Here is a 57,671-nt window from a genome sequence, read left to right as displayed (position 1 = left end):
ACGAGATTTATGGCGTCATCGATCGCTGGGTCAACTCGTTGCCGCTGGACACGGTGCTGGCGCGACTCAATCAGGCCGAGGTGCCGGTCAGTCGGATCTTCAGCGCCGAAGACATGTTCAATGATCCTCAATACCTGGCACGGGAAATGTTCCTGCAGGCCAAGCTGCCGGACGGCAAAGACTTCAAGATGCCGGGCATTGTGCCGAAACTTTCAGAGACACCCGGAGAATGTGAATGGGTCGGGCCACAACTGGGTGAGCACAACGCACAGGTACTCCAGGAACTTGGCTATGACGCGACGCAGATCGCAGAGTTGCGCAAAGACGGTGCCATCTGAACTGCAATACCTGTCCGGTTATATCGGCTGCACCGACACGCCAAAGGGCCGGCAGGCCATTGTCGAGATCAACCAGGTGCTGCGCACCCTTCCCCGCGAACGCCTTGATGAGGCCTACGCCGCCTGGCTGGATCCTGAGAGCCGCAGCGATTACCTGAAAGACACCAAGGCGTTTTTCGACAACCTGGTGCAACCCTGACAAATCCCGGGCAAAAGAAACCCCGGGAAGTGGGGAGACGACCCGGGGTTAAACGTGGTCTGCCTGGAGACCAGTAGCAGCAAGCTACAAGCACCGGAGCACAATGCTTGATCCTGCTGTTACAAAGTCTGACTGACCTGGGCGCGGGAAGGTTCCCACAAAAATCCCTTCAATTGCGGCTGGCCAGCAGCTTGTCCTGCGCCGCATTACGCAATGCCGCGATGACACAAGGCTCAAGGCGTCCTTCAGCGATCAGCACGTCGCGATGCAAACCGTCGACCACATCCGTCAGCAGGCGTTTGTCATTCAACTGGAGCTGATTGAACTCGCGCTCGACCACGGTCGCGCCGATAGCATTCTTCAGGGTTACCCGGCATTCGCCACGAATGCCTGACGAGGTCAATGTGACCTGATACGGGCTCATCGCCTCACCCAGCAACAGACTGATACTTTCCATCCCTATCACCCCTCAATAGTCCGAAACAACGTGCCTGGGGCATGCCTACAACAGATGACCGCTGGCCCGAGAAGAAAGTTCTGGATACTGACTGCAGGTGAACCTGCCGCTCAGTCAAGTGAGCATGCACGGCGAACATGACAGAGAAAAAACGCAACCATCACGTCTGTCGGGTACGCCGGGCGATATCGGCCCAGCCCCCCAACAATCCTCGTAGCTGGCCATCGGCCGTGTAAAACGGCACCGTCCACTGGTAGATATCCCTGACACCGTCCTTGAACATCAATTGACGCTCGAAGAAGCGCGTCCTGCGTGTACTCAACTGCGCCAGAAACTCGGCGTGCAGCAGTTCCGCGGTTTGTCTGGGCATGACATCGACCTCGATCAACTGTCGCCCCTGCATCCGGTCAAAACGCGTCGACAAGGCGTCCTCATAACTCTTGTTGCACATGATCAAACGCCCTTGAAGATCACGGACAAACATCGGGTCAGGCATGGCATCCATCAGGGCATGCTGGAAGGCGAGCTGATCGCGCAGGCTGCTTTGGGCCTCGACCCGTTGCCTGACCACCACCGCCAACCGCCGATTCCAGAGCAGGGACAACAGGCCGAACAGGCTGAGCACAAGCATGCCCCAGCAGACCCACTGGTCAATCCGCTGCCAGAGGCCAGGCGGCTGTGGCACGGTAGCGCCGCCGAACCACTTCAGGCGAAGGTCGCGCAGCTCCTGCGCAGGAAACGCCTCAAGCGCCTTGTTGAGGATACTCAGCAACTGCGGCTGACCTTTGCGCAACGTCAGATAATCCGCATCCCATTTGCCCGGCACCACAGCCCCGATCTGCAGCCGACCCGACGGAAAATGCTGGGCGCCGATTTCATTTTCGATGGTGACGTAGGCTTCGTCGCTTTCAACCCAGGCACGGGCTTCTGTGTAGGTTTTGACCGAACGCAATTCGATGGACGGATAATCACGACGGATCACCGTTTCCAGTGCATGCCGGGTCGGCAGCACCAGTACCCGCTTCGCCATATCCTCCAGCGACTGCACCGGCGGAGCCCCAGCCTGCCCGACAAAGACCCATCCGGCACCGCCGAACGCATGGCTGAAATCGAGAAATACCTTGCGTTCGTCATTCATCGCCAGGGTCGTACTCAAATTCGCCGCGCCGCTTTCCAGATGGGCCAGCATCTGATCGGTGGAAAAAGACTGTTCGTAAACGAACTGCAACCCCGTCATGTCACTGATGCGCTTGAGCAGGTCACTGTTCAAGCCCGTCCATTGGCCATGTTCATCCTTGAACAGGTATAACGGATATTCCAGTGCCGTGACCACGACCCGTGGATGGCTGGCCATCCACTGCAACTCCTGTTCATCCAGCACGACCATTGAGCGTGCGTCAGACTTCCCACGATCCTGAAGCGATGCAGAGCTCGCCCCTCCCCATTCGGCGATTCCCAGCATGCCGAATAAAAACAGCCAGCGCGCGACTGGCTTGAACACACTTGTAAACAGCATTCCCATGTCCTTGGTGATCCATTCGCCTGTCCTTTCACGGCGATGACACGACAAGTGTGCATGCAGAAATGAAAAAGCCCGTCAGGAGACGGGCTTCAAAATGTTACAGCGCTGACCGGTTACAGCGGCTTGCCGCGGTTGCCATGCTGACTGACAAAGGCCTGCACGGCCTTCAGGTCATTTGGCAATACGGTGCAACGTTCGTCTCGTTCAAACAAATCAGAAAGATGTGCAGGCAGTTCGAGTGCTTTTCCTACGCCGGCTTTTTCCACGGCGTCCGGGAATTTGACCGGGTGGGCAGTGCCCAGGATCACCATTGGAATGTCCAGGCTGCGACGGCATTCCCGCGCAGCTTTCACGCCGATGGCAGTGTGCGGATCCAGCACTTCACCGGTCTGCTCGTAGACTTCAGCAATGGTTTCGCAGGTTTGCGCGTCATCCACGGCCAGCGAGTCGAACAACTTGCGGGCTTCGGTCCAGCGCTCTTGCTCGACGCTGAAACCGCCGCCCTGCTTGAACGAATCCATCAGCCCGGCGATGGCCGCGCCGTTGCGACCGTGCAGGTCGAACAGCAGGCGTTCGAAGTTCGACGACACCATGATGTCCATGGACGGCGACAGCGTGGCGTGCAGGGTTTCCTTGACGTACTGGTTGCCGCTCATGAAGCGGTGCAGGATATCGTTGCGGTTGGTGGCGACGATCAACTGGTTGATCGGCAGCCCCATGTTGCGCGCCAGGTAACCGGCGAAGATGTCGCCGAAGTTGCCAGTCGGCACCGAGAACGCCACCGAACGCGCCGGGCCGCCCAGTTGCAGGGCCGCATGGAAGTAGTAAACGATCTGGGCCATGATCCGCGCCCAGTTGATCGAGTTCACGGCGACCAGGCGAGTGCCCTTGAGGAAGCCCTGGTCGGCGAAGCTCGCCTTGACCATTTCCTGGCAGTCATCGAAGTTGCCTTCGATGGCGATGTTGTGGATGTTCTCACCGAAGATGGTGGTCATCTGCCGACGCTGCACTTCGGACACACGGTTGTGCGGGTGCAGGATGAAGATGTCGACGTTTTCGCAGTGCTTGCAGCCTTCGATGGCGGCCGAGCCGGTGTCACCGGAGGTGGCGCCGACGATCACCACGCGCTCGCCGCGTTTTTCCAGCACGTAGTCGAGCAAACGACCGAGCAATTGCAGGGCGAAGTCCTTGAACGCCAGGGTCGGGCCGTGGAACAGCTCCAGCACCCATTCGTTGCCGTTCAGCTGACGTAGCGGCGCAACGGCGCTGTGGGCGAACACACCGTAGGTTTCTTCAAGGATTCTCTTGAAATCGGCATCCGGGATGCTGCCGGTGACGAACGGGCGCATCACCCGAAAAGCCAGCTCGTGATACGGCAGGCCGGCCCACGAAGCGATTTCTTCCTGGGTGAAACGTGGCAGGTTTTCCGGGACGTACAGACCGCCGTCGGTGGCAAGGCCTGCCAGCAGGACGTCTTCGAAATTCAGGGCCGGTGCCTGGCCGCGGGTACTGATGTAACGCATGACTGACTCCAATGGACAGTGTTCGTAGTGCCGGGCCCGCAAGCGAGCCCGGTCAACGATATCGGCTTAGTTCAGGTGCTCGACGCGGATCCGTACAACCGGACCGACCACACCCGCCAGGGCTTCCAAAGCAGCGATGGCATCGTTGATGCGCTGTTCCAGCACACGGTGGGTCAGCAGGATCATCGGCACCAGGCCGTCGTGCTCCTCGGCTTCCTTCTGCATGATCGACTCGATGTTGATGCCGCGCTCCGAGAGGATGCTCGCGACCTGAGCCAGTACGCCCGGATGGTCCTTGGCCTGAATACGCAGGTAGTAGGCGCTTTCGCAGGCTTCGATCGGCAGGATCGGGTGAGCCGACAGCGAATCCGGCTGGAACGCCAGGTGCGGTACGCGGTTTTCCGGGTCGGAAGTCATGGCGCGAACCACGTCCACCAGGTCGGCGATCACCGACGAAGCGGTCGGTTCCATTCCGGCGCCAGCGCCGTAGAACAGGGTCGAACCGGCAGCATCGCCGTTGACCATCACCGCATTCATCACGCCGTTGACGTTGGCGATCAGGCGATCGGCCGGGATCAGCGTCGGGTGCACGCGCAGTTCGATACCGGCCGCGGTGCTGCGCGCCACGCCCAGGTGCTTGATGCGGTAGCCCAGCGCTTCGGCGTAGTTGACGTCGGCGGTGGTCAGCCTGGTGATGCCTTCGGTGTAGGCCTTGTCGAATTGCAGCGGGATACCGAACGCAATGGACGCCAGGATCGTCAGCTTGTGAGCGGCGTCGATACCCTCGACGTCGAAGGTCGGATCGGCTTCGGCGTAACCCAGTGCCTGGGCTTCGGCCAATACGTCTTCGAAGGTGCGACCCTTCTCGCGCATTTCCGTCAGGATGAAGTTGCCGGTGCCATTGATGATCCCGGCTACCCAGTTGATACGGTTGGCGGACAGGCCTTCGCGGATCGCCTTGATTACCGGGATGCCACCGGCCACCGCTGCTTCGAACGCAACGATCACGCCCTTCTCGCGGGCCTTGGCGAAAATTTCATTACCGTGAACGGCGATAAGCGCCTTGTTCGCGGTGACCACATGCTTGCCATTCTCGATGGCCTTGAGTACCAGCTCGCGGGCAACGGTGTAGCCGCCCATCAGCTCTATAACGATGTCGATCTCAGGGTTCGTGGCCACTTCGAAGACATCGTTGGTAATCGCAATACCGGTCGTTTGGAACTGAGGCTTTGGCGTGCGCATGGCAATTTGTGCCACTTCGATCCCACGCCCGGCACGACGAGCAATTTCCTCGGCGTTGCGCTGAAGTACGTTGAAGGTACCGCCACCGACGGTTCCTAACCCACAGATGCCTACTTTGACCGGTTTCACTGTGAACTCCCCATAAAACGGCCGACTCGAGGCCGGCCGTGAAAACAACCGCATACTCGCGGCTCTCTATTGATGGCCCGGCGATGTCGCTGCCGGACCATGATCGTCAAGGCTTGCCGTGACGATGCGAATTACTTCGCGCCCAGCGCCAGTTTGGCGACTTGTGGCGCAGGCTGGTAGCCCGGAATGACCTGACCGTCGGCCAAAACGATGGCCGGTGTGCCGTTCACGCCAATCGACTGGCCGAGTGCGAACTGTTTGGAAACCGGGTTATCGCACTTGGCGGCCTTGATTTCCTTGCCGTCGACCATTTTGTCCATGGCCGCTTTCTTGTCTTTCGAGCACCACACCGCTTGCAGCTGCTCGTCACCCGGCGAACCAAGGCCCTGACGCGGGAACGCGACGTAACGCACTTCGATGCCGCGCTTGTTCAGCTCGGGCACTTCGGCGTGCAGCTTGTGGCAGTACGGGCAGGTGGTGTCGGTGAATACGGTGATGTGCGACTTGGTTTCGCCAATGGCCGGGTAGACAACGGTTTCGGCAACAGGAATATCGTTGATCAGCTTGGAGATGCCCAGGCGTTCGGTCTTCTCGGTCAGGTTGACCGGCTTGCCGTCCTTGAGATCGAACAGGTAGCCCTGAACCACGTACTGGCCGTCGGCACTGGCATACAGCACGCGGCTGCCTTTGAGCTTGACTTCGTACAGGCCGGGCAACGGGCTGGCGGTGATGGTCTCTACCGGCACTTCGAGCTGGAGGTTTTCCAGGCTTTTACGAATGGCCTTGTCGGCCGCGTCATCGGCGACGGCAAAGGTGCTGACCAACGCAATGGCTGCGGCGGCGAAAATCTGGGTCAGACGCATGAGAACTCCTGAAGGCGAACATATGGGACGATCAGAACGCCCGTGCCGAAACACCGGGTCATAACCGCCCATCGTGCAAACTGGCCCAGCCTATCACATAAGGTTCGCATGGCCGAATGCACCTGATGCAAGACATTGTGATCACCACAACCCCCTGTGGGAGCGAGCTTGCTCGCGATGACGGCATCACATCCAAAACATGTATCGACTGTCCGGCCGCTATCGCGAGCAAGCTCGCTCCCACAGGTTTTTCGGTTACCCCCGCGGATGGTGTTTGGCATGCAGATCCTGCAACCGTGCACGGGCAACATGGGTGTATATCTGCGTGGTCGACAGATCACTGTGCCCCAGCAACATCTGCACCACCCGCAGGTCTGCACCGTGGTTGAGCAGGTGCGTGGCGAAGGCATGACGCAAGGTGTGTGGCGACAGTGACTTGCCGATCCCCGCCACCTTGGCCTGATGCTTGATCCGGTGCCAGAAGGTCTGGCGGGTCATCTGCTCGCCACGCTGACTGGGAAACAACACATCGCTGGGACGCCCGCCCAGCAGTTCACTGCGCGCATCACGCATGTAGCGCTCGACCCAGACAATCGCCTCCTCACCCATTGGCACCAGTCGCTCCTTGCTGCCCTTACCCATCACCCGCAACACGCCCTGGCGCAAATTGACCTGTTCCAGGGTGAGGCTGATCAGCTCGGTCACCCGCAAGCCGCAAGCGTAAAGCACTTCGAGCATGGCGCGGTCGCGCTGACCGATGGCTTCACTCAGATCCGGCGCCTTCAGCAGCGCTTCCACGTCTGCTTCCGACAAGGATTTTGGCAACGGCCTGCCAAGTTGCGGCATATCGACGCGTAACGTCGGATCGACTGTAATCAACTTTTCCCGTAGCAAGTAGCGATAAAAGCCACGCACACCCGAGAGAAATCGAGCAGTGGAACGGGGCTTGTAGTTTTGCTCCAGACGCCAGGCCAGATGATCAAGGATCAACTCGCGCCCGGCGTTGATCAACTCCAGCCCATTCTCCTGCAACCAACCGTTGAACAGCGCGAGGTCACTGCGATAGGCGTCTCGAGTGTTTTCGGAGAGACCTTTCTCCAGCCAAAGAGCGTCGAGAAACTGGTCAATCAGGGGATGATCAATGGCAGGCATAAAGGCTCAGGCAAGACCGGCAATACGGCCAGGGAAGATAAATCGCAGACAACAAAAAAGCAGCCCGCAGGCTGCTTTTTTTTGCATCGGAAGCTGGACTTAAGCCAGTTTTTCCTTGATGCGAGCTGCTTTACCCGACAGGTCGCGCAGGTAGTACAGCTTGGCTTTACGTACGTCACCGCGACGCTTGACAGCCATGCTGTCGATTTGCGGGGAGTAGGTCTGGAAAGTACGCTCTACGCCAACACCGTTGGAGATTTTACGAACGGTGAATGCACTGTTTACGCCGCGGTTACGCTTGGCGATAACAACACCTTCGAACGCTTGCAGACGCGAACGGTCGCCTTCCTTCACTTTCACCTGAACGACAATGGTGTCGCCCGGGGCAAAGGTAGGGATCTCTTTGGTCATCTGCTCTGCTTCGAGTGCAAGGATGATTTTGTTAGTCATGCTGTGCTCCTAAGGTAAATCGTCGGATCTACCATCGATACGTTGTTAACTATCGTCCCGCTCGCGGATGTATTCCTCGAGCAGCTTCTTCTCTTCTCCAGAAAGCGAGCGGCTTTCCAGAAGATCGGCGCGTCGTTCAAAGGTCCGACCAAGGGACTGCTGTAAACGCCAACGCCGGATGTGCGCGTGATTGCCACTTAGCAATACGTCGGGAACACGCTGATCCGCATACACCTCCGGTCGGGTGTAGTGCGGGCAATCCAGCAAACCATCCGTAAAGGAATCTTCCTCGGCGGAGTCCGCATGCCCTAAAGCTCCAGGCAGCAGTCGTGTAACCGCATCGATCAGGACCATCGCCGGCAGCTCGCCGCCAGACAGTACATAGTCGCCAATCGACCACTCTTCATCGACATGAGCATCAATAAAACGCTCGTCAATGCCTTCATAGCGGCCGGCAATCAGGATCAATGCATCCAGATTCGCCAACTCGCGTACCGCCGACTGAGTCAGTTGACGGCCTTGGGGGGACAGGTAAATTACCTTCGCCGCCTCCCCGGCTGCTGCCTTGGCCTGAACCAGAGCATCTTCCAGGGGCTTGATCTTCATCACCATGCCCGGACCACCGCCAAACGGGCGATCGTCCACAGTGTGATGTCGATCCGTCGTGTAGTCTCGCGGATTCCAACAGGTGAGCTGCAAGAGCCCCTGTTTCACCGCCCGACTGGTGATGCCGTAATCGCTGATGGCGGAAAACATCTCGGGAAACAGACTGATCACTTCTACGCGCAAGTTAGCCACGTTAGAAATCCGCGTCCCAATCCACCTTCATCTCGCCTGCTGCCAGGTCGATGGCCAACACGCATTGCTCCGTATAGGGCAACAGGCGTTCGCGATCATCCAGGCTGCCAGCGCAAGGCTTGACCACCATGACATCGTTCGAGCCGGTCTCCAGCAGGTGATCGATTTTCCCGAACAGTTGCCCGAGAGTGTCGATGACCTTGAGACCTTCCAGCTGGTACCAGTAGTACTCGCCGTCGGTCAGTTCAGGGAACAGGTTGCGCGGCACGCAGATCTCATAACCGGCCAGAAGACGAGCTTCTTCGCGATCATCGAGACCCTTGAGCTTTGCGACCAGGAATTTGTCGTTCCCGCGTCCGCTGACCAGCTCTACCTGCTTTACATTACCGTCACGCTTGAGCGTCCAGGTTTTGTAGTCCAGCAGGTTTTTAATCGGATCAGTAAAGGAGTACACCTTCACTTCGCCGCGAACGCCGTGAACAGAATAAATCTTGCCGATAACGATCAAATCATCAGCAATGGCTGGCGTCGCGTTCATATTGCTCAGGCCGCAGCCTTAGCAGATTCCTTCAACAACTGAGCAACGCGCTCAGAAGGTTGTGCACCAACGCTCAGCCAGTAGGCTACGCGCTCTTGGTTCACGGACAGACGAACTTCCTGACCACGGGCAACAGGGTTGAAGTAGCCAACCTGTTCCTTGTGCGAACCGTCGCGCGGGTTGCGGCTGTCGGTTACGGTCAAGTGGTAAAACGGGCGCTTTTTGGAGCCGCCAAGGGCAAGACGGATTGTTAGCATGTGAACATCGTTCCTGTAGTCGGTGCTGCAAATCTAAAGGCACAGCGGGCATGGGTGCCCGAAAGGCCGCATATTCTAAGGAATATCCGGACTTTTGCAAATGACTTTTTCCGGCGGTCTATCGGCCGCCATGCAGATTTGCTATAGAGCCGTCGTTGAAAACGGCCGATCAGCTCCCGCCAAGTGCGGGTTTGCTGTGTATCCCACGTCCGTGTGGGGCAGCGCCGACCTGATGGCCGGCGCGGATTCTTTACATTTTCGGCATACCGCCGCCGGGCAACATTCCGCCCATGCCGCGCATCATCTTGGCCATTCCGCCTTTCGCGGAGAATTTCTTCATCATCTTCTGCATCTGCTTGTGCTGCTTGATCAAGCGGCCGATGTCCTGCACCTGGGTGCCGGAACCCATGGCGATCCGACGCTTGCGCGAACCGCTGATCATCTCAGGGTCGCGGCGCTCGGCCGGGGTCATGGAGTTGATGATGGCTTCCATCTGCTTGAATTGCTTTTCTGCCGCGCCCTGGGCGTTGCCCATTTGCGCCAGGTTCACGCCACCCATGTTCGGCAGCTTGTCCATGAGCCCGCCGAGGCCGCCCATGTTTTTCATCTGTTGCAGCTGATCGCGGAAGTCTTCGAGGTCGAAGCCCTTGCCCTTCTTCAACTTTTTAGCAAGCTTGTCGGCTTTGTCCTTGTCGAGCGTCGCCTCCGCCTGCTCGATCAGGCTGAGCACGTCGCCCATGCCGAGGATGCGCGAGGCGATACGTTCAGGATGGAACGGATCGAGCGCTTCGCTCTTCTCGCCCATACCGATGAACTTGATCGGCTTGCCGGTGATGGCACGCACCGACAGCGCGGCACCGCCACGGGCGTCGCCGTCGACCTTGGTCAGGATCACACCGGTCAGCGGCAATGCATCGCCGAAGGCCTTGGCCGTGTTGGCGGCGTCCTGGCCGGTCATGGCGTCGACCACGAACAAGGTTTCGACCGGGTTGATCGCGGCATGCAGTGCCTTGATCTCGCCCATCATCTCTTCATCGATGTGCAGGCGACCGGCGGTATCGACGATGACCACGTCGATGAATTTTAGCTTTGCTTCCTTAATAGCCGCTTGCGCGATCTCGACCGGCTTCTGGCTCAGGTCGGACGGGAAGAAGGTAACGCCGACTTCACCGGCGAGCATTTCCAGCTGCTTGATCGCCGCGGGACGGTAAACGTCGGCGGACACGACCATGACCGACTTCTTCTTGCGCTCTTTAAGGAAGCGCGCGAGTTTGCCGGCGGTAGTGGTTTTACCGGCGCCCTGCAAACCGGCCATCAGGATGACCGCTGGCGGCACGGCGCTCAGGTTCAAATCTTCGTTGGCCGCGCCCATCAGGCTTTCAAGTTCGGCCTGGACGATCTTCACGAAGGCCTGGCCCGGCGTCAGGCTGCGCGACACCTCGGTGCCTACGGCACGTTCCTTGACCGAATTGACGAAGTCCTTGACCACCGGCAGGGCGACGTCGGCTTCGAGCAACGCCATGCGCACTTCGCGCAGGGTGTCTTTGATGTTGTCTTCAGTCAGCTTGGCCTTGCCGGTGACATGGCGCAGCGTCTGCGAGAGACGGTCGGTTAAGTTTTCAAACATTGCGCGATCCTTTCAGGCCCTGTGTAGACCGGGATAATGGCGGCCCGGACCGGACTAAACGTGTGCTCGGCGAGCCTGCGGCGTGGGCAGGTCGCGGATTATAGCGAAGACTGTGGCTGGCGGACACCTCGCTGTCGGCTTGCGCGGTCTTTCGTGTGGCAGGGGTTCTATGCCAAACTCAGCGACTTTCGGGCTTGCCTAACAGGATTTATGCTCCCCTTGTCACCCAGCTTGCTTACTACCCTCGCCGCCGCCTGCTTGTATGCCGCTGCGACCATATATCAGGGCACTCGCCTGGCTTCCGGCGCCAAGGTCAACAAACGCCTGCTGGTCATGCTCGGCGTGCTCGCCGTATTGGCCCACAGCGCCAGCCTGCTCACCCACCTGCTGACCCCGGGCGGCCTGGCCCTGGACTTCTTCAGTGCCGCCAGCCTGATTGCCGTAGCGGTCATCGCATTGACCCTGCTGGCCTGCTCGCGGATTCCTGTGGAGAACCTGCTGGTCCTGCTGTTCCCGCTTGGCGCCCTTACCGTGATGCTGGCGCATTTTGCTCCCGCCGGCACGGTACAGGTCATCGATGAGGAGCCGGGCATCCTCGCCCACATCCTGCTTTCGATTCTGGCCTACGGCATGTTCACTATCGCGGTGTTCCAGGCCTTGCTGCTGCTGGTTCAAGACCATCAGCTCAAGCACAAGCACCCATCCGGGCTGATCAAGAACTTCCCGCCACTGCAAACCATGGAAAGCCTGCTGTTCGGTTTCCTCTGGGCCGGCTGGACGCTGTTGTCGCTGTCGCTGATTTCCGGCTGGCTGTTCGTCGAAAACCTGTTCGCCCAGCATCTGGTGCACAAAACCCTGCTGGCCTGCCTGGCCTGGGTCGTTTTCAGCGTGCTGCTGTGGGGACGCAATCGCCTCGGCTGGCGCGGGCACAAAGCGATTCGCTGGACCCTGGCCGGTTTTTGCCTGCTGATGCTGGCGTATTTCGGCAGCAAACTGGTTCGTGAATACATCCTGCATATCTGACGGGCGGCATTAATGGACGACTTGCCCATAGGGCCGATGCTCGCGGTAGTGACCCTGCTGATTTTATGGTCGGGACTGTTTACCGCCATCGAAGCGGCGCACCAGCATTTACTGGCCCAGCGCACCGCAACGCGTTCCAGCGACAAACCGGTGGCGAAACTCAGCTTCCCCTTGGCCAGCCTGATTTTTTGCAACACCCTCTGCCGTGCACTCGTGGTAGTCATCAGCACCTTGCTGGCAATTTTTACCTGGGCCGAGAACGGCCCGTGGGTCGCTTGCCTTGGGGCGGGCGCCATTTTGCTGGTGTTTTCCGACTATTTGCCCCGAGCGCTCGCCACCCGCTATCCGGATGCGATCCTGGCCCAGGGCAACAATCTGTTGCGCGTGCCGCTGAAAATCATCTATCCCGCGGCATGGTTGCTCAACAGCATCAGTCAATTGCTGATGCGACCGTTCGCCCGTAAAGCCAAAGTAGTACAGCAGAGTGACGACGAAACGCTGAAGGAGCGGCATGCGCCCTCCGAAACCGTAAGCCGCCCTCACCCGCTGCCAGGCATCCACGCGCTGGACAACATTACCGTCAATGACATCCTGGTACCGCGCAGCGACGTGGACGGCATCAATCTCGATGACCCCATCGAAGAAATCATCGAGCAATTGCGCCACAACAGACGTACTCGCCTGCCGGTGTTCCACAGTGATATCAACCAGGTCGAAGCCGTCCTCAACACCCGACACATCCTGCACTTGCTGCCCGATGCGAGCCTGACCCGGGAAGCGTTGCTGGCGGCCAGTCACGAGCCGTACTTCGTGCCGGAAAGTACCCCGTTGCAGTTGCAACTGCTCAATTTCCATAAGCAGCAGCGGCGCCTGGGCATGGTGGTCGACGAATACGGCGAAGTGCTGGGCATTGTCACCCTGGAAGACATTCTCGAAGAAATCGTCGGTGAGTTCGAAAGCCAGCACAGCGTGGACAATCCGCACATTCATCCGCAAGCCGACGGACGCCTGGTGATCGACGGTGCCGCCTCCATTCGCGAGCTGAACAAGAGCCTCGGCTGGCACCTGCCCAGCGATGGCCCGAAAACCCTGAACGGCTTGGTCACCGAGGCCCTGGAAACCATTCCCGAAAGCGCGGTGTGCCTGAAGATCGGCCGCTACCGCCTGGAAATTCTCGAGACCGAGGACAATCGTGTCACGCGGGTGCTGATCTGGCAGACCAGCTCGATGCCTGTGGTTATCTAAAGGTCAACGCAGCTTTCCGTGGCGACTCAAGCCTCTTGTTCGATCGTTAGCCACCTTTCTATAATCGAAGCGCTTACCCAAGCCTCGCCGGCCCCGTGCTTACCCCGCACTTCGCAGCTTCCGGCCCGACCATCAACAAGAACCGCAGCAAACCGACGACTGTTCCTACCTGAAACAGCGACCGCGCCCTCACCCACATCCCTGGGTTCTCGACCATAATAATTCGCTCCACCGGAGCACATGACTGTCAGGGATAACCGCATGACGACCAGCACGACTTACAGCGACTCCACGCCTGCGCAACCGACGAACTCAGCCACCCGCGTGGCCACCGCGAGTTTTATCGGCACAGCCATCGAGTTCTATGACTTCTACGTTTACGCCACCGCCGCTGCGCTGGTGATCGGCCCGGTGTTCTTTCCACAGACATCCGGCACCGCCCAGATGCTTTCGGCGTTTCTCACGTTCGGTATCGCCTTCCTTGCACGCCCCTTGGGTTCAGCCCTTTTCGGTCACTTCGGTGACCGTATCGGTCGCAAATCGACCCTGGTCGCATCGCTGCTGCTGATGGGCGTATGCACCACGCTGATCGGCGTGCTGCCAGGTTACGACAGCATTGGCGCCTGGGCACCGATCCTGCTTTGCGTCCTGCGCTTCGGACAAGGCCTTGGATTGGGCGGTGAATGGGGTGGCGCGGCATTGCTGGCCACGGAGAACGCGCCGAAAGGCAAACGCGCATGGTTCGGCATGTTCCCGCAGCTGGGTCCATCCATCGGCTTTCTGGCGGCCAACGGCTTGTTCCTGACCCTGGCCGTGGTGCTGGACGATGACCAGTTCCGCTCGTGGGGCTGGCGTATTCCGTTCCTGCTCAGCGCGGCGCTGGTGATGGTCGGCCTGTACGTGCGCCTCAAGCTGCATGAGACCCCGGTATTCGCCAACGCCATGGCGCGCCAGGAACGAGTGAAGATCCCGCTGTTCGAGCTGTTCGGCCAATACTGGGCGCCCGTCTTGCTGGGCGCCGGCGCGATGGTGGTGTGCTACGCGCTGTTTTACATCTCCACCGTGTTTTCCCTGAGTTACGGCGTGGCAACGCTCGGCTACAGCCGTGAAACCTTCCTCGGGCTGCTGTGCTTCGCCGTGCTGTTCATGGCTGCCGCCACCCCGCTGTCGGCCTGGGCCAGCGACCGCTACGGGCGCAAACCGGTGCTGATCATCGGTGGCGTGCTGGCGATCCTGTCCGGCTTCCTCATGGAGCCACTACTGACCCAAGGCTCGACCTGGGGTGTGGCGTTGTTCCTGTGCATCGAACTGTTTCTGATGGGCGTGACATTTGCGCCGATGGGTGCGCTGCTGCCGGAACTGTTCCCCACCCACGTGCGCTACACCGGCGCCTCGGCGGCCTACAATCTGGGCGGTATCGTCGGCGCTTCCGCGGCGCCGTTCTTCGCCCAGAAACTGGTGGCGATGGGCGGGTTGAGTTACGTCGGCGGTTATGTGTCCGGGGCGGCGGTACTGAGTTTGATTGCGGTGCTGTGCCTGAAGGAAACACGGCATAACGATTTGAATCAGGTCGCCTGATAGATTGCAATCGCGAGCAAGCTCGCTCCCACAAGTTAAGCGTCGCCCACAAAATGGTGGTGCGGCACATATCTCTGTGGGAGCGAGCTTGCTCGCGATGGGGCCTTCACTGACTAAATAGATCTCGATTTGCCACAGCTTTTCCCCCACCCACCGTCACCTCGCTCTACGCGCATCGGCTCATCCCCGCTATACTTCCCGGCTTTTCCTGAATAAATGCCAATAGGGTCCCGCCGCGCATGGATAAGACCTACCAGCCGCACGCCATTGAAACTTCCTGGTACAACACCTGGGAGTCAGAGAATTACTTCGCCCCGCAAGGCGCGGGCGAGTCCTACACCATCATGATCCCGCCGCCGAACGTCACCGGCAGCCTGCACATGGGTCACGGCTTCAACAACGCGATCATGGACGCCCTGATCCGTTTCCGCCGCATGCAGGGCCGTAACACCCTGTGGCAGCCGGGTACCGACCACGCCGGTATCGCCACGCAGATGCTGGTAGAGCGTCAGCTCGAAGCCAAGGGCCAGAGCCGCCATGACCTGGGCCGCGAGAAATTCCTCGAGAAAGTCTGGGAGTGGAAGGATGAGTCCGGCGGCAATATCAGCCGTCAGATCCGTCGCCTCGGTTCGTCCGTAGATTGGAGCCGCGAGCGCTTCACCATGGACGACGGCCTCTCGGAAGCCGTTAAAGAAGCTTTCGTTCGCCTGCACGAAGATGGCCTGATCTACCGCGGCAAGCGCCTGGTCAACTGGGACACCAAGCTGCACACGGCGATTTCCGACCTGGAAGTTGAGAACCATGACGAGAAAGGTTTCCTGTGGAACCTGAAATACCCGCTGGCCGACGGCGCCAGGACCGCTGAAGGCAACGACTTCCTGATCGTCGCGACCACTCGCCCGGAAACCATGCTCGGCGACTCCGCCGTGGCCGTTAACCCGAACGATGAACGCTACAAAGCCCTGATCGGCAAATTTGTCGAGCTGCCGCTGGTTGGCCGCCGCATCCCGATCGTCGCCGACGATTACTGCGACCCTGAATTCGGCACCGGCTGCGTGAAAATCACCCCGGCCCACGACTTCAACGACTATGAAGTCGGCAAGCGTCACAACCTGCCGCTGCTGAACATCTTCGACAAAAACGCAGCCGTCCTGCCGGCTTGCCAGGTGTTCAACCTCGACGGCACGCTGAACGAAACCATCGACGGCAAGATCCCGGCTGAATACGCCGGCCTCGACCGCTTCGAAGCCCGCAAGCAGATCGTGGCCGCGTTCGACGCTGCCGGTCTGTTGGTCAGTGTTGACGATCACGCCCTGAAAGTACCGAAAGGCGACCGCTCCGGCACCGTCATCGAGCCATGGCTGACCGACCAGTGGTATGTGTCCACCAAACCTTTGGCCGAGCCTGCGATTGCCGCCGTTGAAGACGGTCGCATCCAGTTCGTGCCGAAACAGTACGAAAACATGTACTTCTCGTGGATGCGCGACATCCAGGACTGGTGCATCAGTCGTCAGCTGTGGTGGGGCCACCGGATTCCGGCCTGGTACGACGAGTCGGGCAAAGTCTACGTCGGTCGCGACGAAGCCGAAGTGCGTGCCAAGCACAACCTCGGCCCGGACGTTGCGCTGCAACAGGACAACGACGTTCTCGACACCTGGTTCAGCTCGGGCCTGTGGACGTTCTCCACCCTCGGCTGGCCGGAAAAAACCGAGTTCCTGAAGAAATTCCACTCCACCGACGTCCTGGTGACTGGCTTCGACATCATTTTCTTCTGGGTTGCCCGGATGATCATGCTCACCATGCATTTGGTGAAAAACGAAGACGGCACGCCGCAGGTTCCGTTCAAGACTGTGTACGTGCATGGCCTGGTGCGTGACGGCCAGGGCCAGAAGATGTCCAAGTCCAAGGGCAACGTCCTGGACCCGCTGGACATCATCGACGGCATCGAGCTGGAAGCACTGGTGCAGAAACGCACCTCTGGCATGATGCAGCCGAAACTGGCGAAGAAGATCGAGAAGCAGACCCGCGACGAGTTCGCCGAAGGCATCGCCAGCTACGGCACCGACGCCCTGCGCTTCACCTTCTGCTCGCTGGCATCCACCGGCCGTGACATCAAGTTCGACATGGGCCGCGTCGAAGGCTATCGCAACTTCTGCAACAAGATCTGGAACGCGGCGCGCTACGTGCTGGACAAGGGCGAAGACTGTGGCCAGAACGGCGAAGCCTACGAACTGTCGCTGGCCGATCGCTGGATCATTTCGCAGCTGCAACGCACCGAAGCCGAAGTGACCCGCCAGCTCGATCAGTTCCGTTTCGACCTGGCGGCACAAGCCTTGTACGAGTTCATCTGGAACCAGTATTGCGACTGGTACCTGGAGCTGTCCAAGCCGGTGCTGTGGGACGAAAACGCGCCGGTCGAACGCCAGCGCGGCACCCGTCGCACCCTGGTGCGTGTACTGGAAGTCGCCCTGCGTCTGGCGCATCCGTTCATGCCGTTCATCACCGAAGAAATCTGGCAGCGCATCGCGCCGCTGGCCAGTATCGAAGGCAAGACGATCATGCTGCAACCTTGGCCAGTGGCCAACGAAACACGCATCGATCAGGCGGCCGAAGATGACATCGAATGGCTCAAGGGCCTGATGCTCGGAACCCGTAACATCCGTGGCGAAATGAACATCGGCCCGGGCAAACCGCTGCCGCTGTTCCTGAAGAACGTAAGCGCCGAGGATCAGCGTCGTCTGACCGAGAACGAAGCCCTGCTGAAGAAGCTGGCGCGCCTCGAATCGATCACCGTACTGGCTGCCGGCGACGAAGCTCCGCTGTCCGCCACCGCGCTGGTCGGCGAGATGGAGGTGCTGGTGCCAATGGCTGGCCTGATCGACAAAGGTGCGGAACTGGCGCGTCTGGACAAGGAAATCCAGCGTTTGCAGGGTGAAGTGCAACGTGTCGGCGGCAAGCTGTCCAATGCCGGTTTCGTTGACAAGGCGCCAGCCGAAGTCATCGACAAAGAACGCGCCAAACTGGCCGAGGCCGAACAGGCCCTGGGCAAGCTGGCCGAGCAGCATGCGCGGATTGCCAGTTTGTAACGGCAGATCGCAATGAAAGAGGGAGGCCTGCAATGGTCTCCCTTTTTTGTGCCTGCCATGTTTTCACAACTCAGGAAGATCCCACAGGGTTATGTGCTGATTACCACAATTGGGTTCACATCGGCCGGATGTGGGACAATGCCCGCCACTTTCAGCCATACCCGAATCGACCACACCCATGACCGCCCCCCGCTCCCCCAAGCCTGCGCGCCAAAAACCTGCTCCGAAGACTCCGGCCACGGCCGTCGCCCCGAAGGAAAAGGCCAGCCTGCACCCGCGCAATCGCCATCAGGGTCGCTACGACTTTCCGGCGCTGATCAAAAGCGCCCCGGAACTGAAGAAGTTCGTGATCATCAATCCGTACGGCAAGGAAAGCATCGACTTCGCCAGCCCGGAAGCCGTGCGGGTGTTCAACCGGGCGCTGCTCAAGTCGTTCTATGGCATCGCTCACTGGGACATTCCGGCCGACTACCTGTGCCCACCGGTGCCAGGCCGTGCCGATTACGTGCACTTCCTCGCCGACCTGCTGGCCAGCAGCAATGACGGTGTGATCCCCCGGGGCGCCGCCGTGAAGGTGCTGGACATCGGCATGGGCGCCAACTGCGTGTATCCGCTGATCGGTTACAGCGACTATCGCTGGCAGTTCCTTGGCTCCGATATCGATGCGACCGCCGTTGCCGCGGCGAAGGCCATCATTCAATCCAATGGCCTGAACAAAGCGATCCAGGTACGCCAGCAGAGTAATCCCAAGCAGATCCTCACAGGCCTGCTGGAGAGCGCAGAGCGGTTCGACCTGACCATGTGCAACCCGCCATTCCACGCCTCGCTGGACGAGGCCACACGGGGCAGCACGCGCAAATGGCGAGCCTTGGGCAAAGCCGATCCGAAACGCAAGCTGCCGGTGTTGAACTTTGGCGGGCAAGCGGCGGAATTGTGGTGTGAGGGCGGAGAGGTGCGTTTCGTCACGCAACTGGTCAGCGAGAGCGTGCAGGTGGCACAACAAGTACTGTGGTTCAGCACGCTGGTGTCAAAGGCGTCGAACCTGCCGGCGATCCAGACCGCCTTGAAAAGGGCCGGCGCGCTGGACAGCCAGGTGGTCGAAATGGGCCAGGGACAAAAGCAGAGCCGCTTCGTCGCCTGGACCTTCCAGACCAACGCGCAGCAACAGGCCTGGCGCCAGGCGCGATGGACCAAGGCTTCAGCGGAGTAGTTGTAGCGGACAAAAAAACCGTGCCCGGATTGTTCCAGTGCACGGCTTTTAACAAGTCTACTTGTGAACAACTTCGACCAGACCTTGATCAACAACCAGTTCAGCAACTTTTACTAATAAGTTTCGCATCAGCGTTTCGCCGGGCGAATTAGCTCGTTGAATTTACACGCACGCGGTTCCTTGCTCTCGCAATAGTACTGGGAATACCACTGCGTCCACGGATCCTTGATATCAATACTTACCAAAGTTTCTTTTTCTTTTTCTTTGCCCTGAAATCTCATATCCACCGCATCACCCTTTTGCAACAGGTAACCACAGCGCAGGATTTCGCCAATGACAGTGCTACCCTCGACATCCGTGTGAGATTTGAATACTGCTACGTCGAACTCACCCACCGGCCCACGGCCCTTTTGGGACACGCCGTACCACTCACCATCGCCGCTGACGATAGAGGCTATATAAACACCTGGAGCCTCCTCCTTGATGTCGGAAGGGTTTGGGCAGTACTCCGTGACATTTGCCCAGGCATGACCGGACGAAAGAATAGATATACACATCACTAGCTGTTTAAATTTCATAGAACCTTCCTGTAACTAACAACTGGAATTTAGTTTTTAGCTTTTACGCAAAGCCGAGCGCCACACCTGTTCGATACTACCGACTCAAGGCATACACTCAACTATCAGTGGCGTAGGAAAGTTCTCTATATATACGTGGAAAAAATGATCGTTGCGACAGACACAAAAAAACCGTGCCCGGATCGCTCCGGCGCACGGTTTTTTTAACAAGTCTTACTTGTTGACAGCGTCGGTCAGGCCTTTGGCCACAACCAGCTTGATCACTTTCTTGGCAGCGATTTCGATGGCAGCGCCAGTCGAAGGGTTACGGCCAGTACGGGCAGGGCGTTCAGTCACTTTCAGTTTGCCGATGCCTGGAAGAGTGATTTCGCCGCCGTTTTCCAGCTGATCGGCAACGATTTGGCCCAGTTGGTCCAGAGCGTTACGCGCGGTGGTTTTCGGCGCGTCGATAGCTTCAGCGATGTCGGCGATCAGTTGGTCTTTAGTAAGAGCCATTTAGTGTTCCTTCCCTATCAAATTCATATGGATTGCAGAGTGCAATGTCAGCCATCGAGCCCGATCTTCTGGATCTGGCACCCTCGGCCAAATAACCTCGGGATCGGGGTTATAGATACCGAAATCAGGGTTTGGTTCGACCTGACAAATGCTGACTGCACGCTTAACGCAGTGACTTCGCGCAAGACCGGGCAAAGCTAGCACACAGACGTGGAAATATCCGCCTCTAGCTACCCATTTGGTCAGCTTTATTGCGCTAAAACAGGAAAAAAACGCATAAGCGCCGTCGGTCGCCCGTCAATTGCCCTTCGCACCGCGCCAAAACCAGTGGTTGCGGTACACTGGGCGCTTTTTCGGGGGAGCACGCCCTCCTCTCTTCATTCAGCCGAGAAGCCCATGCCGATCCGTCATTGCATCGTCCACCTGATCGACAAAAAACCCGACGGCACACCCGCAGTTCTCCACGCCCGTGACTCTGAGCTGGCTGAGTCCGCGGCCATCGAGAACATGCTCGCCGACCTCAACGAAAGCTATAACGCCAAACAGGGTAAAGCCTGGGGCCTGTTCCATCCGGAATCCGGCGCGTTCCCGTTCAGCGGCTGGCTGAAGGAGTACCTCGAGGGCGGCCAGGATTTCACTGCATTCAGCCGTGTGGCAGTCGAGCATCTGCAAAAGCTGATGGAAGAGTCGAACCTGTCGGTCGGCGGCCACGTGCTGTTCGCGCACTACCAACAAGGCATGACCGACTACCTGGCCATCGCCCTGCTGCACCACAGTGAAGGCGTGGCCGTGACCGACGAGCTGGACGTGACCCCGTCCCGTCACCTGGACCTTGGCCAGTTGCACCTGGCCGCGCGGATCAACGTTTCCGAGTGGCAGAACAACAAACAATCCAAGCAGTACATTTCGTTCATAAAAGGCAAGAACGGCAAAAAGGTTTCGGAGTATTTCCGCGACTTCATCGGCTGTCAGGAAGGCGTCGACGGTCCGGGTGAAACCCGCACCCTGCTCAAAGCCTTCAGCGATTTCGTCGAAAGCGAAGACCTGCCGGAAGACGACGCCCGCGAGAAGACCAAGACCCTGGTGGATTACGCCAGCAGCCAGGCGAAACTCGGCGAACCGATGGGTCTGGAAGAATTGTCAGGGCTGATCGACGAAGAACGCCCGAAGGCCTTCTACGATCACATCCGCAACAAGGATTACGGTCTGTCGCCGGAAATCCCGGCCGATAAACGCACCCTGAACCAGTTCCGCCGGTTCACTGGCCGCGCCGAAGGCCTGTCGATCAGTTTCGAAGCGCACCTGCTGGGCTCGAAGATCGAGTACGACGAAGAAGCCGGCACGTTGATCATCAAGGGCCTGCCCACTTCGCTCACCGATCAGTTGAAGCGTCGCAACTGATGCTCGGCGGCGTACTGAAAAAATTCCTGCTGATCCTGCTGGTGGTCGTGGCTTATCAGAACTGGGGCAAGATCGAGCGAGTGTTCAATCCTTCGCAGGTGGTGCCTGCGCAGACGGAGGCCCAGGCCAACGTCGTGCTCTACGCCACCGAGTGGTGTGGTTACTGCAAGCTGACCCGGCGCTTTCTCGATCAGAAAGGCATTCCGTACAAGGAATTCGATATCGAAAAGGATGCCGACGCTCGCAAGGACTATGCAGCCTTGGGTGGCGGCGGGATTCCGATCATCGATGTAAACGGAACCCTGATTCGCGGGTATGACCCGGATGCGATTTTGGCTGCGTTGAAATAACTGTGGGAGCGAGCTTGGTCCGGGCGGCGTTCCGACGATGAGGCCAACACATCCAACAATCTTGTTGAATGTCAGTCCGCCATCGCGAGCAAGCTCGCTCCCACAAGTTTCTTTCAGCAGGCTTCGATCCGGAAACCAAACCGCGGAAAGTGCACATGCACCACACCGCCACGCTCGTCCTTGCGTCGCACGATCAATTCTTCGCTACCGGCAAACAGCAGCTCTCCCACGACCGGATCAACGCCATAGTCCGTGGCCGCGATCACTACCTGTTGCCCCGCCTTGAATCCATTGGGATCGACAAACTGCTCATCCGGCAATGCCGCTGGCGTGGACGCGCGCGCCACTGCCAGAGCCTCCTCGGAGCTCATCTCGCTGGACGCACCATGACCGAAGCCCAAAACCCTCGCATGCCAGGCGACAACCGCCGGATAAGCATCGACCAGGGGCGCCGTGACCGGCGTCGCCTTGAGAAACCACAGCGAATGAGCCAAAGCGAAGTCGGCAATCGACGGTTCGCCAAACAGGTAATCGCCTTCTTCGCGCTGCAACTGTTGCTCCAGGCGAGACATGATCGTCGGCCACTGGTGTCTGGCCTGCTCGGCGGACAGTTTTGTCGCACTACCACCACTGAACAAACCGGCGCGGTCGGCCAGAAACGCCTTGATCGCTTCCGGCGACAAATTGCCAAAGCGCACCGCTATCGATTCCGGCTGGAACACCAGGCTGACCGCATGCTGGAACACCACCGAATCGGCCCAGGCAGCAAACGATGCGGCGATCATTTCCTGACCTTCCGGGAAGAACGCTGGCAAGGCTTTTTCCTGTTCCAGTCGCCGGGCGATCAATGCCGTGTCGCAATAAATATCGGCACCGACCTGCAACACCGGCGTCTTGCGATAGCCACCGGTCAACGCCGTGAGATCCGGTTTGGGCATCACTGGCGAGATCTTCACCGAACGCCAGGACAAGCCCTTGAAGCCCAGCAGCAGGCGAGCCTTCTCGGCAAAGGGGGACGTCGGGTAATGATGCAGAATCAACTCGGACATGCTCGGCTCCGCCGCAAGGATCAGGAATCCGCAGCTTAGCGCGCAATCAGCTGGCAGCCTACAGATCTGCCTGATGGGAACTGATCATTCAGGGTGATAAGCCAGAGGCGGCGCTCGCCACCAGGCATTCCTTTGCGCTCTTCTTGAGCTGCTTGATCAGCCGTTCCTGACGCAACGCATCGCTTTTGTCGCGACAGCGTTCGGTGTAGACCAGGGCCATGGCCGGGCTGGAAAGAAAGAATCGCGCGCCCTTGCCGCTTTGATGCTTGGCGAAACGACGCACGGGATCATCGCTGATCCCACAATAGAGCGAACCGTTCGCAGCACGAACGAGGTAGACGAACCAGGTTTTGCTCGCGGGGGTGTCGGCGGCGACGGGGCTTTCGCTGAGGGTGGTCACGTAACGTTCAGGGCTTGAAAGGAAACAAGCCGCGATCTTATCAGCGACTGGCCTGGAATGCCTTCAGCCCCTTCAGGGCCTGTGAGCGAACGGCGTTGCGGACAAGTGGCGTCCAGCCCAGCAGCAAGCCTTTGAAACCCAGGGCCTGACGCGACCATGTCCACAGGTCGAAACTGTCGTGATGCTCGCAGATCTTGCCATCGCGAAAGACAAAGCGTGCCTGGATGTCATTGACCACGGCATTGCCGGTCTGACTGAACAGATAGGTCGCGACCCAATGGGCGCTACCGGTACGTTCATCGGCACGGACATGATCGAAGGTCAGGGAGAAATCCTTGGCGCGGCTGGTGAGCATGCACCACATATCGCCAGCATCACGACCACGAAGCTCGCCGAACGCCGGGTCACTGAACACCACGTCATCGGTGTAGCAGGCAGCCATCGCTTCGCCATCGAGACGCTGGAAGGCTTGGTAGAACCGGGTGATCAAGGCGCTGTGGACTTCACTCATGGGCAGACTTCCTGTTGTGCAATGGGTATCGAAAGATTGCCAGCACGATAGTCTGCAAATGGGTCGAACACTATCGGCATTCGCAAGACGAATACCGACAGTGTGCGGGGATCAGACCTTTTCGCTTTCGACCTGCACGTACAACGCACGTCCGGCCCCCAGACCGGCGAGAATCGCACCAAGGCCGATGACACCGAAGATCCAGCCCACTGCCGTCCAGCCGCCGGTCCRGTCATGCACGATACCGACCGCGAACGGCCCCATGGACGCCAGGGTGTAACCGAAGCCCTGGGCCATGCTCGACAGGTTCGCCGCCACATGGGAGTCCCGCGAGCGCAGCACAATCAGGGTCAACGCCAGGCTGAACGTGGCGCCCTGCCCCAACCCGAGTACGATCGCCCAGCCCCACAAGCCTTCGATCGGTGCATACAGGCAACCAAACAGACCACCGAGGGTCAGGGCCATCACGATCACGATTGCCAGGCGCTGATCCTTGCCGCGCGTTGCCAGCCATGGCGCGGCGAGGGAACTGACCAGTTGAACGATCACCGAACCCGAGAGCACCAGCCCGGCCTGGGTCGGAGTCAGGCCGCGCCCGATCAGAATCGACGGCAACCAGCCGAACACGATGTAGGCCAGGGACGATTGCAGGCCCATGTACAGGGTCACCTGCCAGGCCAGCGGATCGCGCAGCAAGCCTCGAACGCGATAGGCGACGTTGTGCGCTCCGTGTTTCTGGCCGACTTGCGGCAGCCAGAACAGTGCCGCCGCAAATGCCGGAATGACCCAGAAGCCGAGACCCAGCGCCCAGCTTTTGTCGAAATGCTCGCTCAGCGGCACCGTCGCACCCGCCGCCATCGCCGCGCCCAGACACAGGGCCATGGTGTAGACGCCGGTCATGGTTCCGGCCTGTTTCGGAAAATCGCGCTTGACGATGCCCGGCAGCAACACGCCGATCACGCCGATGCTGGCGCCGGCCAGTACGCTACCGGCAAACAGGCCGATTTCACCGAACGAACTGCGCAGGATGATCCCGCCCGCCAGGGTCAAAAGAATGCCCAGCACCACCCGCTCCGCACCAAATCGTCGCGCCAGCACCGGCGCCAGCGGCGCAAACAGGCCCAGGCAAAGCACCGGCAACGTGGTCAGCAATCCTGCCGCGGACGCYGACAAACCAAGGGACTTCGAGACCTCACTGAGCATCGGCGCCATGCTCGACAGCGCCGGGCGCAGGTTCAGCGCCACCAGTATCAGGCCCATCAGCAACAGCCATGGCCGGCGCAAAACCGGGTGGGTTTGCTGGACCTGTTCGTCATCCGCCTCGGCGTCGATCAGCAGCTCTTCCAGCTCTGCCGAGCGTTTCAGGGTTGTGGATAACTCACTGCGGTGCATGGACTTCTCGGTTTCAAGGTTCATTGATCAACTGCCTCGACAGGGCTTTGGCCCGTTCCGGGTCGCGTTGTTCGACGGCATCGAGCAATTCGATGTGCAGGTCGAACACTTCCTGGCGGCGCGGGACGATGCTCAGGGTCTGGCGCAACTGCGCGCCGACGATGCTGGAGAAATAGCGGTACAACTCGCTGAGGGTCGGGTTGTGCGCGGCGTCCACCAGACGGCGGTGGAACACCAGGTCGCAGGCGATATAGGTATCGAGATCGCCGTGATAGTGGCTGCCGCTGACACCCAGGGCCTCGCGCAATGCCACCAGGTCCTCATCGGTACGGCGCACTGCCGCCAGGCCAATGGCCTCGACTTCGAGGATGTGCCGGGTTTCCCGGGCCTGTTCAAGGGAGCAACGGGACAGCGCCTTCAAGGTATCGAGCGGATCGATCACCGCGCGCAGGTAACTGCCGTCGCCCTGACGGATTTCGATCAACCCGGAAAACGCCAACACGCGCATGGCTTCGCGCACGGTGTTACGGCTGATGCCCAGCTCGGCGGACAACTCAGGCTCGGTGGGCAACCGCTGACCCACGACCCAAACGCCTTGGTTGATGCGCAGGCGCAATTGATCCAAAGCCTGATCGACCAGGGATCGTTTTACTAATGGAGAGATTTCTGACATGGAATTCGCCCTCTCATCCAATCATAGGATGAATTTTCTGACATGGTAGTCAGCTTCATCCAATCAGGCAAGCCATCCTCTATCGCGTCTCACCCTGAGGCCTGAAGTCTCCTTAAGGCAAAAGATGAAATTCCTGACGACTGAAAGTGATTTCCCACCCAGGCCACACGAAAGAGCTGACATCCGAAATTGAGACAGACCATCAGACTTTCGGACTTTGAATGCGGGCACTTACGCTCGAATATCCAAAGGGAATGGGAGCAGCCAATGGAAGAAGTCATTTTCGGCAAGAAGCACAGCCGTCGTTTTTTACTGGAAAAGGATCGGCAACTGCTCGTTGTACGCAGTCAGGCCGGGAGCAAGCTTGATGAGACGTTACGCTGCAAAAAAGCTCGACAGGCATTGGCCAACAGTGAGTTGGTACTGCACATCGAGGACGCCGACGTTCAGCTATTCAAACTGCCGGACAATTCAGATGTAGCCCAATGCAAGGCATTGCTGCGCGAGTTGCCAGACGTACGCTTCGCCGGCAGCGCCCTGGTCGATCCTCATACCCGGGAACCTGTTTTCTACACCGAAAACATTTTCCTGAAGTTCGTCGATCGACTCACTGCGACAGAGTGCCTGGTTATCCTCGACGAATTGGGTTTGACCATCAAACAGCAGGTTCCCTACGCGGCCAACGCCTTTTTCGTATATCACGCACATTGTCACGGCACTGAAGTCTGCTCATTTACACTTCAATTGCTCGATCGTCAGGACGTCGACTACTGCCACCCGGAAATACTGCGTCCGGGGCAACGCCGGGCCATCCATGACAACCAATGGCACCTGAAAAAAACCACCGTCACCTATCAAGTTCAGGTCGATGCCAGCGCCAATGTCGAGGCAGCCCATGCCTTGGCCCAAGGTGAAGGCATCGTGATCGCGATCATCGACGATGCCTTTGATATCGATCACCCCGAGTTCGCCAGTACCGGCAAAATCATCGGAGCGAGAAACTTTGACCGCCATAACGCCCGTCAAGGCCCTCGGCCGAAAAACCCCCTTGAGCGCCACGGTACGGCAGCAGCCGGTGTTGCATGCGCCAATGGTGAAGCCGGCGCCAGCGGCGTGGCCCCTCGAGCCAGTCTCATGCCGTTGAAACTGACCAAGCCACTAGGCGCCCGGGCCGAAGCAGATGCGTTTTTCTGGGCCGCGGACCAAGGGGCCGATATCATTTCCTGCAGTTGGGGGCCGCCGGAAGGACATTGGGCTGACCCTACCGACGCCAGGCACTCTCAGGAGTTTGCGCTGGCCGCGAGCACCCGCCTGGCCATAGAGTACGCAGCGACCAAGGGCCGCCAGGGGAAAGGCTGCGTCATTTTTTTTGGTGCCGGCAACGGCAACGAAAGCGTGGACAACGATGGCTATGCCAGCCATCCCATGGTTATTGCCGTGGGTGCCTGCAATGATCAAAATCGTCGCAGTGCCTACAGTGACTACGGCAAAGCACTGTGGTGTTGCTTCCCCAGCGGGGACCAGCCACACCCGGATCCAAAGTTTAAACCCGCCACCTCAACCCCCCAGACTCGAGGCATTCGAACCACGGATCTGAGCGGCCGGTTTGTCGACCCGATCAATGCTGCCTACACCGATTTGTTCAGCGGCACTTCCAGTGCCTGTCCTGGAGCCGCGGGCGTGGCAGCTCTGGTACTGGGGGTCAACCCGGCACTGGACCGCGGGCGGGTTCGACAGCTCCTCGCCGATTGCTGTGACAAAATCAGCCACGCCGACGACGGTCCCCTCGGTCAATACGATCAAAACGGCCACAGTCATTACTACGGCCATGGTCGCCTCAATGCCCTCCGGGCAGTGCAATTGGCACTGGAACGCGGCAAAACCGCAGACTGACCCAAACACGTAAAAAAAAAGCCCCGCCGATCAATCGGCGGGGCTCTTTGAGACAGTCACTGACCAATCAATGCAGGATCTGGCTCAGGAACAGCTTGGTGCGTTCATTCTGCGGCTTGTCGAAGAAGTCGTTCGGTGCAGCCTGTTCGACGATTTCGCCCTTGTCCATGAAGATCACGCGGTTGGCCACGGTGCGGGCGAAGCCCATTTCGTGGGTCACGCAGAGCATGGTCATGCCGTCTTCGGCCAGGCCGATCATGGTGTCCAGTACCTCTTTCACCATCTCCGGGTCGAGGGCCGAAGTCGGTTCGTCGAACAGCATGATTTTCGGTTTCATGCACAGCGCACGGGCGATCGCCACACGCTGCTGCTGACCGCCGGACAGTTGCCCCGGGAATTTATGCGCCTGCTCCGGAATGCGTACGCGTTCCAGGTAGTGCATGGCGATTTCCTCGGCCTTGCGCTTGGGCATCTTGCGCACCCACATCGGCGCCAGGGTGCAGTTCTGCAAAATGGTCAGGTGCGGGAACAGGTTGAAGTGCTGGAACACCATGCCGACTTCACGACGGATCGCTTCGATCTGCTTGAGGTCGTTGGTCAGTTCCACGCCATCGACCACGATGCGGCCCTGCTGGTGCTCTTCCAGTCGGTTGAGGCAGCGGATGGTGGTGGACTTGCCCGAACCCGACGGCCCGCACAGCACGATACGCTCGCCCTGCTTGACGTTGAGATTGATGTCTTTGAGCACGTGGAACTGGCCGTACCACTTGTTCACGCCCTGCATCTGAATAATGCCTTCAGGGCTCACAGGCTTTTTGATTGCTTCGCTCATTGGAGAACTTCCTAAATTAGGTAGCGACTTAGCGCTTGTGGCCTGTGTCGAGCTTGCGTTCCAGATGCATGGAATAGCGCGACATACCAAAACAGAAAATCCAGAACACCAGGGCGGCGAACACATAGCCTTCGGTGGCCATGCCCAGCCATTTCGGATCGGCGGCGGCTTGCTTGACGCTGTTGAGCAGGTCGAACAGGCCGATGATGATCACCAGGCTAGTGTCCTTGAACAGCGCAATGAAGGTGTTGACGATGCCGGGGATCACCAGCTTCAGGGCTTGCGGCAGAATCACCAGGCCCATGCTGCGCCAGTAGCCCAGCCCCATCGCCGCAGCCGCTTCGTACTGCCCCTTGGGAATCGCTTGCAGACCGCCGCGCACCACCTCGGCCACGTAGGCCGACTGGAACAGGATCACGCCGATCAGCGCCCGCAACAGCTTGTCGAAGTTCATGCCTTCGGGCAGGAACAGCGGCAGCATCACCGAGGACATGAACAGCACCGTGATCAACGGCACGCCGCGCCAGAACTCGATGAAGGTCACGCAGACCACGCGAATCGCCGGCATGTTCGAACGACGGCCCAGAGCCAGGACAATCCCCAGTGGCAGCGCGCCGGCGATGCCGACGGTGGCGATCACCAGGGTCAGCATCAGGCCGCCCCACTGGCTGGTCGCCACGCTGGTCAGGCCGAAGATACCGCCATTCAGCAGGAAGTAGGCAAAGATCGGGTACAGCACCAGGAAGCCCAGCCCGTACACCGCTTTATGGTGAAAGCGCGAGATGAACAATGGCGCCACGCCGACAATCGCCAGCCACACCGTCAGGTCCACGCGCCAGCGCATTTCCGGCGGGTAGTAGCCGTACATGAACTGGCCGAAACGCTGTTGGATGAACACCCAGCAGGCGCCATCCTTGGTGCAGTCGGCGCGGGTGGAGCCCACCCAGTTGGCGTCGAGGATGGCCCAGTGCAGAATCGGCGGCACCACCAGGTAGATCAGGTAGAACGCAAACAGGGTCAGCAGAGTGTTGAGCCAGCTGGAGAACATGTTCGCGCGCATCCACGCCACCGGCCCGAAGACTTTGCTCGGTGGCGGCATGTCAGGTTTGAAAGTATGAGTGCTCATGCGCTTTTCCTTACCGCTCGATCAGCGCAATGCGCTTGTTGTACCAGTTCATCAGCAGGGAAATGCTGATACTGATCGCCAGGTACACGCTCATGGTGATCGCAATCACCTCGATCGCCTGCCCGGTCTGGTTGAGCACGGTCCCGGCGAACAGCGACACCATCTCTGGATAACCGATACCGGCCGCCAGCGAAGAGTTCTTCGCCAGGTTCAGGTATTGGCTGGTCAGCGGTGGAATGATCACGCGCAGGGCTTGCGGGATGATCACCTTGCGCAGGGTCGGGCCGTTGCGCAGCCCAAGCGAATGCGCCGCCTCGGTCTGGCCATGGCTGACCGACTTGATGCCCGAGCGCACGATCTCGGCGATGAACGCCGCGGTGTACACGGTCAGGGCCAGGGTCAGCGCCAGCAGTTCCGGGATCAGCACCCAGCCACCAACGAAGTTGAAGCCTTGCAGCTTCGGCATTTCCCAGTGCAGCGGCGCGCCGAAGATCAGGGCGCACAGCGCCGGGATCACCAGGAACAGCGCAAGGCCGACCCAGAACTTGTGGAACGGCACACCGGTTTCTTCGAAGCGCTTGGTGGCCCAGCGGCTCATCAGCACGATGGCGACGATGGCCACCACGACGCTGACTACGAACGGCCAGAAACCATCCGCCATCAGAGCGGCCGGCATGTTCAAGCCGCGGGCGCTGACAAAGAAGGTGTCGCCGAAGTTATGGCTGTTGCGCGGCCCCGGCATGGTCAGGAACACCGCGAAATACCAGAACAGGATCTGCAGCAGCGGCGGAATGTTGCGGAAGACTTCCACATACACCGTCGCTACCTTGCTGATGATCCAGTTCTTCGACAGCCGTGACACGCCGACGATGAACCCGAGGATCGTCGCCAGGATCACGCCGATGAAGGTCACCAGCAGCGTGTTGAGCAGGCCGATGACAAACACTCGGGCATAGGTGTCCGATTCGGTGTAGTCGATCAGGTGTTGAGCGATGCCGAAACCGGCACTGCGCTCCAGAAAGTCAAAACCGGAGGTAATGCCCCGGTGTTGCAGGTTGGTCTGGGTGTTATCGAACAGATACCAGCCCATCGAGACCACCGCCACAATGGTGATGATCTGGAATAGCCACGCACGCACTTTAGGATCGCTGAGGCTGAGCCTCTGCTTTGGTGCGCCGATTGAATTTTGCATGAAGTGCCCCGCAAATAATGGAACAGAACATCACCCGGCGGTTGGCCCACCGGGTGATAGAACCATCAGCGCACTGGTGGTGCGTATTGAATGCCGCCAGCGTTCCACAGAGCGTTCAGCCCGCGGTCGATTTCCAGCGGAGTGCCCTTGCCGAGGTTTTTCTCGAACACTTCGCCGTAGTTACCCACTTGCTTGACGATCTGCACGACCCAGTCTTTCTTCACTTTCAGGTCTTTGCCGTATTCACCGTCGGTACCCAGCAGACGGGCAACGTCCGGGTTCTTGGTGCCCTTGGCTTCGGCTTCGACGTTCTTCGAAGTGACGCCGGCTTCTTCAGCGTTGAGCATGGCGTAGCCAGTCCAGCGCACGATGGCCAGCCACTCGTCGTCGCCATTACGCACGACCGGGCCCAGAGGTTCCTTGGAAATGGTTTCCGGCAGAACCACGTAGTCCTTCGGCGAAGCCAGCTTGCTGCGTTGGGCGAACAGCTGGGATTTGTCCGAGGTCAGTACGTCGCAACGACCGGATTCCAGCGACTTGGCGCTTTCGTCGGAGGTGTCGAAGGTGATCGGGGTGTATTTCAGGCCGTTGCCGCGGAAGTAGTCGGAAACGTTCAGCTCGGTAGTGGTACCGGCCTGGATGCAGATGGTTGCACCGTCCAGTTCCTTGGCGCTCTTGACGCCCAGCTTGTTGTTTACCAGGAAGCCGATGCCGTCGTAGTAGGTGATGAAGCCCGGGAATTTCAGGCCCATGCCCGCGTCACGGGAGCTGGTCATGGTGGTGTTGCGCGACAGGATGTCGATTTCGCCGGATTGCAGCGCGGTGAAGCGCTCCTTGGCGTTCAACTGGCTGAACTTGACCTTGGTCGCGTCGCCGAAGACAGCCGCCGCTACTGCACGGCAGTAGTCAGCATCGATACCGACGATCTTGCCGGTGGAATCCGGAACCGAGAAGCCTGGCAAGCCATCGCTGACGCCACACTGCACGAAACCTTTCTTCATTACTGCATCCAGGGTTGCGCCCGCCTGGGCAAACCCGCTGACACCGAGTACCGCGGCTGCAGTCACGATAGCCAGGGTGGATTTCAACATCTTCATTCAAACCTCCAGTTTTGCTCTTGTTGTGTCGGAGCGTGAGTCCTGTCGCACCCTTTTGAGGCGTAGTCGACCCGTGTTGGCTTTTTTTGGGGTCAACCGACGTAAGACGTTAGCTATGATTCTAGTAGGAGAAAATCCACATCATGGATTACTCACTTCTCACCAATCGGCCGAACGGGCTGTAGCCCTTTCACGTTCGCGAAGCCCCGTAGCGGCCCTTGGCGAACATCCATCACCGGATTCATTGCTATCCCACAGTCGGCAGTACACTGATAGTGTTACCGCCGGGCGCGAGATGTGTTGCACCGTTTCTCCATAGCAAAGCCCGTACCACACCGCCTGCCAAAGCGCTTCAGCTGCAGGTCAATAGCAAAACTTGTACCCTTGCGACATCTTCTTAACGGATCAACCTGACGCGCACTTCGATCACGCACTTAATGAGCGCGCACGCACAACATTGGAGCAGCCATGACCAACCCCTTGATTCTTGAACCCGTCAAGACCGCAGACGCCTGCGTCATCTGGCTGCATGGCCTGGGCGCCGACCGCTATGACTTCCTGCCGGTGGCCGAAGCGCTACAGGAAAGCCTGTTGAGCACCCGCTTCGTTTTGCCCCAGGCACCGAGCCGCGCCGTGACCATCAATGGCGGTTACGAGATGCCAAGCTGGTACGACATATTGGCCATGAGCCCGGCGCGCGCAATCAATCGCGAACAACTCGAAGAGTCGGCCAACTGGATCATCGAACTGGTTGAGACGCAGCGCGCCAGCGGAATAGACGCCTCGCGGATTTTCCTGGCAGGTTTTTCCCAGGGCGGTGCCGTGGTGTTCCACACCGCATTCCTGAAATGGCAGGGACCACTGGGTGGCGTAGTTGCCCTTTCTACTTATGCACCGACCTTCAGCGACGAACTCCAACTGTCCGCCAGCCAGCAGCGCATTCCGGTGCTGTCGATGCACGGCCAGTATGACGATGTGGTGCAAAACTCGATGGGACGCAGCGCCTACGAGCATTTGAAGCTGCGTGGTGTCACCGTGACATGGCAGGAGTACCCAATGGGTCACGAAGTGTTACCCGAAGAAATTCGCGACATCGGCGTCTGGCTCGCCGAACGCTTGCGCTGAGCATTCAGGATTAAAAGCCCCCTTTGATCCATCCCACTACGCCGCGCCCGCTTCTTGCATTACACTGGCCGGCGTACATTCCTTAACCAATTGATGAGATGACCGTGCTCAAAGCACTCAAGAAAATGTTCGGTAAAAGCGAGACTGAGCAACTCGCGCCAGTTCCCAGCCCTGCGTCTTACGCTCCCGGCCACCGCACCGACGGTAATCTGTCTGAACGGGCCGCCCCTGCTGCGGCACCCAAGCATGAGCCAAAGACCGCAGAAGCTGCCCAGCCTGCGGCAGTAACAGCCCCGGAACAGCCACACAGCGAAACGCCGAAACCCGCCAAACCGCGCCGCGAACCCAAGCCCAAGGCGCCGGTCATCCCATGGAAACTCGAAGACTTCGTCGTCGAACCCCAGGAAGGCAAAACCCGCTTCCACGATTTCAAACTCGCCCCTGAACTGATGCACGCCATCCAGGACCTGGGCTTCCCGTATTGCACGCCGATCCAGGCACAGGTGCTGGGCTTCACCCTCGCGGGCAAAGACGCCATCGGCCGCGCCCAGACCGGTACCGGCAAAACCGCTGCGTTCCTGATCTCGATCATCACCCAGTTGCTGCAAACCCCGCCGCCGAAAGAGCGCTACATGGGTGAACCACGGGCGCTGATCATCGCGCCGACCCGCGAACTGGTAGTACAGATCGCCAAGGACGCCGCCGACCTGACCAAATACACCGGCCTCAACGTCATGACGTTCGTCGGCGGCATGGACTTCGACAAGCAGCTCAAGCACCTCGAGGCCCGCCACTGCGACATCCTCGTGGCCACGCCGGGCCGTCTGCTGGACTTCAACCAGCGCGGCGACGTGCATCTGGACATGGTCGAAGTGATGGTGCTGGACGAAGCCGACCGCATGCTCGACATGGGCTTCATCCCGCAAGTGCGCCAGATCATTCGCCAGACGCCGCCGAAGTCCGAGCGTCAGACGCTGCTTTTCTCCGCGACCTTCACCGAAGACGTGATGAACCTGGCCAAGCAATGGACCACCGACCCGTCGATCGTCGAGATCGAAGCGCAGAACGTGGCCAGCGAAAACGTCGAGCAGCACATCTACGCGGTGGCCGGTGCCGACAAATACAAACTGCTCTACAACCTGGTCAACGACAATGGTTGGGAGCGGGTGATCGTGTTCGCCAACCGCAAGGATGAAGTGCGACGCATCGAAGAACGCCTGGTGCGCGACGGCATCAACGCCGCGCAACTGTCCGGCGACGTGCCGCAGCACAAGCGCATCAAGACCCTGGAAGGCTTCCGCGAAGGCAAGATCCGCGTGCTGGTGGCCACCGACGTGGCCGGCCGCGGCATCCACATCGACGGCATCAGCCACGTGATCAACTTCACCCTGCCGGAAGTGCCGGACGACTACGTGCACCGCATCGGTCGTACCGGTCGCGCCGGTGCCGACGGTGTGTCCATCAGCTTTGCCGGTGAAGACGACTCCTACCAGCTACCGTCCATCGAAGAACTGCTGGGGCGCAAGATCAGTTGTGAAACGCCACCGACGCATCTGTTGCGGGCCGTTGAACGCAAGCGTCCCCATTAAGCGACGCTGAAAAGACAAGCGCAGCCGGAAACGGACTGCGCTTTTTTTTGCTTTGGATATTGCTCGCGATAACTAAAAGTCCATAATAGACAAATTAGTTTACTTTCAATTCCGGAGCCGACCATGTCCAGTACGCCCCAAGTGATCAACCAGAACCAGGCTCGCGAGTTGCTGGCGCAGGTCGACGTACCGCAGATCCTGCGCAAAATGTTCCGTGACCTGGCGACCGGGCAAGCAGTGCAACCGGCGCAGCAACTGGTGGAGTTCCCACAGGCTGCCGGCGACTTCATCAACTACTTGGGTGTGTTGGCCGAAGACGGCGTGTACGGGATCAAGACTTCGCCGTACATCGTCCGTGATCAGGGACCATTGGTGACCGCGTGGACTCTGCTGATGTCGACGCAGACCGGCCAGCCGCTGTTGCTGTGCGACGCCGGTGAACTGACCACCGCACGCACCGCCGCGACCACCGCCGTAGCGGTCGACGCCCTCGCGCCGCTCTCAGCCAATCGCCTGGCCATCATCGGCAGCGGTAAAGTGGCCCAGGCGCACCTGCACTACGTGAAAGGCCTGCGCGACTGGCAAAGCATCAACCTGTACGCGCCGAGCCTGAGCGACGATCCTGACACCGTCGGTCTGCTGAAAAACATCGAGCCACGCCTGAACATCCTCGACAGTCGCGAAGCCGCCGTTGAGGACGCCGACGTGATCATGCTCTGCACCTCCTCCCCCGGCCCGGTGATCGACCCGTCTCACTTACGCAAACCGGCACTGATCACCTCCATCAGCACCAATGCGCCGCGCGCCCACGAAGTGCCGCCCCAGAGCCTCAACGATATGCAGGTATTCTGCGACTATCGACTGACCACCCCGGGCTCGGCCGGAGAAATGCTGATCGCCACCGAGCAGCACGGCTGGGACACGAGCGCGATTGTCGGCGACCTGCCCGACCTGCTCAGCGAAAAAGTCCTGCGACCGGATTACGATCGCCATGTGTTTTTCCGCTCCATCGGCCTGGGTCTGGAAGACATTGCGCTGGCCAATGCGATCTATCGCCTATCTCACTAACACCACAATCCCCTGTAGGAGCGAGCCTGCTCGCGATGGACATCAATGTGTCAGATACACCATCGCGAGCAGGCTCGCTCCTACAGGGAGATCTCTTCAATTTTGAGAATTGCGCCCCAACTGGAGACGTTCATGAGCCAGGCAGACTTCATCATCATCGGCGGCGGGATTGCCGGTGCTTCCACGGGTTTCTGGCTGTCGCAGCACGGCCGCGTGATCGTGCTCGAACGCGAATCCCATCCGGCCTATCACTCCACCGGCCGGTCGGCGGCTCTGTACACCGCGGCCTACGGCACCCCGCAAGTACGGGCGTTGACCCTGGCCAGCCGGGACTTTTTCGACAACCCACCCAGCGGTTTCTGCGAACACCCACTGCTGACCCCGCGCGGCGAAATGACCGTGGACTTGACCGGTGACCCGGACGAACTGAACAGGCAATACCAGAGCGCAAAAACCTCGGTGCCAGAGATGCAATTGCTCGGCGTCGACGAGGCCTGCGCGTTGGTGCCGATCCTGCGCCGGGAAAAGGTCCACGGCGCCATCTACGACCCGACCGCCAGCGACATCGACACCGATGCCCTGCACCAGGGCTATTTGCGCGGTATCCGCCGCAACCAGGGCGAAGTGCATACCGACAGCGAAGTCATCAGCCTGAGCCGTGACGGCCAGGGTACATGGCACGTCCAGACCGGCAGCCAGACGTTCAGCGCGCCGATCATCATCAACGCCGCCGGCGCCTGGGCCGACAAGATCGGTGAATTGGCCGGCGCCAAGCCCCTGGGCCTGCAACCCAAACGCCGTGCCGCGTTCATCTTCGCCGGCCCCGAAGGCGTGGACATCCATCATTGGCCGATGCTGGTCAGCCTCGACGAATCCTTCTACATGAAACCCGACGCCGGGATGTTCCTCGGTTCGCCGGCCAACGCCGACCCGGTGGAACCCCACGATGTGCAGCCCGAAGAACTGGACATTGCCATGGGCATCTACCAGATCGAAGAAGCCACGACCCTGACCATTCGCCGCCCGACCCGCACCTGGGCCGGCCTGCGCAGCTTCGTCAGCGACGGCGACTTGCTGTCCGGCTTCGATCCACAGGTACCGGGGCTGTTCTGGGTCGCGGCACAGGGCGGTTATGGCATTCAGACTTCGCCGGCCATGGGCCAGGCCAGCGCAGCGCTGGTGCGCGGCGCCGCATTGCCCGAGTCGCTCGGCCGTTTCGGCCTGAATGCCGAAATGCTCTCCCCTGCCCGCCTCGGCTGACCCTGATCCTCAGGTGACGTGCCCCCACGATTACGGCACACTTTCAGCGCCCCTTTGATAGGGCGCTGACGCTGCCTGGAGTTCCACTGTATGAACGCCCCCGAAATAGACTCGGTCCCGAACACTGCGTCGCTGGATAACTTCCGGGCGATCGCCGATGCCATCGCCACACTGTTCTTTCCCCACGCCGAAGTGGTGCTGCACGACCTGCGCACGCAAAAGGTCGACTACATCGCCAACAATCTGTCCAAGCGGGAAATCGGCGACGACTCGGCGCTGGAAGACATGCTCAGCGACAATGTCAGCGAACGAAACATCGGGCCGTACGAAAAGCTCAACTGGGATGGTCAGAAGATTCGTAGCCTCAGCACAGTGCTACGGGACAGCGAAGATCGTCCGCTGGCGATGTTGTGCATCAACTTGAATATTTCGTTGTTCGAAAATGCCAAGGCCGCTTTGGACCTGTTCCTGTCGCCGACCAAGCTGATCCCGCAACCGGATGCACTGTTCCGCGATGACTGGCAGGAACGGATCAACACCTTCCTCCACGCCTGGTTGCGCGAGCGCCAGCTGAGCCTGAACCTGCTGACTCGCGACCACAAACGTGAGCTGGTGCTGGCGTTGCACGCCGAAGGCGCGTTCAAGGGCAAAAGCGCATCGAACTACGTGGCCAATGTGCTGAACATGGGCCGGGCAACGGTGTACAAGCATTTGAAGGAATTGAAGGGCTAGGCCCTGAGATTTGTATTGTTTGATCTGACCTCATCGCGAGCAAGCTCGCTCCCACATTGGTTCTGCGTAAAACACAAATTCTGTGTTCTGCAGAGATCCCTGTGGGAGCGGGCTTGCCCGCGATGGCGATCTATCAGTCGCCGTAGATATCGGACTTGAAATACTTATCGGAAATCTTCTGGTACTCGCCACTGCTGCGAATGCCATCAATGGCCGTGTTCAGCTCACTGACCAACTCGGTATTGCCCTTGCGCACGGCAATCCCGGCCCCCTCGCCTACATACTTCGGATCTTTCAGCTCCGGCCCGACAAAGGCGTAACCCTGGCCACGGGGCATCGACAGGAAATCATTCAGCGGAATGGTGTCGGCAAAAATCGCGTCGAGGCGACCGGCTGCCAGGTCCATGTAGATTTCTTCGTTGTTGCTGTAGCGCTTGACGTTGATGCCCTTGGGTTCGAACACCTCGGTGGCGTAACGGTCGGTGGTGGTGGCGCGCTGCACGCCGACGGACTTGCCCTTGAGGCTGGCGTACTGGTCATCCACCACCGCGCCGTCCTTCATTACCAGACGCGACGAGGTGAAATAGTACTTGTGGGTGAAGTCCACCGACTTCTTGCGGTCTTCGTTGATGGTCATGGACGACAGCGCCATGTCGATTTTCTTCACCTTCAGAGAAGGAATCAGACCGTCGAACTCGCCTTCGACCCACACACACTTGGCCTTCATCTGCGCGCACAGGGCATTGCCGATGTCATAGTCGAAACCGACGATTTCGCCTTTGTCGGTTTTCGAGGCGAACGGTGGGTAAGCGGCTTCAATGCCAATGCGCAGGGTTTTCTCGGCGGCGAATACAGAACTGCACGCCAACAGGCTCAAGGCCAGACCGGTGATGAGGGGGAACTTCTTCATGTTCGTTTTCTCGCGGTTGTTGTTGGTTTGGCAAGACAGAAGAAAAAGCTGAAACGGGTCGAAACCTTTTTTGTACTTATAATTCCATACTGGACTTTTATGTATAAATCGTCAATGAGGCAAATGCAGCCCGTGCCGGCCGATGGTCGGGTGGTGAATCATCAAGATTTTTAGTGGTGCCAATGACGCCATCGCGAGCAAGCTCGCTCCCACAGTAGATCTGGTTGAACACAAATTTTGTGTACGACACAGAACCCTGTGGGAGCGAGCTTGCTCGCGATGACTGACTCAAGAACGCCGCAGAAACTACTGCTTCCAGCGATCCGCCGCCGCATGATCACTGTCACGCCCCTCAACCCATCGCGGCCCATCACTGGTGTTTTCTTTCTTCCAGAACGGTGCACGGGTTTTCAGGTAATCCATGACAAAGGCGCAGGCGTCGAACGCCGCCTGACGATGGGCACTGGCCGCGCCGACGAAGACAATCGGCTCGCCCGGTTCCAGGGCGCCGATGCGGTGCAACACTTCGAGCTTGAGCAGCGGCCAGCGCTGTTCGGCCTCGGTGGCTATCTTGCCGAGGGCCTTTTCGGTCATGCCCGGATAATGCTCGAGGAACATCCCGGCAACGTCGAGGCCGTCATTGAAATCACGTACGTAGCCGACAAAACTCACCACCGCCCCCACGCCGACATTGGCGTCATGCATGGCGTTGACCTCGGCTCCCGGATCGAATGCTGTGGATTGCACGCGAATGGCCATGGCTCAGCCTCCGGTCACGGTCGGAAAGAACGCCACTTCATCGCCCTCGCTGACCGGCTCGTCGAGCTGGCAGAGGTCTTCGTTGCGGGCGCACATCAGGTTTTGCTCGCTCAACACCTCGGCACCGTCGCGTTGAGCCAACAATGCGCGGACGTCATCAATGGTGGCAAAATCGCCTTGAACCTTCACAGAGTCCAGGCCTAGCGCTTCACGATAACGAGCGAAAAATTTCACGGTAACGTTCATGACTGCTCCGCCTGGAAATGCCCGCTCTTGCCGCCGACCTTCTCCAGCAGACGCACGCTTTCGATGGTCATGCCGCGGTCCACGGCCTTGCACATGTCGTAGATCGTCAGCGCGGCGACACTGGCAGCGGTCAGCGCCTCCATCTCGACGCCGGTCTGCCCGGACAGCTTGCAGCGCGCCACGATGCGCACCGAATCGTCGCCTTCGGCACTGAGCTCGACCTTGACGCCGGTCAGCATCAGCGGATGGCACAGGGGAATCAGATCGCTGGTTTTCTTCGCCGCCTGAATGCCGGCAATGCGCGCCACGGCAAACACATCACCCTTGGGGTGGCCACCGCTGACGATCATCTGCAGGGTTTCGGGCAGCATGCGCACCAGCGCTTGGGCGGTCGCCTCACGGAACGTCACGGCTTTTTCAGTGACGTCGACCATGTTGGCGCGACCTTGGGAATCGAGATGAGTCAGCACGGGATTACTCCTGATCAGGAGCGTCGATTGTAAACCTGCGGGTCAATTTTTCGCACGCTTGATTATCGGCACACCACAAACCAATGTGGGAGCGAGCTTGCTCCGGGCGGCGTTCCGACGATAGTGGCCTGTCATTAACCCGAGATGTCGACTGACACACCGTCATCGCGAGCAAGCTCGCTCCCACAGGTTCTTCATACACACGGACTCGGTGGACAGTTTCAGATGCGATTCCTTATTAAGTTTTAAAAACACAAATTAAAGTCATACCAAACAACAGAAAGAAATGTAACAAAAGCCTACTGAAAATTCGCTTTTCCTGACATCACTGATCAATTTTAATGGGTGCGCCAGCCGATAAGTTACTGATTATTTTATAACAAATTTCGACGTGAGAATTTTCCGTAAGTACGCACTCATGGCCGCCATGAAACTTCCTACAACTAAATATTAGACCGATTTGTTAATTCGAGAAAAAATGACCAGCAAAGCTAACGATCTTAAAAATTTCAGCACTGAGGTATCGCATTAGGTTTTTTCTACTGACCTCCGGCAGCAGCTCAACGGGGCAGGTCCTACACTTCAACCATGGTGGCACACGGGAGACCAGTCATGTCAGCGCGGACAATTCACTCAGGAAAACACATCGTAATCTCTCACTGCCGGGACTGCGACATCCCTGGCTACATGATTATTTCTCTTAAGCGGGACATATCAAGACTCGCAGAACTAAATCCGGCTGAAAGTGCTGAACTGATGAAAGGCTTGGCATTTACGGAGCGAGCTTTAAATACTCTATTTTCTCCTGAGAAAATATACATAATGCGTATTTCCGAGCTCAATCATGAGCTACATTTTCATGTTTTCCCCAGGTATGCCTCCGTGACCCAGTTATATTTGGCGGAACACAATGAACGTATTATTGATGGCCCCTTCTTTTTCAGCTGGACGCGAAAAAAGTTTAGTAGCTCACAGCCTGAGCCGAGCCAAGAGGTATTGAACGCTCAATCAATTCTGACGGAAACCCTCAAGGGCTATTTTTCGCAATCTCTGTAAACAAGACTGCTTTCGGCCCCAGGCTTTGCAGAAACACATTCATCGGTATTGGGTCTGCCCTGAGGCACGGGCCTTTACGTGGCGTACAAAAAAACCGGGCGACCTCGCGGCCGCCCGGCTCCGGTGGACAGTTACAAATGCGATTCGGCGTATTCGGCCAGGATCGAGCGTGGTACCCCTTGCAGGGTGATGTGCACCCCGTTCGGGAAGTCCTTGAAGCGTTCAGTGAGATAGGTCAGCCCGGAGCTGGTCGCGGACAGGTAAGGGGTGTCGATCTGCGCCAGGTTGCCCAGGCACACCACTTTGGAACCGGCGCCGGCACGGGTGATGATGGTTTTCATCTGGTGCGGCGTGAGGTTCTGGCATTCGTCGATCAGGATCAGGCTCTGCTGGAAGCTGCGACCCCGGATGTAGTTGAGGGATTTGAACTGCAACGGCACTTTGCTGAGGATGTAGTCAACGCTGCCATGGGTGCTTTCGTCATCCATGTGCAAGGCTTCGAGGTTGTCGGTGATGGCGCCCAGCCACGGCTCCATTTTTTCCGCCTCGGTGCCGGGCAGGAAGCCGATTTCCTGGTCCAGGCCCTGCACGCTGCGGGTGGCGATGATGCGGCGATAACGTTTGCTGACCATGGTCTGCTCGATCGCAGCGGCCAGCGCCAGGATGGTTTTACCCGAACCTGCGGCACCCGACAGGTTGACCAGGTGGATATCCGGATCGAGCAAGGCGTACAACGCCAGGCTCTGATAGATATCACGCGGCTTGAGGCCCCAGGCTTCCTGGTGCAGCAGCGGTTCCTGGTGCAGGTCGAGAATCAGCAAGCGGTCCTCTTCGATCTCCTTGATCCAACCGACAAAGCCCTGTTCATCAATGATGAATTCGTTGATGTGCACCGCCGGCAGGTTGTCGATCAACTGCACCTGATGCCAGGTGCGGCCGTGGTCCTGACGGGTTTCGACCTTGCTCACGCGGTCCCAGAAAGAGCCGGTCATGTTGTGGTAGCCGTTGGGCAGCAAGGACACGTCATCGACCAGTTGGTCGGTGCTGTAGTCCTCGGCCTCGATCCCGCAGGCGCGCGCCTTGAGGCGCATGTTGATGTCTTTGGTGACCAGCACCACGGGCTTTTTCGGGTCGCGCGCGTGCAGGTCGATCAGCTGGTTGATGATTTTGTTGTCGTTCAGGTGCTCGGGCAGAATCAGATGCGGCTCGGCATTCCTGATCATCAGAATTGACAGCAAACCCTTGGGTCCGCTTTTGCCACGCTGGATCGGCACACCCTGCTCGACATCCTCGGGTGAGGCATCGCCCAGGGTCTTGTCGATCAGGCGGATGGCCTGGCGGCATTCGGCGGCAACGCTGTGATGCCCGCTCTTGAGCTTGTCGAGCTCTTCAAGCACGGTCATCGGGATCGCGACGTGGTGTTCTTCGAAGTTGAGCAGCGCGTTTGGATCGTGAATCAATACGTTGGTATCGAGTACATAAAGGATTGGCTGGTTGGAAGAAGAGCTACGTCCGTGATCATCCATACTCGGTCACCTTTGTGGGAGCCAGTCGACGCAATACCTTGACGGTGCTGCGCCTCGAAGTGACTGCCGAATACACCTGCGGGGACTCAAGTGTTCTGCATACATGCGGGGTCTTGGAAGACGCCACCTGTGTTGCAGGTTTCGGCGGTCTGTCTTCGTAATACTCCAAAACGTATGACAGAAAAAAGTACTTTGACGCTTTTTTGAAGTTTATTTTTCAGAATGACCAATAGCACTTGGCGGACTGCCATCACCCGTTTACAGTCGTAAGTCGACCTGCAACGAATCCCCTTCCAAAATCGCCAAAAACCCGATGTCTACGGGGTTTTGTCGTTTTCAGCGAAACGCATCCTGGCAATCTTCCCAGCCGATTCCGACCGGCGCCGCTTGCGTGACCAGCCACGGCAACGCCGTTTTCACCCCATCCTGCTTCACATTGAAATTGATCACCCCGTGCCGCCACAGCAGCATCAGGGTCAGCACCCGTTGCGCGCTCGGGTTGCCCTTGAGTCTGCCGGCGCCGTCCTGGGCGTCGATGTCCCACAGCGCTACCTGTAAACCCTGAGCCTTGAAGAAGCCTTCGGCATCGGCACGGCGCTGTCCATCAGGCGGACGGAACAGGGGCACGTAGTTCTCCGGCAGCTTGCTTTTGACCAGTTCGGCGCTGCGGCGCACCGAGTCCTGCCAGTCCTGCCAGTGGCTGTGGGAACGGAACTCCCAGCCTTGTACGCCGATGCACTGGCTCGAGTAGGTCGCTTGCAGGTTACTCACCGAATGCTCGGCCAAACGCGCCTGGATGTCCTTGCCGAGGACGAAGAACGTCCCGCTCATGTGCGACTTGCGCAGGTACTCGGTGACCCAGGCGGTGTTATCCGGCGCGGCGTTGGCGGCGCTGTCGAAAGTCAGCAGAAACAGCCGGTCATGCATCTCGTCGCCGGTGCGCTCATAGTCGCCGAAACGATCGACTTCACTGCTGGTTTGCGGGAACAACGCGGCCTTGCGCAACTGCTCGTCCAGGTATTGGGTGTGAAACACACGGCTCGGCTCGGCCCACTTGATGTAGTAGCTGTCTGCGCCGACCTGGAACCTGGCGGCCTGCTCGCGCAGGGTGGGCATGTCTTCGACCAGAAAACAGAAGGAGGCATCCTGGTCGCAACTCTGTTGGGCGAAGTTGTAGTTGGCCAGCAGCCGTTGCCACATGCGCTGGCGAACCCGGTTGACCGACTCCAGGTTGATCGTGCGCAGGCCCAGGCGCTGGGCCAGGGCGGGTTCATCCAGCGACTCGCTGGCCAACAGGACACTGGAAAACATGAGGATCTCGGCCCTGGACGCCACGTCGAACAACGTCGGGTTGCCGAGTTTTTCTGGCCAGGTGCTGCGATCGAGCGTCGCCACATCGCCCGGTGCCGCGAGGGCAGCGACGCTCAGTAGCCAGATCGAGATGAGAAAAGCGATACGCAATGGGATGTCTCCATAACAAAACCCGCGCGGCACTATAGCTGATCCACACACACCTCCTGCAGCAACACTGAACCACTGTGGGAGCGAGCTTGCTCGCGATAGCAGTAGTTCAGGCACCATCTTTGGTGAATGTCATACCGCAATCGCGAGCAAGCTCGCTCCCACAGGGTTTTACGCAATCCACCGGCCATCACCTATGGACGCCATAGCTGGAGTCAACACCGACAACCCCCTAGAATCGCCACCACGATTAAAGGAGACGACTTCATGCTGATGGTGATTTCACCCGCCAAGACCCTCGACTATGAAACACCGCCGGCGACCCAGCGCTTCACCCAGCCGCAGTACCTCGACCATTCCCAGGAGTTGATCCTGCAATTGCGTGAGCTGTCCCCGGCGCAGATCAGCGAGTTGATGCACGTCTCCGACAAGATCGGCGGGCTCAACGCCGCGCGCTTCGGCAGCTGGACCCCGGCGTTCACCCCGGAAAACGCCAAGCAAGCTCTACTGGCCTTCAAGGGGGATGTGTACACCGGCATGAATGCGCAAACCCTCAGCGAAGCCGATTTCGATTACGCCCAAAAACACCTGCGCATGCTCTCGGGCCTCTATGGCCTGCTGCGCCCGCTGGACCTGATGCAACCCTACCGCCTGGAAATGGGCACCAGGCTGGCCAACGCCCGGGGCAAGGATTTGTATGCTTTCTGGGGCACACGCATCAGCGAATGGCTGAACGAAGCCTTGGTCGATCAAGGCGATGACGTGCTGCTCAACCTGGCGTCCAACGAGTATTTCTCTGCGGTCAAACGCAACGCCTTGAACGCGCGCATCATCAATACCGAATTCAAGGACCTGAAGAACGGCCAGTACAAGATCATCAGCTTCTACGCGAAAAAGGCCCGCGGCTTGATGAGCCGCTTCGTCATCGACGAACGCATCAACGACCCGGCCACCCTCAAGCAGTTCGACGTTCAGGGCTATCGCTACAGCGCCGAACAGTCCAAGCCGGACAATCTGGTGTTTCTGCGCGATCACGCACCAGAGTGATGCATCCGGTAGGCGCACGACCTCCACAAACCCTCGTGCGCCGACCCTTGACTCACTTCAGCCTTCCCCGCCTTTTCGCCATATTTATGGCGCCAAAAATTCATCACTTGATTTCCTAACTTTAGTTTCACTCGACTTCGATCTTTTTTTTGCGTAGTGGCACTGACTTTTTTTAACAGTAGTGGCAAAAAAATATCTCCGCGGTTGATCCGCCTATATATAAAGGGCGAAACGGCAAGTGCTATCAATTTGAGAGCAGTGCCATCTTTCTCAATATTTCAAGAAATTTCAGATTTGACGATGAGCGGACTGGAACTATGTCCAAATACGCCGCTCATACCACCGGTAACGATTCTCGCCGAGCGTGTACGAGATAACTTACGCAGATAAGCGATTCATGTAGCGAAGTTGTAACACTAACTTGCGCTGACTAATCACTGATTTGGACAACAGCAATCGGACAGGAGATAACGCTATATGACTATCCCCTACAAGGCCACGGCAGCGCCCCTATAAACGTGCTCACCCGAGCACCAGAACGCTTGATCCACGGGCTTTCGGCCTGACATCAAGCGTGCAGGACCTTTGCACCTGCATCTTCTGAAAAGAGGATCTGCTGCATAACAGGGCAAATCATAACAACAAGGCCTAGTTGCGCACACCTTGAGTGCATTTATTTAGCCACTCGTAACTTATATGCCAGCACAGGGCATTGTTGTGCCTGTAAGGCACACTTGCGAGTGCACTAAAACACGCTGAACACCATTAACTCCGGCCATCTAATGGCTTGATCAATACAGAGGTAATTGCGATGCGCATCAGCATTTTTGGTTTGGGTTACGTCGGCGCAGTCTGTGCCGGTTGCCTGTCTGCACGGGGCCATGACGTCGTTGGCGTCGATGTGGCCAAAGACAAGATCGATATGATCAATGCCGGCAAATCGCCGATCGTTGAACCAGGCCTGGGTGAACTTCTGGCCCAGGGCATCCAGACCGGTCGTCTGCGTGGCACCACCAACTTCGCCGAGGCGATTCGCGACACCGACCTGTCGATGATCTGCGTGGGCACGCCGAGCAAGAAGAACGGCGATCTGGAACTGAACTACATCGAGGCGGTGTGCCGCGAAATCGGTTTTGTCCTGCGTGACAAGACCACCCGCCACACCATCGTCGTGCGTAGCACCGTGCTGCCGGGTACCGTGGCCAACGTGGTCATCCCGATTCTCGAAGACTGCTCCGGCAAAAAGGCCGGCGTTGATTTCGGCGTGGCCGTGAACCCTGAGTTCCTGCGCGAAAGCACCGCGATCGCCGACTACGACCAGCCGCCAATGACCGTCATCGGCGAATTCGACAAGGCTTCCGGCGACGTTCTGCAATCGCTGTACGAAGAGCTTGACGCACCGATCATCCGCAAGGACATCGCGGTCGCCGAGATGATCAAGTACACCTGCAACGTGTGGCACGCCACCAAGGTCACCTTCGCCAACGAAATCGGCAACATCGCCAAGGCAGTCGGCGTCGACGGTCGCGAAGTGATGGACGTGGTCTGCCAGGACAAGACCCTCAACCTGTCCCAGTACTACATGCGCCCAGGCTTCGCTTTCGGCGGCTCGTGCCTGCCAAAAGACGTGCGTGCCCTGACCTACCGCGCCGGTTCCCTGGACGTGGAAGCGCCGTTGCTCAACTCGCTGATGCGCAGCAACGAATCCCAGGTGCAGAACGCTTTCGACATCGTTTCCAGCCACGACAAACGCAAAGTCGCCCTGCTGGGCCTGAGCTTCAAGGCCGGCACCGACGACCTGCGTGAAAGCCCGCTGGTTGACCTGGCGGAAATGCTGATCGGCAAGGGCTACGACCTGAGCATCTACGACAGCAACGTCGAGTACGCCCGCGTTCACGGCGCGAACAAGGATTACATCGAGTCGAAGATCCCTCACGTCTCGTCCTTGCTCAACTCCGATTTCGACGCGGTGATCAACAACTCCGACGTGATCATCCTCGGCAACCGTGACGAGAAGTTCCGCGCTCTGGTGCAGGACGTTCCACATGGCAAGCAAGTGATCGACCTGGTCGGTTTCATGTCCAAGGCCACCAGCGTGACTGGCCGGACTGAAGGTATCTGCTGGTAAAGCAGCCGCAAGCTTCAAGCTCCAAGCCGCAAGTTCAAAGCTCCTCGCTTGGGGCTTGAAGCTTGGGGCTTGCAACTGACTTTAGGATTCCGATTATGCACAGGCTAAAACACGGCCTACTCCAGGCCGCCGGGTGGCTGTTCTACCTGAGTTTACTGATGGGCCTCGCCATGGCGTTGCCCGTGTCCACGTTCGACTCCGAGTCGAAGGACTTCATTTTCCTGATCGGTATCGTCGGTATCTGGCGCTACTCGATGGGTGCCACGCACTTTGTGCGCGGCATGATTTTTCTGTACATCGTCTACCCGCACCTGCGGCGCAAAGTGCGCAAACTGGGTAAAGCGGCTGACCCGTCCCATGTGTTCCTGATGGTCACCAGTTTCCGCATCGACGCGCTGACCACTGCGCAGGTCTACAGCTCGGTAATCCGCGAAGCCATCGACTGTGGCCTGCCGACCACCGTGGTCTGCTCCATCGTGGAAATGTCCGATGAACTGCTGGTCAAAAGCCTGTGGAACCGGATGAACCCGCCGTCCCGGGTGAAACTCGACTTCGTGCGCATTCCCGGCACCGGCAAGCGCGATGGCCTGGCCTACGGCTTCCGCGCCATCTCCCGGCACCTGCCGGATGATCGCGCCGTGGTCGCAGTGATCGATGGCGACACCGTGCTTGCCGAAGGCGTGGTGCTCAAGACCGTGCCGTGGTTCCAGATGTTCGGCAACGTCGGTGGCCTGACCACCAACGAATTCTGCGAGGTGCGCGGCGGCTACATCATGAGCGAATGGCACAAGCTGCGTTTCGCCCAGCGCCACATCAACATGTGCTCGATGGCCTTGTCCAAGCGCGTGCTGACCATGACCGGCCGCATGTCGGTGTTCCGCGCCACCGTGGTCACCAACCCGGACTTCATCGCCGACGTGGAAAGCGATTCGCTGCAACACTGGCGCCTGGGTCGCTTCAAGTTCCTTACCGGCGATGACAAGTCGAGCTGGTTCAGCTTGATGCGCCTGGGCTACGACACGTTCTACGTGCCCGACGCGGCGATCAACACCGTTGAACACCCGCCGGAAAAGAGCTTCATCAAGGCCAGCCGCAAACTGATGTTCCGCTGGTACGGCAACAACCTGCGGCAGAACTCCCGTGCCCTGGGCCTGGGGATCAAACGCCTCGGCGTGTTCACTTCGGTGGTGCTGTTCGACCAGCGCGTGTCGATGTGGACCTCGCTGCTGGGCCTGACCGTGGCGTTGATCGCCAGCTTCAAGTACGGCACCGCGTTCATCCTGGTGTACCTGCTGTGGATCGGCATTACCCGCCTGATCCTGACCGTGCTGCTGTCCTGCTCCGGTCACCGGATCGGCCCGGCTTACCCGGCGATTCTCTATTACAACCAGATCGTCGGCGCGCTGGTGAAGATCTACGTGTTCTTCCGCCTCGACAAACAGTCCTGGACTCGCCAGCCCACTTCTCTGACCCGTGATCTCGCCAGCTTTCAACGTTGGTTCAACACCTGGTCGTCTCGGACCATGACCTTCTCTGCCGGCAGCATTTTTGTCGCCGTGCTGCTGTTGATGGTCTGACCGAACTCGCCTGAATTAACTAGGAAAACGCCCTTATGAATACCGCCGTCAACGCCAACGTAGTGCATGAATCCGAAGCCCAGCGCCAACACGCCCGAGTGAAAATCCCGGCCAAGCTGCGTTTCTTCGGCCCCGACCGGACACCGGTCGAAGCCCGGGTGATCGACCTGTCCGCCGGTGGCCTGGCGTTCAACGCCGGTCAGTTGCCGCTGAAGATCGGTGACGTGTACAAGGCCCGCCTGCAATTCCTCATCGACAACCTCGGCCTGGCCATCGACGTCGAGTTGCAGGTCCGCTCCTTCGATCGCGAGACCGGACGCGCCGGCTGCCAGTTCCAGAACCTGGAACCACGGGACATCTCGACCCTGCGTCACCTGATCACTTCGCACCTGGCTGGCGACATCGTCAGCGTGGGTGAAATGCTGGCGACCCTGCAGCGCGACAACTTCACCAAAGCGCGCAAGTTGAAGGACGGCGGCCACGGCATGACCGCGTTCGGCCGCATGAAAGCCGTAACCTTCAGCCTGGGGGTCTTCGTTGTCGGCCTGGCTGCATTCGGTTTTGTTTTCAAATCGGTGTACGGCATGTACTTCGTCAGCCACGCCCAGGCCGGTCTGGTCAGCGTGCCGGGCGTGAACATCACCATGCCCCGCGACGGCACCGTGCAGAGTCTGGTGAAAGCCGACGGCGTGGCCGCCAAGGGCGCACCGCTGGCGACCTTCAGCACCAGCATGCTCGACGTGCTCAAGGGTCATCTCGACGAAGACCAACTGGCCCCGGCCAAGGTTGCAGAACTGTTCGGCAAGCAGATGACCGGCACCCTGACCTCGCCGTGCGACTGCACCGTGGCCCAGCAAATGGTCGCCAACGGTCAGTACGCCAGCAAGGGCGACGTGATCTTCCAACTGGTCCCGCGCAACAGCGAAGCCAACGTTGAAGCGCGCTTCTCCTATCGCCAGTTCGGCGAGGTGCGCCCGGGTACTTCGGTGCGCTTCCAGATCGCCGGCGAGGACAAGAGCCGCACCGGCAAGATCGTCAGCAGCACCAGCCTGAAAAGCGCCGACCTGTCTTCGGACATCCGCGTGCTGATCCAGCCGGACGAAACCCTGGACAGCTCCCTCGCCGGCCGCCCGGTGGAAGTCAGCAGCGACCGTGGCCCGAACCTGAACTGGCTGATCGACAAAGCCATGGCTGTCGGTCTTTAAGTCGAGGACATGCCTGTGACTACTCCAACCCTCAACACGCCGCCGACCCTGTGGGAGCGAGCTTGCTCGCGATGGGATCGACGCGGTCTGTCTGATGCACCGAGCCAGCCGCATCGCGAGCAAGCTCGCTCCCACATGGGATTTGCGTTCTGTTCGCTAGCCCTGGCGGTCAGCCTCAGCGGTTGCGCCGGCCTGCCCGACCAGCGCCTGGCCAACGAAGCACTCAAACGTGGCGATACCGCCACCGCCGCGCAGAACTACCGGCAACTGGCCGACCTGGGCTACAGCGAAGCCCAGGTCGGCCTGGCCGATATCCAGGTCGACAGCCGTGATCCGGCGCAGATGAAACAGGCCGAGGCGACCTACCGCGCCGCGGCCAGCGTTTCGCCGCGCGCCCAGGCACGTCTCGGTCGACTGCTGGTAGCCAAGCCCGGTTCCACCGAAGCCGAGCAGCACGAAGCCGAAACCCTGTTGAAAAAAGCCGCTGCGGCAGGCGAAGGCAACACGCTGATCCCGTTGGCGATGCTGTACCTGCAATACCCGCACAGTTTTCCCAACGTGAACGCGCAGCAGCAGATCAGCCAATGGCGTGCCGAGAACAAACCGGAAGCCGGTCTGGCGCAGGTGCTGCTCTATCGCACCCAGGGCACCTACGACCAGCATCTGGATGACGTGGAAAAAATCTGCAAGGCCGCGCTCAACACCAGCGACATCTGCTACGTCGAGCTGGCCACGGTCTATCAGAAACAGGCCAAGCCAGAGCAACAGGCCGAGCTGATCAAGCAGATGCAAGCGGCGCACGCCCAAGGCCGCGTTTCGGCGCAGCGCGTGGACAGCGTCGCCCGCGTGCTCGCCGATGCGTCCCTGGGCAAGACCGACGAGAAGACCGCACAGTCGCTGCTCGAACCGATTGCACCGGGCTACCCGGCGTCATGGGTCAGCCTCGCGCAACTGCTCTACGACTTCCCGGAACTGGGCGACGTCGACCAGATGATGAAGTACCTGGACAACGGCCGCGCCGCCGACCAGCCCCGCGCCGAACTGTTGCTGGGCAAGCTCTACTTCGAAGGCAAGCTGGTGCCGGCTGACGCCAAGGTCGCCGAAGCGCATTTCCAGAAAGCCGTTGGTCGCGAAGTCGCCGCCGATTACTACCTCGGCCAGATCTACCGCCGTGGCTACCTGGGCAAGGTCTATCCGCAGAAGGCCCTCGATCATCTGTTGACCGCTGCGCGCAACGGCCAGAACAGCGCCGACTTCGCCATCGCCCAACTGTTTTCCCAAGGCAAGGGCACCAAGCCTGATCCACTCAACGCCTACGTCTTCAGCCAATTGGCCCTGGCCCAGAACACCCCGCAAGCCACCGAGCTTGCGCAAACAATCCAAACGCAATTGCCGCCCGACCGGTTGGCCGAAGCCCAACGCCTGTTGAAACAAGAACAGGCCGTGCGCGGTGCCCTGAGCCCGAACACGCCGGAACTGCACACCCTGCAAGAAGAAGTCAGCGAGGAATCCCAATGAAGTTGAATCCATTCATGAAGGCCGGCATCGGCCTGACATTCGCGCTGATCTGGTCTTGCCCGACGCTCGCTGCGATGACTGAAACCAAGAACTTCGGCCTGGACGTGAAAATCACCGGCCAGTCCGAAGACGACCGTGACCTCGGCACCGCTCCCGGCGGCGACGTCAACGGCGTCGGCCTGGACCTGCGTCCGTGGGTCTACGGCGAAAGCGGCGCGTGGAGCGCCTACGCCATGGGGCAGGCGGTGACGTCCACCGACATCATCGAAACCGACACCCTGCAACAGTCCGATGGCGCCGAAAACACCGACAGCAATGATCGCCAGACCAAGAAAAACTACCTGGCCATGCGTGAGTTCTGGGTCGGTTACAGCGGCTTCACGCCCTACCCTGGCGAGATCCTGAAGTTCGGTCGCCAGCGCCTGCGCAACGACGACGGCCAATGGCGCGACACCAACATCGAAGCCCTGAACTGGACCTTCGACACTACCCTGCTGCGCGCCAACGTCGGTATCGCCGAACGCTTCAGCGAGTACCGTACCGACCTCAAGGAGCTGTCACCGCAAGACAAGGATCGCCTGCACGCCTACGCCGATGCCGCGTACCAGTGGACCCCGGGCAACTGGGTTGGCATTCGCGGTCATCACACGCACGACAACGGCAAGCTCGACTTCCCGGAGCCGGGTGTGCCGGCGGATTCGCTGGACAAGAAACAGAACGGCGACATCAGCTGGCTCGGCCTGACCGCCGACAGCGACGCGTACAACTGGCGCAATACCAACACCGTCAATTACTGGGGCAGCATCACCGGCATGAGCGGCGACGTCGACAAGGTCAACCCGCTGAACGCCGATGGCACGCCGCCGGCTGAAGCCAAGCGCGGTGAAAACCTCAATGGCTGGGCCACCGATCTCGGCGTGCGTTTGCGCCTCGATCCGCAATGGCAAGTCGGTGCCGCCTATGCCCGCGCCAGCGCCGAGTACGAACAGAACGGCCTGGAAAGCAACCGCTCGAACTACACCGGCACCCGCTCGCGCGTGCACCGTTTCGGCGAAGCCTTCCGTGGCGAAATGAACAACATGCAGAGCGCCACCCTGTTCGGTTCGTGGATGCTCAACGACGAATACGACGCCAGCCTGATCTACCACAAATTCTGGCGTGTCGACGGCAACAAGCCGGTCGGCAGCAATGGCATCAACGCCGTCCAGAACAACACCGACGACGTCACCGGCGCGATCCTTTCCAGCACTTCGCTGCCGCTGAACGATGGCGAAAAAGACCTCGGTCAGGAAATGGACCTGGTGGTGACCAAGTACTTCAAGCAAGGCCTGTTGCCGGCGTCGATGAGTCAGGCGATCGATGAGCCTTCGGCTCTGGTGCGTTTCCGCGGCGGCGTGTTCAAGCCGGGTGATGCGTACGGCAAGGAAGTCGATTCGTACATGCACCGCGCGTTCATCGACGTGATCTGGCGCTTCTGATGCACATTGCGAAGGGAGTCCCCGACATGAACAGAGCCAAGAAAGGTTCCATGACYTTGCTGGCCGGCGCGATGCTGCTGGCCAGCGCGGCTGCCTTCGCCAACGTGGAGCCGGCCAAGGCGCCGGCTGGCGCGCAACAAGGCAAACCGGCGACCATCGCCAAGGAACTGCAACAGGCCAAGACCTATACCGTCAGCAGCGCACCGACCGCGCCGCTGGAACTGGCCACGCCGAAGTTGCCTGACATCTCCGGCTACACCGCCGAGGCCATCGCGGCAAAAATCGTACGCAGCAAACCGGGCAAGATCAGCGTGCGCCGGATGATGCAGGAAGACGCCCTGAAGGACTTCATCGGTGGCGACAACAAGATGGCCGAGTGGGTGGTGCGTCAGCACGGCATCCCCCAGGCGATCTTCGTCGACGACGGCTACATGAACCTCAAGGACCTGGCGAAGAAGCTGCCCAAGCAGTACTTCAGTGAAACCTCGCCGGGTGTGTTCCTCTCGCGGTTGCCGATCGTGGTCGGTCGCCACGGCATCCTGGAAATCGACAAGCAGACCCAGGAACTGCGCCTGTCCCAGGAGGCCGGTGCGTTCCTGGTCAACGACGGCCAGCTGTTCGTTCGCGATACCAAAATCACTGGCTGGCGCGAGAAGGACAACGGCCCGGCGACGTTCACTTCGCCCAAGGAATTCCGTCCGTTCCTGCTGGCCTGGGGCGGCACCGAGACCTACATCGCCAACAGCAAGATCGCCAGTTTCGGCTACGCCAACAGTAAGTCCTACGGCGTGAGTATTTCCCAGTACACGCCGAACATGGCCAAGGTGCTCAAGCGTCCTGAGCCGACCGGCTGGATCGTCGGCTCCGAATTCTCGGACATGTGGTACGGCTTCTACTGCTACGAAACCCGCGACTTCGTGGTCAAGGGCAACACCTACAAAGACAACATCGTCTATGGCATCGACCCGCACGACCGCTCCCACGGCCTGATCATCGCCGACAACACGGTGTTTGGTACGAAGAAGAAGCACGGGATCATTATTTCCCGTGAGGTCAACGACAGCTTCATCTTCAACAACCGCAGCTACGACAACCACCTCTCGGGGCTGGTGATCGACCGTAACAGCGTGAACAACCTGATCGCCCACAACGAGATCTACCAGAACCACACCGACGGCATCACCCTCTACGAGAGTGCCGACAACCTGCTGTGGGGCAATCGCGTGTTGAGCAACAAGCGCCACGGCATCCGCATTCGTAACAGCGTGAACATTCGCCTGTACGAAAACGTCGCCATGGCCAACGGCCTGACCGGCGTCTATGGCCACATCAAGGACCTGAGCAACACCGACCGTGACATCAAGCTCGACCCGTTCGACGCCCAGGTGTCGCTGATCGTGGTCGGCGGTGAACTGGCGGCCAACGGCAGTGGCCCGCTCTCCATCGACTCGCCGCTGAGTGTCGAGCTGTATCGCGTGTCGATGCTCGCACCGACCAAATCCAGCGGCATCAGCTTCACCGGCATCCTTGGCGATCGTCAGGATGAAATTCTCGACCTGCTGGTACGCCAGCAGAAAGCCGTGCTGATCGACCCTGTCGAACGCCAGACCGAAATGCGGGACTGAGGATAATCTTATGCACCCACACTTGATCAAATTACTCAGCCTGTCGGCCCTGACCGCCGGCATTCTCGCGGCCAGCGGTGGCGCGCGTGCCGATGAAGCTGCCGTTAAAGCAAGCCCACCGAAATTCAGCGCCGAACCGTGCTGCAGCCTGTGCCCGGCCGCCCACGACGCGAAGAACTACACCACCCGTTACCAGCAGAACTTCACCACGCTGGTGCAGGCCCAAGGCGACTGGTTGTTCCGGACCCAGGAAGACCTGCGCACCGAATTCGACACCACGCCCGCCGGCTACAAGCGCATGAAGCAACTGCACGATGCGTTCAAGAGCAAAGGTGTGGAGCTGGTTGTCGTGTACCAGCCGACCCGTGGCCTGGTGAACCGCAACAAGCTCAACCCGGCGGAGAAAGCCAGCTACGACTTCGACAAGGCACTGAAGAACTACAAGTCCATGCTCGGTCGTTTCGCGCAGATGGGCTATGTCGTTCCGGACTTGTCGCCACTGACCAACGAGTCGTTGCCCGACACCCTGCCCGCCCACGATTTCTACTTCCGCGGCGACCAGCACTGGACGCCGTACGGTGCTCAGCGCACGGCGAAAATCGTCGCTGAGAAGGTCAGGCAATTGCCTGAATTCGCCGACATTCCCAAGCGCGAATTCGAGACCCACAAGTCGGGTCGCATGGGCAAGACCGGAACATTGCACAACATGGCCGGTCAACTCTGTGGCACCAGCTACGCGATCCAGTACATGGATCAGTTCACCACCGAGCCGAAGGGCGAAGCGGGCGATGGCGATCTGTTCGGCGAGTCCGGCAACCCGCAGATCACCCTCGTCGGTACCTCCCACAGTGGCAAGAACTACAACTTCGCCGGTTTCCTCGAAGAGGCCATCGGCGCCGACATCCTCAACGTGGCGTTCCCCGGCGGTGGCCTGGAAGGTTCGATGCTGCAGTACCTGGGCAGCGACGAATTCCAGAAGAACCCGCCGAAGATTCTCATCTGGGAATTCTCGCCGCTGTACCGCCTCGACCAGGAAACCATCTACCGCCAGATGATGGCGCTGCTGGACAACGGTTGCGAAGGCAAGGATGCGCAGATGTCCGGCAGCGCCACGCTCAAACCGGGCAAAAACGAGTTGATGGTCAACAGCAAGAACATGGACTTGCGCAACGGTAGCCACCAGCTCGACATCCGCTTCGCCGACACCTCGGTGAAAACCCTGCAAGCCACCCTCTGGTACATGAACGGTCGCCACGAGGACATCAAGATCGACAAACCGGAAACCTCCGAGACTGACGGGCGTTTCGCTTTCGAGTTGCGCACGGACGAAGACTGGGCCTCGCAGAACCTGCTGGCCGTTGAAGTCCAGGGCCCCGAAGCCGGTGCCGCGCCACAGAAAGTCGAAGCGAAAATTTGCAAACGCAACGTGTTCCCGGGCGCCGAGCAGCGTACTGCTTCGGTCGGGCAATGAGGTCTGCCATGCGCAATCCGAAATTTTCAACACTGTTGGCACCGACGCTTTTGAGCCTGGCGATGTTCGCCGGAGCCACACAAGCGGCTGCGCCACTGCGTCCACCCCAGGGCTATTTTTCACCTGTGGATAAATTCAAGACGGGCGACAAGAGCGAAGGCTGCGATGCAATGCCGACGCCGTACACCGGCTCGTTGCAATTTCGCAGCAAGTACGAAGGTTCGGACAAGGCCCGCGCGACCCTGAACGTGCAGTCGGAAAAAGCCTTTCGCGAGAGCACCGCCGACATCACCAAGATCGAGCGCGGCACCAGCAAGCGCGTGATGCAGTTCATGCGGGACGGTCGCCCGGAACAACTGGAATGCACATTGAGCTGGCTGGCGGCCTGGGCCCAGGCCGACGCGCTGATGTCCAAGGACTTCAATCACACCGGCAAGTCGATGCGCAAATGGGCATTGGGCAGCATGGCTTCGGCGTATATCCGCCTGAAGTTTTCCGACTCCCATCCCCTGGCCACCCATCAACAGGAAGCCCAGTTGATCGAAGCCTGGTTCAGCAAGATGGCCGACCAGGTGGTCAGCGACTGGGACAACCTGCCGCTCGACCAGACCAACAACCACTCGTACTGGGCAGCCTGGTCGGTGATGGCCACTTCCGTCGCCACCAACCGTCGCGACCTGTTCGACTGGGCGGTGAAGGAATACAAGGTCGGCGCCAATCAGATCGACGCCGACGGCTACCTGCCCAACGAACTCAAGCGCCAGCAACGGGCCCTGGCCTACCACAACTACGCCCTGCCGCCGCTGGCGATGATCGCCAGTTTCGCCCAGGTCAACGGTGTGGATCTGCGCCAGGAAAACAATGGCGCACTGAAACGCCTGGGTGATCGGGTGCTGTCCGGGGTTAAAGACCCGGAGCAGTTCGAGAAAAAGAACGGCAAGGACCAGGACATGACCGACCTGAAAGAGGGCATGAAATTCGCCTGGCTCGAACCGTTCTGCTCGCTCTACACCTGTACGCCGGACGTGCTGGACAAAAAGCACAAGATGCAACCGTTCAAGAACTTCCGCCTCGGCGGTGACCTGACCAAGGTCTACGACCCGGCCAATGACAAGGGCAGCAAGGGTTCCTAGGGCAAACACAAACCTTTGTAGGAGTGAGCCTGCTCGCGATGACTGAGTGTCAGGCAACACC

General features: G+C 59.2%; 52 protein-coding genes and 1 pseudogene (1 of these 53 running past the window's edge). 25 read left to right on the top strand and 28 right to left on the bottom strand.

Annotated elements, in window-relative coordinates:
- Both AC1DU9_RS02745 and AC1DU9_RS02740 read left to right on the top strand, forming a co-directional pair.
- A protein-coding gene (locus AC1DU9_RS02745; RefSeq protein ID WP_223459914.1) for a CaiB/BaiF CoA transferase family protein crosses the window boundary here: on the top strand, positions 1–338 show its 3' end. It extends 862 nt beyond the left edge of the window; the window shows 338 of its 1,200 coding nt (coding positions 863–1,200); the start codon falls outside the window, past its left edge; it ends in the stop codon at positions 336–338.
- 4 nt (positions 339–342) lie between these two features.
- A pseudogene (locus AC1DU9_RS02740) lies at positions 343–537 on the top strand (TIGR02285 family protein); the annotation flags it as partial.
- Between the two features lie 169 nt (positions 538–706).
- On the opposite strand, the gene AC1DU9_RS02735 reads toward AC1DU9_RS02740, so the two are convergent.
- The 11 genes from AC1DU9_RS02735 to ffh form a co-directional block, all read right to left on the bottom strand.
- On the bottom strand, positions 707–994 hold the full coding sequence (locus tag AC1DU9_RS02735; RefSeq protein WP_223459912.1) for a DUF3509 domain-containing protein: 288 nt from the start codon (positions 992–994) through the stop codon (positions 707–709).
- A 160-nt stretch (positions 995–1,154) separates the two neighbouring features.
- A complete protein-coding gene (locus tag AC1DU9_RS02730) occupies positions 1,155–2,510 on the bottom strand; it encodes a transporter substrate-binding domain-containing protein (protein WP_223459910.1) in 1,356 nt (451 codons plus the stop codon).
- Positions 2,511–2,629: 119 nt separating this feature from the next.
- Complete coding sequence (gene thrC, locus AC1DU9_RS02725; RefSeq protein ID WP_477809703.1) at positions 2,630–4,039, bottom strand: threonine synthase; 1,410 nt, start codon at positions 4,037–4,039, stop codon at positions 2,630–2,632.
- A 66-nt stretch (positions 4,040–4,105) separates the two neighbouring features.
- Positions 4,106–5,410 (bottom strand): homoserine dehydrogenase, encoded by a 1,305-nt coding sequence (locus AC1DU9_RS02720; protein ID WP_150672390.1) that lies wholly within the window; start codon positions 5,408–5,410, stop codon positions 4,106–4,108.
- 131 nt (positions 5,411–5,541) lie between these two features.
- Complete coding sequence (gene dsbC, locus AC1DU9_RS02715; protein ID WP_007971283.1) at positions 5,542–6,273, bottom strand: bifunctional protein-disulfide isomerase/oxidoreductase DsbC; 732 nt, start codon at positions 6,271–6,273, stop codon at positions 5,542–5,544.
- A gap of 255 nt (positions 6,274–6,528) precedes the next feature.
- Positions 6,529–7,425: a site-specific tyrosine recombinase XerD gene (gene xerD / locus AC1DU9_RS02710; RefSeq protein ID WP_223459906.1), complete on the bottom strand. Its 897-nt coding sequence runs from the start codon at positions 7,423–7,425 to the stop codon at positions 6,529–6,531.
- A 99-nt stretch (positions 7,426–7,524) separates the two neighbouring features.
- A complete protein-coding gene (rplS, locus tag AC1DU9_RS02705) occupies positions 7,525–7,875 on the bottom strand; it encodes a 50S ribosomal protein L19 (protein WP_003175895.1) in 351 nt (116 codons plus the stop codon).
- A 45-nt stretch (positions 7,876–7,920) separates the two neighbouring features.
- Positions 7,921–8,673 carry a tRNA (guanosine(37)-N1)-methyltransferase TrmD gene (trmD, locus tag AC1DU9_RS02700; RefSeq protein ID WP_149419047.1) on the bottom strand — a complete coding sequence of 251 codons (753 nt, stop codon included), beginning with the start codon at positions 8,671–8,673 and terminating at the stop codon, positions 7,921–7,923.
- 1 nt (position 8,674) lies between these two features.
- Entirely contained in the window at positions 8,675–9,211 is a 537-nt protein-coding gene (gene rimM, locus AC1DU9_RS02695) for a ribosome maturation factor RimM (RefSeq protein WP_150754524.1), read from the bottom strand.
- A gap of 5 nt (positions 9,212–9,216) precedes the next feature.
- Positions 9,217–9,468 (bottom strand): 30S ribosomal protein S16, encoded by a 252-nt coding sequence (rpsP, locus tag AC1DU9_RS02690; RefSeq protein ID WP_007972721.1) that lies wholly within the window; start codon positions 9,466–9,468, stop codon positions 9,217–9,219.
- A 250-nt stretch (positions 9,469–9,718) separates the two neighbouring features.
- On the bottom strand, positions 9,719–11,095 hold the full coding sequence (gene ffh, locus AC1DU9_RS02685; RefSeq protein ID WP_056726162.1) for a signal recognition particle protein: 1,377 nt from the start codon (positions 11,093–11,095) through the stop codon (positions 9,719–9,721).
- Between the two features lie 210 nt (positions 11,096–11,305).
- Between ffh and AC1DU9_RS02680 the strand changes: the two genes are divergently transcribed.
- From AC1DU9_RS02680 to rlmF, 5 genes are all read left to right on the top strand, one after another.
- Positions 11,306–12,118: a cytochrome C assembly family protein gene (locus AC1DU9_RS02680; protein WP_223459904.1), complete on the top strand. Its 813-nt coding sequence runs from the start codon at positions 11,306–11,308 to the stop codon at positions 12,116–12,118.
- Positions 12,119–12,130: 12 nt separating this feature from the next.
- Positions 12,131–13,363, top strand: coding sequence for a transporter associated domain-containing protein (locus AC1DU9_RS02675; RefSeq protein WP_223459901.1), 1,233 nt, complete (start codon positions 12,131–12,133; stop codon positions 13,361–13,363).
- A gap of 261 nt (positions 13,364–13,624) precedes the next feature.
- Positions 13,625–14,941 carry an MFS transporter gene (locus AC1DU9_RS02670; protein ID WP_223459899.1) on the top strand — a complete coding sequence of 439 codons (1,317 nt, stop codon included), beginning with the start codon at positions 13,625–13,627 and terminating at the stop codon, positions 14,939–14,941.
- Positions 14,942–15,180: 239 nt separating this feature from the next.
- Entirely contained in the window at positions 15,181–18,027 is a 2,847-nt protein-coding gene (locus AC1DU9_RS02665; protein WP_223459896.1) for a valine--tRNA ligase, read from the top strand.
- A 178-nt stretch (positions 18,028–18,205) separates the two neighbouring features.
- The gene (gene rlmF, locus AC1DU9_RS02660; protein ID WP_223459893.1) at positions 18,206–19,237 is read left to right on the top strand and encodes a 23S rRNA (adenine(1618)-N(6))-methyltransferase RlmF; all 1,032 of its coding nucleotides are present in this window, start codon (positions 18,206–18,208) and stop codon (positions 19,235–19,237) included.
- Positions 19,238–19,365: 128 nt separating this feature from the next.
- Here rlmF and AC1DU9_RS02655 read toward each other — a convergent pair whose 3' ends face one another.
- Together AC1DU9_RS02655 and AC1DU9_RS02650 are read right to left on the bottom strand one after the other, a co-directional pair.
- Positions 19,366–19,815, bottom strand: a complete 450-nt coding sequence (locus tag AC1DU9_RS02655; RefSeq protein WP_223459891.1) for a DUF3757 domain-containing protein — start codon at positions 19,813–19,815, stop codon at positions 19,366–19,368.
- A gap of 213 nt (positions 19,816–20,028) precedes the next feature.
- Positions 20,029–20,310: an HU family DNA-binding protein gene (locus AC1DU9_RS02650; protein ID WP_007905514.1), complete on the bottom strand. Its 282-nt coding sequence runs from the start codon at positions 20,308–20,310 to the stop codon at positions 20,029–20,031.
- Positions 20,311–20,706: 396 nt separating this feature from the next.
- Between AC1DU9_RS02650 and yejK the strand changes: the two genes are divergently transcribed.
- Both yejK and AC1DU9_RS02640 read left to right on the top strand, forming a co-directional pair.
- Complete coding sequence (yejK, locus tag AC1DU9_RS02645) at positions 20,707–21,711, top strand: nucleoid-associated protein YejK (protein ID WP_008018580.1); 1,005 nt, start codon at positions 20,707–20,709, stop codon at positions 21,709–21,711.
- Positions 21,711–22,061: a glutaredoxin family protein gene (locus AC1DU9_RS02640; protein WP_223459889.1), complete on the top strand. Its 351-nt coding sequence runs from the start codon at positions 21,711–21,713 to the stop codon at positions 22,059–22,061. Before yejK ends, AC1DU9_RS02640 begins: the two co-directional genes overlap by 1 nt.
- Positions 22,062–22,174: 113 nt before the next feature.
- Here AC1DU9_RS02640 and AC1DU9_RS02635 read toward each other — a convergent pair whose 3' ends face one another.
- The 5 genes from AC1DU9_RS02635 to AC1DU9_RS02615 all read right to left on the bottom strand — a co-directional run bounded on the left by AC1DU9_RS02635 (position 22,175) and on the right by AC1DU9_RS02615 (position 26,086).
- The gene (locus tag AC1DU9_RS02635) at positions 22,175–23,110 is read right to left on the bottom strand and encodes a glutathione S-transferase family protein (RefSeq protein WP_223459887.1); all 936 of its coding nucleotides are present in this window, start codon (positions 23,108–23,110) and stop codon (positions 22,175–22,177) included.
- An 88-nt stretch (positions 23,111–23,198) separates the two neighbouring features.
- Positions 23,199–23,510 (bottom strand): GIY-YIG nuclease family protein, encoded by a 312-nt coding sequence (locus AC1DU9_RS02630; protein WP_223459885.1) that lies wholly within the window; start codon positions 23,508–23,510, stop codon positions 23,199–23,201.
- A gap of 40 nt (positions 23,511–23,550) precedes the next feature.
- Positions 23,551–24,021, bottom strand: a complete 471-nt coding sequence (locus AC1DU9_RS02625) for a nuclear transport factor 2 family protein (RefSeq protein WP_223459883.1) — start codon at positions 24,019–24,021, stop codon at positions 23,551–23,553.
- Between the two features lie 111 nt (positions 24,022–24,132).
- On the bottom strand, positions 24,133–25,437 hold the full coding sequence (locus AC1DU9_RS02620; RefSeq protein WP_477809702.1) for a CynX/NimT family MFS transporter: 1,305 nt from the start codon (positions 25,435–25,437) through the stop codon (positions 24,133–24,135).
- Positions 25,427–26,086, bottom strand: coding sequence for a FadR/GntR family transcriptional regulator (locus tag AC1DU9_RS02615; protein ID WP_223459879.1), 660 nt, complete (start codon positions 26,084–26,086; stop codon positions 25,427–25,429). The genes AC1DU9_RS02620 and AC1DU9_RS02615 overlap by 11 nt, the downstream gene beginning before the upstream one ends.
- Before the next feature lie 267 nt (positions 26,087–26,353).
- Between AC1DU9_RS02615 and AC1DU9_RS02610 the strand changes: the two genes are divergently transcribed.
- Complete coding sequence (locus tag AC1DU9_RS02610; RefSeq protein ID WP_223459877.1) at positions 26,354–27,979, top strand: S8 family peptidase; 1,626 nt, start codon at positions 26,354–26,356, stop codon at positions 27,977–27,979.
- A 67-nt stretch (positions 27,980–28,046) separates the two neighbouring features.
- Here the strand turns inward: AC1DU9_RS02610 and AC1DU9_RS02605 are convergent, their stop codons facing one another.
- The 4 genes from AC1DU9_RS02605 to AC1DU9_RS02590 all read right to left on the bottom strand — a co-directional run bounded on the left by AC1DU9_RS02605 (position 28,047) and on the right by AC1DU9_RS02590 (position 32,226).
- On the bottom strand, positions 28,047–28,811 hold the full coding sequence (locus AC1DU9_RS02605) for an amino acid ABC transporter ATP-binding protein (RefSeq protein WP_223459875.1): 765 nt from the start codon (positions 28,809–28,811) through the stop codon (positions 28,047–28,049).
- 28 nt (positions 28,812–28,839) lie between these two features.
- The gene (locus AC1DU9_RS02600; protein ID WP_223459873.1) at positions 28,840–29,937 is read right to left on the bottom strand and encodes an amino acid ABC transporter permease; all 1,098 of its coding nucleotides are present in this window, start codon (positions 29,935–29,937) and stop codon (positions 28,840–28,842) included.
- 10 nt (positions 29,938–29,947) lie between these two features.
- Complete coding sequence (locus AC1DU9_RS02595) at positions 29,948–31,129, bottom strand: amino acid ABC transporter permease (RefSeq protein ID WP_223459871.1); 1,182 nt, start codon at positions 31,127–31,129, stop codon at positions 29,948–29,950.
- Between the two features lie 65 nt (positions 31,130–31,194).
- On the bottom strand, positions 31,195–32,226 hold the full coding sequence (locus AC1DU9_RS02590; RefSeq protein ID WP_223459868.1) for an amino acid ABC transporter substrate-binding protein: 1,032 nt from the start codon (positions 32,224–32,226) through the stop codon (positions 31,195–31,197).
- A gap of 468 nt (positions 32,227–32,694) precedes the next feature.
- Here AC1DU9_RS02590 and AC1DU9_RS02585 point away from each other — a divergent pair, with 468 nt between their 5' ends.
- The 5 genes from AC1DU9_RS02585 to AC1DU9_RS02565 all read left to right on the top strand — a co-directional run bounded on the left by AC1DU9_RS02585 (position 32,695) and on the right by AC1DU9_RS02565 (position 38,000).
- Positions 32,695–33,351, top strand: a complete 657-nt coding sequence (locus AC1DU9_RS02585) for an alpha/beta hydrolase (RefSeq protein ID WP_223459866.1) — start codon at positions 32,695–32,697, stop codon at positions 33,349–33,351.
- 98 nt (positions 33,352–33,449) lie between these two features.
- Positions 33,450–34,940, top strand: coding sequence for an ATP-dependent RNA helicase RhlB (gene rhlB / locus AC1DU9_RS02580; RefSeq protein WP_223459863.1), 1,491 nt, complete (start codon positions 33,450–33,452; stop codon positions 34,938–34,940).
- Between the two features lie 123 nt (positions 34,941–35,063).
- Positions 35,064–36,008, top strand: a complete 945-nt coding sequence (locus AC1DU9_RS02575) for an ornithine cyclodeaminase family protein (protein ID WP_223459861.1) — start codon at positions 35,064–35,066, stop codon at positions 36,006–36,008.
- 132 nt (positions 36,009–36,140) lie between these two features.
- A complete protein-coding gene (locus AC1DU9_RS02570) occupies positions 36,141–37,268 on the top strand; it encodes an NAD(P)/FAD-dependent oxidoreductase (protein WP_477809701.1) in 1,128 nt (375 codons plus the stop codon).
- A 90-nt stretch (positions 37,269–37,358) separates the two neighbouring features.
- The gene (locus AC1DU9_RS02565) at positions 37,359–38,000 is read left to right on the top strand and encodes a helix-turn-helix transcriptional regulator (protein WP_223459856.1); all 642 of its coding nucleotides are present in this window, start codon (positions 37,359–37,361) and stop codon (positions 37,998–38,000) included.
- A gap of 133 nt (positions 38,001–38,133) precedes the next feature.
- Here AC1DU9_RS02565 and AC1DU9_RS02560 read toward each other — a convergent pair whose 3' ends face one another.
- The 4 genes from AC1DU9_RS02560 to moaC all read right to left on the bottom strand — a co-directional run bounded on the left by AC1DU9_RS02560 (position 38,134) and on the right by moaC (position 40,385).
- Entirely contained in the window at positions 38,134–38,910 is a 777-nt protein-coding gene (locus AC1DU9_RS02560; protein ID WP_223459854.1) for an ABC transporter substrate-binding protein, read from the bottom strand.
- Positions 38,911–39,216: 306 nt separating this feature from the next.
- Positions 39,217–39,669, bottom strand: a complete 453-nt coding sequence (moaE, locus tag AC1DU9_RS02555) for a molybdopterin synthase catalytic subunit MoaE (protein ID WP_033042207.1) — start codon at positions 39,667–39,669, stop codon at positions 39,217–39,219.
- A 3-nt stretch (positions 39,670–39,672) separates the two neighbouring features.
- On the bottom strand, positions 39,673–39,915 hold the full coding sequence (locus tag AC1DU9_RS02550; protein WP_223459852.1) for a MoaD/ThiS family protein: 243 nt from the start codon (positions 39,913–39,915) through the stop codon (positions 39,673–39,675).
- Positions 39,912–40,385, bottom strand: coding sequence for a cyclic pyranopterin monophosphate synthase MoaC (moaC, locus tag AC1DU9_RS02545; RefSeq protein WP_056726185.1), 474 nt, complete (start codon positions 40,383–40,385; stop codon positions 39,912–39,914). Before moaC ends, AC1DU9_RS02550 begins: the two co-directional genes overlap by 4 nt.
- A 612-nt stretch (positions 40,386–40,997) precedes the next feature.
- On the opposite strand from moaC, the gene AC1DU9_RS02540 reads away from it, so the two are divergent.
- Positions 40,998–41,441: an HIT family protein gene (locus AC1DU9_RS02540; protein WP_409078409.1), complete on the top strand. Its 444-nt coding sequence runs from the start codon at positions 40,998–41,000 to the stop codon at positions 41,439–41,441.
- A gap of 131 nt (positions 41,442–41,572) precedes the next feature.
- Here AC1DU9_RS02540 and AC1DU9_RS02535 read toward each other — a convergent pair whose 3' ends face one another.
- Together AC1DU9_RS02535 and AC1DU9_RS02530 are read right to left on the bottom strand one after the other, a co-directional pair.
- On the bottom strand, positions 41,573–42,967 hold the full coding sequence (locus AC1DU9_RS02535; protein WP_223459847.1) for a PhoH family protein: 1,395 nt from the start codon (positions 42,965–42,967) through the stop codon (positions 41,573–41,575).
- Between the two features lie 336 nt (positions 42,968–43,303).
- Positions 43,304–44,428, bottom strand: coding sequence for a polysaccharide deacetylase family protein (locus tag AC1DU9_RS02530; RefSeq protein WP_477809700.1), 1,125 nt, complete (start codon positions 44,426–44,428; stop codon positions 43,304–43,306).
- A gap of 267 nt (positions 44,429–44,695) precedes the next feature.
- On the opposite strand from AC1DU9_RS02530, the gene yaaA reads away from it, so the two are divergent.
- From yaaA to AC1DU9_RS02485, 9 genes are all read left to right on the top strand, one after another.
- Positions 44,696–45,475, top strand: coding sequence for a peroxide stress protein YaaA (gene yaaA, locus AC1DU9_RS02525; RefSeq protein ID WP_223459842.1), 780 nt, complete (start codon positions 44,696–44,698; stop codon positions 45,473–45,475).
- Positions 45,476–46,286: 811 nt separating this feature from the next.
- Positions 46,287–47,603 carry a nucleotide sugar dehydrogenase gene (locus AC1DU9_RS02520; RefSeq protein WP_223459840.1) on the top strand — a complete coding sequence of 439 codons (1,317 nt, stop codon included), beginning with the start codon at positions 46,287–46,289 and terminating at the stop codon, positions 47,601–47,603.
- 95 nt (positions 47,604–47,698) lie between these two features.
- A complete protein-coding gene (alg8, locus tag AC1DU9_RS02515) occupies positions 47,699–49,180 on the top strand; it encodes a mannuronan synthase (protein ID WP_263289699.1) in 1,482 nt (493 codons plus the stop codon).
- 35 nt (positions 49,181–49,215) lie between these two features.
- Positions 49,216–50,385: an alginate biosynthesis protein Alg44 gene (locus AC1DU9_RS02510; RefSeq protein WP_223459837.1), complete on the top strand. Its 1,170-nt coding sequence runs from the start codon at positions 49,216–49,218 to the stop codon at positions 50,383–50,385.
- A 15-nt stretch (positions 50,386–50,400) separates the two neighbouring features.
- Entirely contained in the window at positions 50,401–51,903 is a 1,503-nt protein-coding gene (gene algK, locus AC1DU9_RS02505; RefSeq protein ID WP_223459834.1) for an alginate biosynthesis TPR repeat lipoprotein AlgK, read from the top strand.
- Positions 51,900–53,381 (top strand): alginate export family protein, encoded by a 1,482-nt coding sequence (locus AC1DU9_RS02500; RefSeq protein ID WP_223459832.1) that lies wholly within the window; start codon positions 51,900–51,902, stop codon positions 53,379–53,381. The genes algK and AC1DU9_RS02500 overlap by 4 nt, the downstream gene beginning before the upstream one ends.
- Positions 53,382–53,407: 26 nt before the next feature.
- Positions 53,408–55,006, top strand: a complete 1,599-nt coding sequence (gene algG / locus AC1DU9_RS02495) for a mannuronan 5-epimerase AlgG (protein ID WP_223459829.1) — start codon at positions 53,408–53,410, stop codon at positions 55,004–55,006.
- Positions 55,007–55,016: 10 nt separating this feature from the next.
- Positions 55,017–56,477: an alginate O-acetyltransferase gene (locus tag AC1DU9_RS02490; RefSeq protein ID WP_223459827.1), complete on the top strand. Its 1,461-nt coding sequence runs from the start codon at positions 55,017–55,019 to the stop codon at positions 56,475–56,477.
- An 8-nt stretch (positions 56,478–56,485) separates the two neighbouring features.
- Positions 56,486–57,610: a mannuronate-specific alginate lyase gene (locus AC1DU9_RS02485; RefSeq protein ID WP_223459825.1), complete on the top strand. Its 1,125-nt coding sequence runs from the start codon at positions 56,486–56,488 to the stop codon at positions 57,608–57,610.
- Positions 57,611–57,671 lie beyond the last annotated feature (61 nt).

The sequence above is a fragment of the Pseudomonas sp. P4_C1 genome (genome assembly GCF_056402155.1).
Note: the sequence above shows the minus strand (reverse complement) of the source record. Positions and strands in the feature narration are given on the sequence as shown.

What these genes read in the sequence shown, in the direction of transcription:
- AC1DU9_RS02595 (WP_223459871.1), bottom strand. Translation starts at nt 31,129, where the DNA reads ATGCAAAATTCAATCGGCGCACCAAAGCAGAGGCTCAGCCTCAGCGAT.
- thrC (WP_477809703.1), bottom strand. Translation starts at nt 4,039, where the DNA reads ATGCGTTACATCAGTACCCGCGGCCAGGCACCGGCCCTGAATTTCGAA.
- xerD (WP_223459906.1), bottom strand. Translation starts at nt 7,425, where the DNA reads ATGCCTGCCATTGATCATCCCCTGATTGACCAGTTTCTCGACGCTCTT.
- rlmF (WP_223459893.1), top strand. Translation starts at nt 18,206, where the DNA reads ATGACCGCCCCCCGCTCCCCCAAGCCTGCGCGCCAAAAACCTGCTCCG.
- dsbC (WP_007971283.1), bottom strand. Translation starts at nt 6,273, where the DNA reads ATGCGTCTGACCCAGATTTTCGCCGCCGCAGCCATTGCGTTGGTCAGC.
- AC1DU9_RS02610 (WP_223459877.1), top strand. Translation starts at nt 26,354, where the DNA reads ATGGAAGAAGTCATTTTCGGCAAGAAGCACAGCCGTCGTTTTTTACTG.
- AC1DU9_RS02665 (WP_223459896.1), top strand. Translation starts at nt 15,181, where the DNA reads ATGGATAAGACCTACCAGCCGCACGCCATTGAAACTTCCTGGTACAAC.
- AC1DU9_RS02675 (WP_223459901.1), top strand. Translation starts at nt 12,131, where the DNA reads ATGGACGACTTGCCCATAGGGCCGATGCTCGCGGTAGTGACCCTGCTG.
- rpsP (WP_007972721.1), bottom strand. Translation starts at nt 9,468, where the DNA reads ATGCTAACAATCCGTCTTGCCCTTGGCGGCTCCAAAAAGCGCCCGTTT.
- AC1DU9_RS02570 (WP_477809701.1), top strand. Translation starts at nt 36,141, where the DNA reads ATGAGCCAGGCAGACTTCATCATCATCGGCGGCGGGATTGCCGGTGCT.
- AC1DU9_RS02730 (WP_223459910.1), bottom strand. Translation starts at nt 2,510, where the DNA reads ATGCTGTTTACAAGTGTGTTCAAGCCAGTCGCGCGCTGGCTGTTTTTA.
- AC1DU9_RS02640 (WP_223459889.1), top strand. Translation starts at nt 21,711, where the DNA reads ATGCTCGGCGGCGTACTGAAAAAATTCCTGCTGATCCTGCTGGTGGTC.
- AC1DU9_RS02590 (WP_223459868.1), bottom strand. Translation starts at nt 32,226, where the DNA reads ATGAAGATGTTGAAATCCACCCTGGCTATCGTGACTGCAGCCGCGGTA.
- yejK (WP_008018580.1), top strand. Translation starts at nt 20,707, where the DNA reads ATGCCGATCCGTCATTGCATCGTCCACCTGATCGACAAAAAACCCGAC.
- AC1DU9_RS02485 (WP_223459825.1), top strand. Translation starts at nt 56,486, where the DNA reads ATGCGCAATCCGAAATTTTCAACACTGTTGGCACCGACGCTTTTGAGC.
- AC1DU9_RS02735 (WP_223459912.1), bottom strand. Translation starts at nt 994, where the DNA reads ATGGAAAGTATCAGTCTGTTGCTGGGTGAGGCGATGAGCCCGTATCAG.
- AC1DU9_RS02565 (WP_223459856.1), top strand. Translation starts at nt 37,359, where the DNA reads ATGAACGCCCCCGAAATAGACTCGGTCCCGAACACTGCGTCGCTGGAT.
- AC1DU9_RS02615 (WP_223459879.1), bottom strand. Translation starts at nt 26,086, where the DNA reads ATGTCAGAAATCTCTCCATTAGTAAAACGATCCCTGGTCGATCAGGCT.
- AC1DU9_RS02560 (WP_223459854.1), bottom strand. Translation starts at nt 38,910, where the DNA reads ATGAAGAAGTTCCCCCTCATCACCGGTCTGGCCTTGAGCCTGTTGGCG.
- AC1DU9_RS02655 (WP_223459891.1), bottom strand. Translation starts at nt 19,815, where the DNA reads ATGAAATTTAAACAGCTAGTGATGTGTATATCTATTCTTTCGTCCGGT.
- AC1DU9_RS02650 (WP_007905514.1), bottom strand. Translation starts at nt 20,310, where the DNA reads ATGGCTCTTACTAAAGACCAACTGATCGCCGACATCGCTGAAGCTATC.
- AC1DU9_RS02635 (WP_223459887.1), bottom strand. Translation starts at nt 23,110, where the DNA reads ATGTCCGAGTTGATTCTGCATCATTACCCGACGTCCCCCTTTGCCGAG.
- AC1DU9_RS02585 (WP_223459866.1), top strand. Translation starts at nt 32,695, where the DNA reads ATGACCAACCCCTTGATTCTTGAACCCGTCAAGACCGCAGACGCCTGC.
- AC1DU9_RS02520 (WP_223459840.1), top strand. Translation starts at nt 46,287, where the DNA reads ATGCGCATCAGCATTTTTGGTTTGGGTTACGTCGGCGCAGTCTGTGCC.
- moaE (WP_033042207.1), bottom strand. Translation starts at nt 39,669, where the DNA reads ATGGCCATTCGCGTGCAATCCACAGCATTCGATCCGGGAGCCGAGGTC.
- AC1DU9_RS02605 (WP_223459875.1), bottom strand. Translation starts at nt 28,811, where the DNA reads ATGAGCGAAGCAATCAAAAAGCCTGTGAGCCCTGAAGGCATTATTCAG.
- rplS (WP_003175895.1), bottom strand. Translation starts at nt 7,875, where the DNA reads ATGACTAACAAAATCATCCTTGCACTCGAAGCAGAGCAGATGACCAAA.
- AC1DU9_RS02670 (WP_223459899.1), top strand. Translation starts at nt 13,625, where the DNA reads ATGACGACCAGCACGACTTACAGCGACTCCACGCCTGCGCAACCGACG.
- AC1DU9_RS02540 (WP_409078409.1), top strand. Translation starts at nt 40,998, where the DNA reads ATGTCAGCGCGGACAATTCACTCAGGAAAACACATCGTAATCTCTCAC.
- rimM (WP_150754524.1), bottom strand. Translation starts at nt 9,211, where the DNA reads ATGAACGCGACGCCAGCCATTGCTGATGATTTGATCGTTATCGGCAAG.
- ffh (WP_056726162.1), bottom strand. Translation starts at nt 11,095, where the DNA reads ATGTTTGAAAACTTAACCGACCGTCTCTCGCAGACGCTGCGCCATGTC.
- yaaA (WP_223459842.1), top strand. Translation starts at nt 44,696, where the DNA reads ATGCTGATGGTGATTTCACCCGCCAAGACCCTCGACTATGAAACACCG.
- rhlB (WP_223459863.1), top strand. Translation starts at nt 33,450, where the DNA reads ATGACCGTGCTCAAAGCACTCAAGAAAATGTTCGGTAAAAGCGAGACT.
- AC1DU9_RS02510 (WP_223459837.1), top strand. Translation starts at nt 49,216, where the DNA reads ATGAATACCGCCGTCAACGCCAACGTAGTGCATGAATCCGAAGCCCAG.
- AC1DU9_RS02625 (WP_223459883.1), bottom strand. Translation starts at nt 24,021, where the DNA reads ATGAGTGAAGTCCACAGCGCCTTGATCACCCGGTTCTACCAAGCCTTC.
- AC1DU9_RS02500 (WP_223459832.1), top strand. Translation starts at nt 51,900, where the DNA reads ATGAAGTTGAATCCATTCATGAAGGCCGGCATCGGCCTGACATTCGCG.
- AC1DU9_RS02550 (WP_223459852.1), bottom strand. Translation starts at nt 39,915, where the DNA reads ATGAACGTTACCGTGAAATTTTTCGCTCGTTATCGTGAAGCGCTAGGC.
- AC1DU9_RS02490 (WP_223459827.1), top strand. Translation starts at nt 55,017, where the DNA reads ATGCACCCACACTTGATCAAATTACTCAGCCTGTCGGCCCTGACCGCC.
- AC1DU9_RS02535 (WP_223459847.1), bottom strand. Translation starts at nt 42,967, where the DNA reads ATGGATGATCACGGACGTAGCTCTTCTTCCAACCAGCCAATCCTTTAT.
- AC1DU9_RS02600 (WP_223459873.1), bottom strand. Translation starts at nt 29,937, where the DNA reads ATGAGCACTCATACTTTCAAACCTGACATGCCGCCACCGAGCAAAGTC.
- AC1DU9_RS02575 (WP_223459861.1), top strand. Translation starts at nt 35,064, where the DNA reads ATGTCCAGTACGCCCCAAGTGATCAACCAGAACCAGGCTCGCGAGTTG.
- alg8 (WP_263289699.1), top strand. Translation starts at nt 47,699, where the DNA reads ATGCACAGGCTAAAACACGGCCTACTCCAGGCCGCCGGGTGGCTGTTC.
- AC1DU9_RS02680 (WP_223459904.1), top strand. Translation starts at nt 11,306, where the DNA reads ATGCTCCCCTTGTCACCCAGCTTGCTTACTACCCTCGCCGCCGCCTGC.